Origin of the sequence: Methanoregula sp. (genome assembly GCA_041645435.1) — an archaeon.
Lineage (GTDB): Archaea > Halobacteriota > Methanomicrobia > Methanomicrobiales > Methanospirillaceae > Methanoregula.
Map to the genome: position 1 here is coordinate 634,388 of JBAZQB010000001.1, position 56,667 is coordinate 691,054.

Below are 56,667 nucleotides of genomic sequence, written 5' to 3' on the forward strand. Positions count from 1 at the left end.
AATTCCCACAAGAACAGGATTCTTATTTTGGTCAGGAAGAGATTTTGAGTGAAAAATGGTCCGGTTCCAGATCGATATTTCAGGTACAATCATTGACGATAGTAATATCCTGCAGGTTATTTTAAAAGTTGGATGTATATTTCCCCATCATCGTATTTTATCAATAATTTTAGCCTATACCTATAGTTGATTGTTGATACACTATGATGATAACATAAGAATTGCCGAAATAGCCGAAATATGAGTACCAGTTCACTGACGGTATTATGAATCAGAACCTGCGGAAAACGAGCAATGGAATCAGATATCTTTGACTGACACGATTCTTATCGTAGATGACAGCTCGTTCATTGTTGAAGGGCTTGCAGCTATCTTAAAAAAAAAGTACCGGATAATTGCAGTGTATGGCGGAGCGCAATGCCTCGAGATACTTGAGAAAGAGACTCCGGCTATTATCATCCTTGATATCCTGATGGAGCCTATGGACGGTTGGGAAACGCTGGTGCGAATCAAGGAAAACTCTGCTACCCGGCATATCCCGGTTCTCATGTTTTCTGCAAAAAAGATCAGTGCTGAGGAAGCAGAAGAGCACCGGATCAGCATCGACGATTTCGTATCAAAACCCGTAACTCCAAAAAAGCTTATCGAATCTATAGAAAAAGTGCTCGCACGTCAAAAAGCAAACCGTGCAAATATAGAGGTATGGAGATCTGCGGGAATCGCGCAGGACCGGATTGACAAATATACCTCTCTGATGACAAATCTTGAAGTGGATATGAGTCTTCTCCAGAATATGAAGGTACAGCTCTCTTTAGTCCGGGATGATGACGAGAAGATCCGCACGGATCTTGAAGCAGTTATCATTTCTATCGAGAGAAGGATAGAACAAGAACGCTTTTCAGGTGAGAAGTTCTCTCGCGAGATGCAGGAATCCGTTTCAGGTAATATTAAAGAAAAAGGACGTGTCGTACCGGTACCTGCAAAGAATGAGAACGTGCAGGAAATACTCCCGGTCGATGCGGGAATTAATCCAGCAGCTCAACCGGAACTCGCAGATTTGTCCGTTATGTCTGAGAGCGAAACGAATCTGTCCGCAGGAAAAGGTATTGTACCGGAAATGAGCGTTTTGCGTCAAGTGACTGCCCCGGAGATCACCCCAATTCCGGAGATTTACCCGCCAGCGAAAGGTCTTCCGGATACAGACGTAATTCCTGAACCTGCCAGTTCATTTTCTCTTTTTGAAGATGGGGACCTTCAGCAACCTCCCGGCAAAGAACCGGATATGATTGTGGTGGCTGAATCTCCTGGAGGTAAACGTACCCATAATCCCGTTTGCTCAGGGCTATCATTCCCAAAAGAAATTCCTGAAATTACCTCCTCCTCCCGCCCGCTTTCCCCGGAAACACGGGCGGGAAAAACCGGACAGGGAATGGATGCATCAACTGGCAAAAATGCTCCCCACGTTACGCAACAAAAAATACCGGCCGACCAGGAACCCCGGTCATTAAGGGCCAGAACGCTCGACAACAAACCTGTTAATCCAGAAATACCTATGCCCGGACCTTTTGGCTCCGGCACGGATACATCCTCCAGAAGTAACCCGGTGGATGTTGGCAGATCCTTTGGAAACGAAGAAGTCACTCAAAAAGCCGAGCGCGTATCTGACAAAGACACAACTCCTCCATCAGGGGGATTCATTTCAAGAATAATTTCAATGATCATGGGAATTTTTAAACGACCCGGGAAATAAGAACCATTCCATTCTCCTTGTTCCGAATGATACCGGAATGTAACCTTTTTGCAGAGGAACGAGTATCGATCATTTCAATCCTTATTCCGGATTTATCTTACAGGCAAGAAATAAGGAAAAAACCTTTTTTTCACATATATTTCACAAGCTTTATTTTTTCCAACCTCAATATACACCTTCAGATATGAGTGTGAACATGAAGGGTGAACCCTATGCAATTTATATTTTTGATCCCGGCTGCCCTGAATGCTGCTGTAATGAATGTGGCGAGGAATTTTCGTGGGATTGCACTTCCCGGCCATCATGCCCATCCTGTAATTCAAAAGACATCAGGTCTGTATAAACGATGGCCTTTTTGATCCGGTAATTTCCTTTATCGTTTTTATACAGAATAGAAATACAGATACAATAACATCCGGCTAATTAGTATTCAGATATACACCAATTATTTCCGGTTCTGTTCCCATGACTCCTGTTCAGGATTGCCTGCAATGCGGTAAGTGCTGCGAGAAGTGGGGTTGGGGACAGAAGGGGGTAATTGAAGATCTCATCCCCTGGATACAGGCTAACCGCCAGGATATTCTGCAACATGTTTTGATCAGGTTTGCTAACGGGAAAAAGTGCACAGCCCGGGATATTTCCAAAAATGATCTGCCCCACGTTGTCCGCATAGACTACTGGACAGATACAAAGGGCCGGACATTAACGTATTGTCCGTTCTTCTGGCGAGCCGAGGATGGCAAGGTGTATTGTAAAATTCATGACACCAAACCGAAAGTCTGCATCGGGTTTACACCATGGAATGAAGGCATCCGGGATTATGCCCTGAACTGTCCGGCTTGCCGGAACAATGCGCCATAAAAAGAGAGTACTGAAGTTTATAAATTACTTGTTGATATGCACAACTTTTGCCGGGGGGAACCCATTGAAGTACGTGGATGAGGCATGGGAATAAGCCCCGATATTTTCTGAATAGACCAGATCGCCGATCTCAAGGTCAGGCAACTCTGCGGAGAGCGTGATGGTATCAAAAGCATCGCAGGTAGGGCCGAATACCGCGGAAATGTGCGTCTCTCCTTCCTTGAATGACAGCACCGGGTAAGTGCTATGGTCAAAGACCTGGCCGGAATACGTGTGGTAAACTCCGTCGTTGATATAATAACAGGGTTTCCCGTCGCGGAATGCCTTGCCGACAACTTTTGCCACGACTTCGCAGGCATTGGCAACAAGGAAGCGGCCGGGTTCTGCAAGGATCTGCATATCTTTGGGAAACAACCGTTTTATTTCAGCAGTCAGTTGTTTTGCAAGAAGTTTGAAGGATTTGACCTCGGGGTGGTACTTCACCGGAAAGCCACCGCCGATATCAAGGATCCTGATTTTCCGGCCGGTTCGCGTCTCAACCTCGTTTATGATATCTGCGGACAGCTGCAGGGCCTGGACATAGTTCTCAAAATTTGTACACTGGCTGCCGACATGAAAACTAAGACCTTCGACAACGAGCCCCATATCGAAAGCTGAAATGATCAGGTCCACTGCCTCGCCCGGATGGGCCCCGAACTTTGAGGAGAGTTCCACGAGAGAACCGGTATTGGGGACTCGTATCCTGAGCACGAGACCTGCATGTGGTGCATGCCGACGGAGTTTTTTGAGTTCTTCAATATTGTCAAACGTGACCAGCGGGTTGTATTTGTCAAGCGCTTCTAACGTTTCAATCGGTTTTATCGTATTTGCATAGATGATCTTATCCCAGATCCAGTCCTGGCGCTCCCTGGCAGGCATTTTCCGGATATTTTCATAGACGATCATAAATTCCGGCATGGATGCAACATCAAAACTGCTGCCCATGTCAAAGAGCGTCCTGACTATTTCCGGATTAGAATTTGCCTTTACCGCAAAATAGACCTGGACTTTGGGCAGGTTCTGTCGGAATTCCCGGTAATTATCCCGGAGTTTTTCGTGATCGATAACGAAGATGGGGGTACCATGCTCACGGGCGAGATCCTGCAACAGTTCCTTACGGGCATCGCTGATATGGTGTACCCCGTCATCAGTCCCTTTCTTCTTCCTCTTCTTCTTTGCATCGACCGCGATTTTTGTCATTACATGATTCATTCATTGCACAAATAAGAAGTTTTTGAATTGCCAGACATCTTGCCGGTCATAATCATTCTCCGGATTCTCCTTGAAGTAGACCGCCCGGTTTTTCAACGGGGTCCAGTCTGAAGAGCCTGAATAGAATTCGCCAAGATATGGCCTTGCAATGTCCAGCACAAACTCATGGGGCAGATCATCGGGAAGACAGAAACCACGCCTGGGATTTTCAATCATCCACATGACCGCGGTCACGACGCCTAGGCCGACCTGGACCGTTGTCGCGTTCTGCCCGGGAGCAAGGGTCTTTGCTTCCTCAATCGAAAGGATACTCCCCGTCCACCAGGAATGATAAGGATGACCCATCAGGAGCGCACCTAATGTATCCGATCCGCTGATGATCTCCCGGTCATTTAAGATCCGCAACTTAGGTTGCAGTTCGTAATTTCTTCCCCGCAGTTCATGGAGCGAGGCAATGGTTGCATCGCAGGGTTGATACGCGTAATGCACGGTTGGCCGATAGATTGCCTTGCCGTCTTTCCAGACGGTCCAGCGATCTGATATGCCAAAAGCTTCGCCATGCCGGATGACCATGCCAACAATCTCATGGTGAGGGACCCACGAGCGCACCCACGTATTGATCCCCATCTTCGCAAGCAGGATCTCGTTTTTGGGCCCTACGGGGGGAATCGTGGCTTTTTCCGGAAGATCTTTTTCATGAGTTCCCCAGCCGATCTCTGCCGGGGCGGTCCCTTCTTCCCTGAGCCCTTCAATACACCATGTCCCGACAAATTCATCTACGGTTTTGGGTGACCGGGAAATCTGGGTATCCCTTTCTGAACAGTGGATAACTTTTACGCCGGTTTCCATCGCAAGCCCGGCAAAATTCTGCTTCAGGATCAGGTTCTTCATCCGTTCCGGATCCGGTGCTATGTCATCTGCAATCATTCTGCGCGCAATATCACAGAGACCCTGTCGTGCAAAGTGAGAGATGAGGCCAGGATTTGCACCGTGATCCACCACACAGGTTGCACCGTCATGCCAGTCTTTCGTGAGTTCGTGAAGTTTCATCTGACGGAAATACAGGGTCTTTTCATACGGGCTGGCTGTGAATTTCTCCGCATCGGGATCCCAGGCTTCTACGGATGTATTCACATACATGACGTTATGGTCATGACACCACTGCACCAGTTCACAGCAGTCAATATTCCACGCGAGATCTATCAGGAGACCTCCATCGGCAAGGTATTCCGAAAGAATCTGGTCAAGGTTATCCCGGGTAACTTTTCTCTTAAAAAACCGGAGACCACCTGTTGTCCACGCTTTGAGATCCTGCGCTTTATTTTTAAAATCGATAATGGTAATATTTTCAAGCGGTATGGTTACATGCCGGAGCAGGATGGGGAGTGTGCACTTGGACACGGCCCCATACCCGATAATTAACACTTTATTTTTAAATTCCACTCCTACCCCCCGGCACTAATTCCCAGAGCCGGATCTACGCTTAAGTTTTGATCATTGTACATGATAAAATGTTGAGAAAACAGGGTCTCTGGAATTGATTTCAGACTCGCATTTGACAGGAATTAAAAAAATCAAAGTTTCTGCATCACATTCTCTTTTTTCTCATAACGGGAATTTTTATAAAATCTGCGTCCCGGCACGTGATTTTTGCCGCTACAGATTTTTCTTCAGAATCGGGTGTACAGAAATCACCGGTATCATGTTTTTTTGTACACGTGGGAATTCCCGATTCGTTTCCTTTGGTAGGCTGTGTACCGGCGAGATGTTTACAGAGATAGGAAAAACTCATCATTTGCGTTCATCTCCAGCATTACCTCTGCAAGCACATAAAGAAATGTCAATATTTTTATTTGATCGGGAAATCGGAGTGTCTGTTCCAACGAATAAAAAATTATTGATGTGTCGTATATACCCGCTTTTAATCGGACAGAAAAAAAGTGTAGATGATTATTTTTTTACACATTTTAATGTCTTTTCCAACTACATCATTCCAATGCAGGATTGTCAGTTATCGGAAGTAATCTATTCCGGTTATCGCACAACCCTGTATCCTGCATGGGTGAGTGTCTGTTCCACATGTTCTTCCCAGCATTTTTCGTCCGTAATTAAAACGCCGGTAATCTCCCTGTTCCAGAGTATGCGAAGATCTTCATCAGACGTAGTTAACATCCGGGATGCTTCCCTCACCCGGCCTATCCGTGTATCCTGTTGATCCATTATGAGGATATGATAGCAGGAGTACTGGCGACAGAGATCGGGGCGGGATGTGTGAACCGAGCAGACACATTTTTTGTTGCCGCCTTCCCGCAGGAACGGGCAGGCCATCGGCCGAACAGTTCTGATCTCCTGCAACCGGAACAGATCCTGTTTATCAGGATCAATCGAAACGATCCGCTCTTCCCCGGTAACGGAAAATCCGATCCGGTATGATTGAGGTCCAGTCTCTTCAAGTATTTCGATAATCTCGCCCATGGAGCTGCAGCATTCTCCGCATTGCTGACAGGTAAACGCCAACGGTTACTCCCTCATTCTCTTGTTCTCGTGTGAGATACGATATACCCAGCGTTCCGGCACCGGGCTAAATACGGTTACTTATTTCAGGGCAATCTCAATACTAGTAAGGTGAAATTTTTGTCAAAACGGGCAGTTGACATGACGTTCCAGGCACTCTATACTCTTACCGATCTCCGGGTAATCCTTCGCGAAACGGCACCGCAGCACGAGCTGGATGACAAACAGCGGGTGCAGGCACAGCGGCTTTTGGAGAACCTTGAACGGCAGGTCGCTTCATTGAAACAGGAGATGCTGAGATGAGATGCGCGAGTGGTATCGAAGCGCGACAGGTGGATGAAGTCGCAATTAATATCGATCCTATCCAGGTTGGGGGAAGGCTCACCGGGGATGCAATGAAAGCCGTGATCGCTTACGGTGACGGGTATTCTGTCTGTGACAACTGCCGCAAGCCCAACCGGCTTGACTATATCAGCAAGCCCCCGATTGCAGAGTTCCACAAGGATGTCGCAGCCTGGCTGAACATGGATGCCGTCCGCACAGTGCCCGGTGCACGGCGGGGATTCCAGGCTGTCGCCCACACGTACGTTCAGAAGGGTGATCCGGTTCTCCTCACTTCGCTCTCCCATTATACCGAGTTCCTTGCGATTGAAGGAGCAGGGGGGATTGCCTGCGAAATTCCTGCAAACGATAAGCGCATGATAACACACGATGCAACCGCAGCGAAGATTGAAGAAGTTAAAAAACAGTCCGGCAAAGCTCCGGTTCTTGCTTTCATCGATCATGTTGACTACCAGTTTGGCAATATGCACGATGTAAAAGCAATCGCAAAGGTCTGCCACCAGTACGATATCCCCGTGCTCTATAACGGGGCCTACACGGTCGGTATCCTGCCCGTGAATGGCAGGGATCTGGGAGTGGATTTTGTTGTCGGTTCCGGGCATAAGAGCATGGCAGCTCCAGCTCCGTCCGGCATCCTTGCAGCAACCTCAGAACGAGCGGGAGAAGTGTTCCGCACGACTGCCATTATTGGCGATGTGACCCAGCGAAAATTTGGGATAAAAGAGCCCGAGATGATGGGATGCACGCTGATGGGTGTCACCCTTATTGGCATGATGGCATCATTTCCGCACGTAAAGGAACGGGTAAAACACTTTGACTTTGAACTGGAAAACAACCGGATCGTTGTGGATGGACTTCTTGCGGTTGAAGGAACGAAGATCCTCTCGGAGATGCCACGGAAGCACACGCTGACCCGGGCAGACACGATCGGTTCATTTGACAGAATCGCAGAATCCCATAAAAAGCGGGGCTTCTTCTTTTCAAGCGCACTTGAGGAGAAGGGGGTAACCGGTGTCATCCCCGGTGCAACAAAAGTCTGGAAGTTCAACACGTATGGTATGACGCGGAAGCAGGCAGTATACCTTGCGGAAGTGTTTGCCGGTATCGCAAATGAGAACGGTCTGCATCTGCGGGCATAAAACGAACCGCACCCTTTTTAATTAATCCGGCATTCTCGCGGATCCGGCTCACCGGTTGGTTTTAATACACGGGATGTCCCATGTTTCGTTATCCCGATACGATGACTTTAGTGACAGAATACCGGTGAGCGAGAGGGCAGGATGTTTGAAAAGCTGGATCTGACTAAGACTATCGATAATGAAACCTTTGAAAAGCCAATTGGCGATTTGAAAGAGCGCCTGAGTATTCTCCAGCGGACACTTCGCGATCTCAATATTCCCGTCATCATCGTTCTTGAAGGGTGGAATGCATCCGGCATCACCATGTCCATCCACGAGATCATCCAGTCGCTCGATCCCCGTGGTTTCAATCTGCATGCAATCGACAATCCCAGTGATGAAGAAGCGGCACGCCCGTTCATGTGGAGATTCTGGCTGCGGACCCCATCCAACGGAAGGATCGCCATTTTTGCCCGCAGCTGGTACAGCAGGGCTTTAGCTGAAAAACTGTCAAGCATTGGCTGGAAAAAGACAATGAAAGATAAGATCAATTCGATCAATAATTTTGAACGGCAATTGGCAGATAATGGCACGGTAATCTTTAAATTTTTTTTACATATCAGCAAAGATGATCAGAAGATGCGCCTGCTTGTCCGGGAACGAAACCCGTTGACTGCATGGCTCGTCACCCCAAAGATCTGGAATTTCCACCAGCATTATGATACCTATCTTCCGGTAATCGATGAGTTCATTGAAAATACTGATACCGCATATGCCCCATGGCATGTGATCGAGGCAACGGACCGGAAGTATACCATTTTAAAGATCTATTCCACCCTGGTAAAAATTCTTGAAAAGAGAGTGGCCGAAGCACAGGCAGCGCAATCAAGAAAAAGTAAAACCAAAAACATAGTCAAACCTCCAAAAAATCCCGTACGGCGAAGATCCTCATCAGAATCGCCTCATTCAAAAGAGGAATGCCAGGATATGCTGAACAATCTCCAGATAGAGATGCTGGAGCTCCATTATCTTCTTTTCAAGAGAAAGATCCCGTTCATTATTGCCTATGAGGGCTGGGATGCCGCAGGAAAGGGAGGAAATATCATGAGAATTGCCCGGCAGATGAATCCTTTGGGTTATGATGTGATTCCGATTGCAGCACCAACACCGAATGAAAAACAATACCACTATCTCAGGAGGTTCATCAAGCATTTCCCGAGCGCCGGTCACATTGCCATTTATGATCGCAGCTGGTATGGCCGGGTGCTTGTCGAACGGGTGGAAGGATTCTGTTCCGAGCACGAATGGCAGCGGGCATACCAGGAGATCAACGAGATGGAGCAGGATTATATTGAAAGCAGTGGCGGGGGGATGCTGAAGTTCTGGCTTGAGATAGATAAAGACGAGCAGCTCAAACGGTTCAAACAGCGGGAGGACGATCCGCTCAAACAATACAAGATTACCGAGGAAGACTGGCGGAACCGGGAGAAATGGGACCAGTATAATGAAGCGGTTGATGAGATGCTGGCAAGAACCAACACTCCCTATGCCCCGTGGGTTGTCATAGAATCCGATGACAAAGGATATGCCCGGGTCAAGGCGCTGAAAACCGTTATCAAAAGTGTTGAGAAACTTCTCTGAACTTTTTAAAATCCCCGGTGGAGTCCGCAACTCTGTGCACTTCTGATGGCAAACATATATTCATCGGCCGTGATCTTACGCTTAAGGCATGCCGGTAACGGTTTATTATCCGGATTGGACGCATGCCATGAAGGATGGTACTGATCCATGATATTGACGTAGGATTCCCGCGAGATATTTTCCGCTATCCATGGAAGGATGTGATCACTGCCTGCCAGGTTGTCCGGCAGCACCAGATGCCGGATGATCAGACCTTTCCTGGCTATACCCTCTTCAATCACGAGATCACCAACCTGCCGGTGCATCTCCTCAATAGCCGCTTTCATAAAATCTACATAGTGTGGTGCATCCGAAAGAGCAAGTGCCACTTCATTGCTTGCGTATTTTGCATCCGGCATGTAGATGTCCACAATGCCTTCCAGGAGCCGGAGCGTATCTGCAGAATCGTATCCCCCACTGTTATACACCAGCGGAATAGTAAGTCCCTGCCCGATGGCGATGCCAAGACTGCTGAGCAGCTGCGGCACGATATGTGACGGTGTGACAATATTGATGTTATGGCATCCCTGAGTCTGGAGCCGGATCATCATTCCTGCCAGCGTCTCAACAGGAACCTCTTGCCCCCTGCCACACTGGCTGATAGCATAATTCTGGCAGAACCCGCAGGCTAAGTTGCAGTGGGTAACAAAGATGGTACCTGAACCATTCCGCCCGACAAGCGGGGGCTCTTCACCAAAATGCGGGCCGTAACTGGCAATGACAGGAAGAAACCCGGTCCTGCAGTACCCTTTCTCATTGCAGGTCCGGTTAACCCGGCATTGGCGCGGGCAGATTGTACAGGATTTTAAAATATCATAGGCCCGATCGATGCGTTCGGCCAGCTCTCCGGAGTTATAGAGTGTAATATAGCCCGCATGGTTTTTTTCCGGCATTTGCACCCGTACAGGAAAGATGGCAGCACGATAGTATAATTGTTGGTTGTGACAGGCAGGGATCTTACAAGTCTGAAACGATCTCACTGTTCAGTGCCGTAACATACTTCAGTTCCGTACATGCCTTGTCGATAATGGCGGTGATCTCCATCTTCTGCTCGCATTCCAGAATGGCTTCCAGTACAGCAGCAGTTGCGGGCATCTTGGGGACTGCCCGGCAGGCAAGATCGCCCGGGTGCGTGTCAAACGTGCCTATGCGGCGGGCCAGGGTGATGGTCTCTTCCTTGTCGTACGTGATGAGGGGGCGGAGCACCGGTACGGTTAATCCTTCTGAAATAACAGAAAGGTTGGGCAGCGTCTGGGAAGCTACCTGCCCGAGATTTTCACCGGTAATAATTGCCAGGGCACCTTCGTGCTGCATGAGGCGGGAAGCAACCTGCAGCATGAACCGCTTGCAGATCACGCACCGGTATCTCGGTGGGATACGGAGCTCCTGCATACGGTCATACAGGGGCTCGCTGTTTGCAATCACCATCATGAGCGGATTACCGGCACACCAGCGCGAGAGCCGGCGGTGGTTTTCGATTGCTGCCGCCTTTACATCGCTCCCGGCCCAGCGGCCACCGTCAAGATGAATGTGGGTGATCTCGCACCCGCGTTTCATGGCAAGCCATGATGCTACTGGTGAATCAATCCCCGAGGAGAGAAGTACCAGCGCCCGCCCCTGCGTTCCCCAGGGCAATCCACCGGGGGATGTAATCCGTGAATCATATACCAGTCCGCCAAAATCCCTCACTTCGACAAAGACCTCGTAATCAGGATGATCAAGGTCAACGTGCAGGCCGGGAATCTGCTCATAGATTGCAGAACCTATCCGGGCACCCAGTACCTGGCTGTCAAGTCCTGTCTTCTGCTGGCGTTTTGCCCGGACGGCAAAACTCATACCCGCTGAAAGGTGTTCTTTTGCCAGGGTAATTGCTGCTGTGCAGAGATCATCGATATGACCCCCGGTTTTTATGCAGATGCTGACATCGACAATCCCAAAAATACGCGAGACAATATCGGCTATTTTTTCGGGCTCATCGCCAAAGATCAGGATACGCCCCCGGGGCGTTTCGTAATGTCCACGCAGCCCTGACGCGGCAAGTGCTTTTCCGATATTTCGTAAGAGCAATCCGATAAAATGGTGTTTCACCGGTTCGCTTTTTAAAAACAGCTCGCCGTATCGTACCATTACGAGCCGTTTTGAACTGCAGTTTTCTTGGCCGGTTTGCATATTCTTATGAACTATTGATATTCAAGGGAGATAACCATTGGCGGTGACAGACTGTTTTTGCGGATGTTTTTTCATTTTCAAGTACTGTTTTTACGGGATTTGTTGTTAAAAAAAGAGTACTGACAACGAAATCCTTTAATCAGGAGAGTGAATAGTGTACTGAAATGGCGAAAAAGGCGAGTAAGAAAATCGAGGCTGAACCGCTGAAGTTGTTTTATATTTTTTACAACCAGGAACGCTGGGACAACTGGTTAAAATCCCTCAAAGAAGCGAGTTTTGAATCTGACCCCAAGAGTGAAGAGTTGCCCGAAGGATTCCGGATACTTGACGGATTCTCAGTCGACATCACTGTTTCTGTCTTAAAGATCATCAAGCTCTACCAGAACAAGCGGTATACCTTTGAAGAGGCAGTTGACAAACTCTCGCAGGTCGAGGCAATCGTCATGTCCCCTGCTCCCGAAGGTGAGCTTGGTGAGCTTGTGGAGCTTCTCCAGCTCCCCAAACTGGCGCTCTTTGCATCCTGCCGGCTCTATCTTGCCGGGGGTTTTGACAAGGACATCAAGACACTGGTCAAGAAAGGCAAGGCTGAAGTAGAGAAGGACATGGAAAAAGCGCTTGAAACGGTATCAAATATCGGTGCCGCTGTTATCGACGGCGCAACCTGCTGCAGCAAATATGTCAAAGACGATGTTGAACAGACCACGCTTTTTGATGAATGGCTGATCGAGTGCGAGCGGATGGGCGAAGCAATGACTTCGTTAAAGAACTTTGATGAGACAACAGGAGACGAGGATTGATCGCTGACCGGGCACGGTTCCGGAATGCAAAAAAAATTGAGCGGCTCACCGGCTATCGCCTTCCTGAGCTTGCATTTTCCGGCACCATGCTCGAAGCACTCTGTTCGCGCCTGGATTATGATTCACTTGACTATGGCGTGAGAGACCAGATCCTTGCTTTTTTTAACGATTTTCTCCGCTGCACCTGTAAGGATTCCCCCCTCTGCGGCTGCCCGGAAAAAAAGTTCTCGAAAAAAGTCATTGAGCTCCGCGAGAACGGGCTCGATCACCGGCAGATCGCCGTTTTCCTGCAGGACGAGTACGGAATAGAAGTATTTCCCGCAGATATTCTCTCATTTCTCGAAGAGTCCGTGCATGTACTCGAAGCAATGTCGGATGTTGCACGATTGCAGGGACAAGCCGATCTGGCGAAAAAAACCGATGAACATATACGGCTCATTGAACGGTAATTTCTCTGTTGCGGGTATAACTCTTAAGAACTCATTACCCCACCCATGCAATTTTAATTCCCAGATAATTAAAAAAAAACGGGTAAATAATCCCCCTATCGTTAGTTTTTTTTAAAATAGTAATATACCGAATCGCTACACTTACCGTATTTTATCTGCTGCCCGCTCCGCAAGGTGCAAAAATGCCGGGTATGTTGCGGGAGTTCCTTCGAATGAGAATACCTCATATTTGCCGGATTTTACAAACCCGATTACATAGAAGTATGTTTCTGCTCCCGTCGTACTCGTAGTCGTAACCTTTATGGCAAAACTTTTTTCTCCCAGATTCGGGTCGGGAAGGAGCAGTGCAGTTATATCAGTGCTCTTTATGTCAGTAAAGGACCTCTTGTGTTCCTCCAGCATCGCAGAAGCATTTGCCTCATCGAAGATCATGATATCCTGCTCCATTACCTTCGATTTATCCGTGAGCGGGATTGCATCTGCATACAGGGTGCGATGTCCCCGCTGCCATCCAAAATTTCTCATAGTGCCGGTGACATCCGATGCCTGCATAGGTCCGTCAGCTGCCCGTACCAATCCTTGGGGCAGATCTTCTGGAGAGAGCAACAGGTGATCAAACTCCGTACCCGTTTTTAGCGAAGCGGATTGTTGCGCAGGTGATGAAGATGGTGAAGTACAACCTGATAAAAAAATTGCTGTTATAACAAGAAGAGCAACTATTGTGATCCCGGTCTTTTTCATGACAATTTTTGTGTTGGATAAAATAATGAATCTTGTCAAAATAACGTTTTTGAAGATACGTCAACCGGGGTTAACAATGAAAAGTTTCAAAACAGCAATGCGAGGGATGGGATTCGAACCCAAGAACTCCTACGAGACTAGGCCCTCAACCTAGCGCCTTTGACCTGGCTTGGCTACCCTCGCTTTTGTGCCATAACAAAGAGGTTGTCCATCTAAAAGAATGTTATGTTCGGTAAGCGTCTGATCGCCCGGAATAACCGGAGATTTGGATTGGTTTTTTGTGCGATTACAAATTATTGCGGTTGGCCGGGCCTTGAAAAAATTTCATGTACCTTGATGACTCCGGATTTACATAGATGTATATTTATATGCGTCATACCCAGTGGTGAGTATGTGGTCTGATATCATCAGTGAATTTGCTGATTCGCCTTCACAGAGCCGGGTGGTGCGGTTCCTTCTTGAAAACGGTTTTGGGGTGACAGAGGATGGCCGGATCAGCTGCAATGGTATCGAGATGCCGGCAACGGCTGTCGCAAAAGCGATCGGATCAGACCGTCGGGTGGTAGATTCAACAGCTCGACGCATTCTTGAGCGCCCGTTACTCAGGGATATTTTTCTGAATATGCGGGCTACTCCGGACCTGAGCAGGGTTGCCGAATCACTCGGGTTTACCGTAATTGTCGTGCTTCCCAAGAATGCCAATGAGCGCGGGATTGTCGGGGCTGCTGTACGCGTACTTTCCGATCACCTTCTTTCCATACGGCAGATATTTGTCACCGATCCGCAATTTTCCGAGGAACCGAAACTGGTGATCATCGTTGAAGAACCCCTGCCTCTGGGCGTTATTGAGCAGATCCGGGCACTGCCGCAGGTAAAACAGGTTATCATATAAGCCGCACAGGGCAATAAAAGAAAAACCGTTTAATTTTTTTATTTGCAGAGAAGTTCGACTTCAGTTGCAAGCTGGTACATCCTCTCTCTTACCTTCCGGGGAAGGTGAGATGCCTGACTGATACTCTGCTCAATACTCATCCTCCGGGAACCGGCACACAGGTTGTCAGCATGGCAGACAATCTTCTCTTCAATGGTTCCAGGCATGCAATCCCGTGGAATCAATCCCAGCAGTGAACATTCGTCAGCTGTCAGTCCTGCACCGGTATGACACTCAACGATACGGGCAACTTTTTCAGAAAAACCTTTGGCCCGCAGGAGATCTGCACCCTGCTGTGCATGTGCAATCGTGTGGGTGCTACCCCGTCCGATATCATGCAGCATGGCACCTGCCTGTACCAAAGAAAAATCAATCGAGGGATTGTGCTGTGCGTATTCACACGCACAATCTGTCACTGCCCTGCAGTGGGCAATGACTTTTTCGCTGCACCCGGCATCGCGCAGCATTTTTTCATAGTTTTCTCTTGTCTGATCAGGCATGGCCGAGCGACTTTTTGATTGAGTCGATGCGATGCTTGAGCGATTTTAAGAGCATCTCATTGTCAAAATGTCCCATCGGCTGATCACATGCAGGGCATTTGAAATCACTGTTCATCGCAAGGGGAAAGGTAAATATGAGGTGGCAATCCTTGCAGATGAAAAAGTCGTTCTCTTCTTCGTACTTCTCGCGGCGCGAGAGTTTTTCCAGCACGAGTCCCATATCCTCGCGGATAGCATCAAAGATATGATCGGGGCGCAGCTGCCAGAGGTAAGTAAGCCAGCCGGTCTCATTATTCTTGATACGGTGATATTCGGCCAGACGCTTTTCATACAGGGTGTAGAGCGTGTGCCGCACGGTATTTAAGTTGATACCCGTACTTGCAGCAAGATCTTCATCGCTGTGTTCGCCTTCTTTGGGGAAGCGTTCAAGAAGATTGAGCCCTTCATCGCCAACCAGCCTATGAAGATATGCCCGTACTGCCGGATCACCAAGCACGTCGTTTGCAGGAACCATCACCGTATGTATTGTTTAACGGTGCTAATATGTTTATCCAGCAAGGCACATGCTGTATCACGAGTCTCTCCCCAGCCATATACACTCACAATCGCCTGTCCTGCTTCGAATGTTGCACCCGGGTGAGGGATATCTGCAATATACGATCGCAGGTGTTTGAGATCGGCTTTTACGGTACAATTCCTGTCAGCAAACAGGATGCTGCGTACGGCAACCTGTTTTATTGAAGGAGAAACAGGTGGAAGGAAACCCGCGCATGCAGCGACATGGTACTGGAAAAGATTGCACCCATGCGCCCGCTCCACTGTATCTACGGTCCCCTGGAAACGGGGATTTATCTCAATTGCATGCAGCCCCTCAGCGCCGATTACAAAATCAATGCCTATGGTGCCGATGCAGCCACTCGCGGCTGCAACCTGTTCGGCCATCTCCATCATCTGCCCGGAAAGCGGGTGATCGAACGGTGTAACGGACCCGCAGAAACCAAACGAGGATTCGCCATTGCCACGGAGGATCTGTTCATTTGATGCGATTGCCCGTGCCCGTGTGCCGTCCGTAACGCAGCACACGCTTGCCGGAATCCCGGTAATCATTTCCTGCCGGATATATTCTGCATCCGGGTAGAGGAGTTCCCAGGCTTTTTGTTCAGCAGCAGTGGTGACAACTGCATTGCGCCATCCTCCGGCACCACGCCGGGGTTTGACCATGGCAGGATATTCATCGTCATTGAGAAGCCGGGGAACCGGTATGTTATTCAATTCGAAGAAATGCTGGATATCCAGTTTATCCATGAAACGTGCCACATGTTCCCTGGGAGTGCCGCAGAGTGGAATCGAACTGGGAAGTTCCTCAGCGCCGGACGTGACCACAAGCAGATCAAACGAATGTCGGTGACTCATCTGATCCATCGCATCAGGGAGATCAGCAAGATCTTCGAATCGTATCCGGTCTTTTGTGTACCAGGAAAGGTCCTGATCGCAGAAATGATCCACAGCGCAGACTTCATAGCCTGCATGGAATGCGGATTGCGCTACATGGCGTGTTGCAAAACCTGCGACCAGTACCCTGCCTTTCACCGTTCCACCGTCTGTTTCCCCACGCGCGTCGGGATAATCTGGATCTGTGCGCCGGGAAATTCGCAGGCAAACTCTTTTCCTAAGAAGAGGTTATCGAGAAAGAGTGCCAGGCTCGAAATCTCAGAATGGGGCTGGCCGGTAACGGCTACATTGTAATCCGCAAGGCCGTAGATATCTCCAGGTACTTTTTCGGCACCTACGATGACGAGGATCTTGTTGTGAGGCCTGATTTCTCCGATCACATCGGGCAGGTTGAGGCCGTACATGGTGAGGTGAACAACGACACCACCCTGCGCCTTCCATTCCTTGATACAGGTGCGCCACTTCACATTATCCTGGCAGAAGAACTCACCGCCCCAGCGTTCAACCACATCGCCGATACTCTCCACCACACCCTTGTCGGCAGCGGCAAGATACATGCCTTTTGCACCCAGCGCCCGTGCTGTAAGGCCTACATGCGTAGTCACCCGCTGGTCGCGTTCGGGGCGGTGGCCGATGCGGAGGATGGCAACTTCGTGTTCAGTCATGTTATCGTTTCTTCTCCTTTATCACGCCGTTTTCCAGAACAAACGGGAGATCATCAGAATACTTTACCTGGGTTTTTATGAGGGATTCACCGAAGCTGAGCGCCCGTACCGAATATTCAGTCCGCTCGATCAGGAATGCCCGCTGGAGGCGGACCAGTGAGGACTCGATAGTTGTTGCATCAAGTCCGCTTGCGGCAGCCAGATTTCCTGTCATAACCGAAGGTTCCCGGGCAATGATATGGTAGATTATCCAGTCGATATCCTCATCTTTCACCTTTACTCATTCCCCATAATGGAGAATAAGCATTGTGTCAGATCTCTTATTGCAGGGTCACCGGTACGGGATATTTTATGCGTCCGCATCCAATAACTGCTCATGAGTGAGAAAGAGGCAGGCATCCCGTTTTCCCAGCTCGTTGCTATTGCGGATCGCCTGCTGGAAGATGCTGATGATGATATGGCACTGCTTGCCCGGGGCATAGATGCGCTCGATCAACTTGTGCGGGACGAACTTTTAGTATCAGATCAGCTGAATGCGTACCAGGTTTTTTATTATTTTTTCCGCATTGAACCGGATATGCTGGTACAGGAACGACTCGACCTTGAACCGGCATCTGCCCTTCGCGGGGGTCTTATGGTCGAAGAAACAGATCTCCTGGAAATGTTTTTTGGCATCCGGGAAGGAAAACCCATCATCGTTATCAGCGATGGCGATAAGGTAGTGGCCACGTTCTCCGGTAAATCCGCGTACGGGCAGGGCAAGACATTTCTGGAGAGCCCGGAATACCGGTGACCGGAGCCGGACGGATTTCTGGTTATCTGCCGTGTTTTCCGGAATAATTTTTTTGTATAATGGCGGGTATCTTTTTACCCGTACGGGTCCCGTTGAATGAAGGGGAATTTATAACCGGCATATTAAAAATATTTGATATAGTGCGATGGTTCCCCCGCTGTTTATCTTGAATGTCTATAATCTGAACCCGGAAAAGTGCGCTGACAGGCTCTTTTGGGTTGTGACCTAATCTACAACTGAACATGATGAGACAAAAATTCTCCCCAAGTCCATGGATGATCCGCAATTTTATCGATCATTGCCGGGGTCTTCTGATCTCATTTCAAGTCGATGAAATTATTCATAAACTGAAACATATTCAACGTATTGATACACGAGGAGGCTGATTTGGAAAATGATGCAGTCATGAGCGGTTTTTAAAAAATCATTTTTTTTGGGATCAAGAAAAAGTGTCGAATTGGCAGTCACACCCTTCGCGGGTGTGCGGATTGAAATCGGGAAATCTCGGTCACTCATCCATAATTTCTCCCTTGTCAGAAATATGGTTTCAGGGTGCCCATCCCCTGAGCTCAAATAAGCCCGTTTCAGGCTCCGTTTACACAATTCCTGTACCGGAAAACCCCGAAAAACCCTCCGTTTCGGCCTCTGTGGAAAATCCGCGCATTTCACGCCCTGTTTGCCAAAATAATGGCGGAAACGCCCTCTCTCAAAGCCTGCCAAGGGCCTTAAAATCGAGGCAATTTTCGCTATGTAGTTTACTCCATCCGGCACCCGAAAAGGCTGCCGGGATGCGAATGGGAGACTCTTTTTTTCCGGGGGGATTTTTTAAAAATCGTGTGCGTAAAAAATTGATCTCCCTCTTCATGACTCCTTTACCGCTGGTATGTACATTTCAAGGGATTGGATCATGAGCTCAAATAAGCCCATTCCAGGCTCCGTTTACAAAATTCCTGTACCGGAAAACCCCGATAAACCCTCCGTTTTGGTTCCTGTAGAAAATCCGCTCGTTTCGCGCCCTGTTTGCCAAAATAAAGGCGGAAACGCCCTCTCTCAAAGCCCGCCAAGGGCCTTAAAATCGAGGCATTTTCGCTATGTAGTTTACTCCATCCGGCACCCGAAAAGGCTGCCGGGATGCGAATGTGAAGGTCATTTTTTCCGGGGATGGATCCGGGTTTTTGGTTAGGGCGAGGGAAGAATGGGTTTTGCCGACGTATGGTGTTGTGCGGGTCACACTTTCGCAGGTGTGTGGATTGAGACCGGGCTTGCTTCGCACTTGAGGATCGATTTTCTTTGCTTCGAGCGAATCATCCAAGAGAACAAGGATTGAAACTCAAAATTCTCATGATTGGCCGGGAATAGTATTGGCTTCGATCTTTTTATCCTCAATAACAAAATAAAACTCCCGCACAAATCCCATCAGCAAATCATCCAAAGAAAAATATTTTAAACTACAAACTATAGTATACAGATTATGCCAAAGGCAACTGCCAGGATTCAGGCTCCGGACAGCCCGCGTCAACGGGCATCCATCAAACCGGTTCATTCCCGGAAGGAGAAGGCAAAAAATCCCAAGAGCACCATCCAGATCAGTCAGCTGACAAAAATGACCCTTGATCAGGTCAAGGAAATGGAGCACCTTGACACCTATGATGATGCCATCAGTTTCCTCTTTAAGGAGCGGAGGAAGAACCTGCCCTCATCAGCCGGGCGTTTCCCCAGCGGCGGCACCTTTGAACGAGAGGAGGATGATCCCTATCGCATACCTTCTTGATACCTGGGCATGGATCGATTACTGGAACCATCCGGAATCGCCGGCTAAATATTACATTGAATCGGGAAACGATCTTATTATTTCAACCATCACCATTGCTGAAGTGTCACAGCGGTATGCATCCCAGGGAAAGACTATGGTTGAGGATCGGATTTGTGAGATGCTGAATTATTGCACCCTGATTCCCATCAGCCGGGAGATCGCAACAATGGCAGGAATGTTGCGCCATAAAGAGATCCACGGAGGAATTGCGGATGCGATTATCCTTGCGACCGCAAAACAGGGCAGCCATACTATTGTGACCGGGGATAAGCATTTCAGGGATTTACCTGATGTCGTTTTCCTGGAAGCCGGATAACCTTTTTTCACGACTGCCGTGTAATCGATCACAGTGCCGGGGAGAGAAACACTCCGGGCCCGGTGCATTCCCGGCATAATAGCCGTTTAAAATCGTCTCTCACCGGTCCCCCGCACTGATCAACCGTTCATCCACATCCGCACTCACAATGGGGGGCAACACTCCCCAGGTGACATGCTGATCCCCCATGATTGCAAATATCCCGCGTACATCATTTGGGTTACATTGGTCAAGCACCGACTGATTGTCCGGACGGATCTGGTTGCAGACCGCAGTGGCCCACGCATCTGCAAGGGCAACATTACGGGAGAAGACCGTGACCGCATCGGCCACGCCAAAGGAGATCGAAGGTCCGACTGTTGCAGAGGAGGTGCAGATGCCGAGAACCGAATCCTGCGGAGGCACAACAAAGGCGATCCGGTTGGAGAGCGCAGCGGTTCCCGCATGTACTCCTACCCGTACCGGCCGGTCGCAGATGAGCGCGATGTCGCCCCCGTTGTCGATTACACCGAATACCGCACCGGCTTCCTGCATCGCTTCAATACCCGCCCACGCAATCGCGCCGGCAACTGCCGCCATCGGCCCGACACCGGCTGTCCGGGTTGCATCTGCCATACGGATGATAATCAGCTCATCCGAGTCTGGCGTGTAGGGATCGAAGGTGGTGGAGAAAAAAGGATCGCGGGCAATATACGCTTCCAGCACCTGTCGCGCTGCAAGCATCCCGGTTTTTGCAGCCCCGATATGTTCCGGTTCATCCGCAAGGATTATCGCGAACGTCTGCCGGTACGAGAACCGTTCGCGGATCATACCGGCAGGGTAAGGGCATGGGACGGGCAGGCATCGACACACTTGCCGCAGAGCACGCACCGTTTCTCATCAAGGCTGAGCTTCCAGTCAGGATCGAACGAGAAGACTTCGCGGGGACAGATACTGATACATGCTCCGCAGTCAACGCATTCGCTCTCGTTCAGGTTCACACCGTTTTCGAGAAGGTGTACGGTTGCGCCCATGCTGGTCATCGAATCGCGCACGAGCTGACACTGGTCATCCGGTACATCGATGAGTGCCTCTCCTTCCGAGGAGTCGATAACAGCACGTTCTACATTGATGAGCACACCGGTATCCCGGACAACCTGCGCAATGATCGGCTTCCGACCTTTTCCGCGTGAGAAATTCACCAGCAGTTTCATTTCAGCCACCTCCCGCCAAACAGTTTCCCGAGATTCATCGCGGTCAGGATACCCAGCACATGGTTCTCTGCATCAACAACCGGTAGCGCGCTAATGTTATGCTTCTCGAGTTTCTGCACTGCGATATCAACAGCTTCGTCAGGTTTTGCCGTGATCACTTTGGTCTTCATGATATCCTTGACGAGATGTGCCTTTCCGGGATTTGCCACTGCTTTGGAGATATCAAAGGTGGTAACAATGCCAACCAGTATGCCGGCTGCATTGATCACCGGGAGATGGTTGGTCTCGCCCTTGAGCAGTTTTTTTGCAGCAGTCTTGATCTCTTCATCTTCATGGATACTAACGACCTGCCGGTCCATGATGTCAAGGACGCGGGGGCCCAGCGTGCTCTGGTGCATTGGTCTTGATACTTTTTTGGCATCAATCGGGCGCGTGGGAAGAGCCAGCTGCATTTTTCCCTGTTCAACCCATCCTTTCAGTTCCGCAGCCACCTTCCGTGCCCGGCGGAAACTGGACAGGGACGATGTTTTTACCTCTTCTCCATTCAGGTCAATCGAACCACTGCGCAATTCTGCATAGCTGACTTTCCGGAGTACAGGCCGGCTCCGGCTCGGAACTGCATAATCCAGGATGTCAACGCTGATATCCTCATCACGCACGGCAGTTGCCCGCACGACATCAATATCGAGTACCGGCAGGGGTATACCGAGACCCACATACAGCGTAACCCCGTAACCGGTCATGGTCGCTGCCCGCATATAGTCCGGAGACATCTGCTTTAAATCACCGGTAACCATCAGCGTTCCAAACCCTCCCGCCGGTGAATGCTGGGTACCCTCGCCAACTACCATACCCTGTGCACCGCATAAAAAGATCGGGACACCACTGCCGATCAGCCGGCAGTGCGGATCATTCGAGAGCGGGTTGAGCAGGCCCGCACCCGAGAAATTGACATTGCCGCAACCGGGCAGCAGCGTTCCCATGTAGGTGTGAAGGGTACGATCCGTGGTATTGGTGGCAGCATTGTAGCGCTGGTAGGCATTGCGCGGGTTGCACATGATTGCCTGGTTTACATTTTCCAGCAGCAGCTCGGTGGTAATCGTGCGGCGCGGGTAACAGTCCGTGCCGCGGGAACTTGCACGGAGTTCTACGGATTTTCCTGCCACAAGATCCTCGAGCACATGCGCACCGCCATACTCATCTTCGCGGGTATCGGACTGCTGCGTTGCACCAATATACGTGTCAACTGCCGCCAGTCCCCCGTAGGCTTCAACATTATTCAGCCAGATCCGCTCCATGCGGATAGGCGGTTCCGCATGCCCGAAATTAAAAAACGCACCGGATGAACACATGGCACCAAAGGTGCCGGTAGTGACCACATCCACTTCTTTTAAAGCTCCCTGTTCACCGAGTTCGGCAACGATCGCAGGCATCTCTTCTGCGGTAACCACCCGCGCACTGCCGTCTCGGATCCGCTCATTGATCTGGCTGATCGACTTGTGCATATCCAGAAATACGCTTTAATGCATATTTAATACAATCGTTATTACCATTAGTAATATATGATTTTTAACCCCCGGCGCCCAATCACCAGTATGCATGTGCGTGCCTTCATTGACGAGATGGAACAACTGGCCCCACCCAATCTCGCCGAGGAGTTCGATTGCGGGAGGATCGGCCTGATTGTCGAAGGCCGGCCGGATATCAATACTATCTGCTGTGCGTTAGACGCGACAGATGCGGTGGTCAGCAGGGCGGTTGAAGCAGGAGCGGATATGCTTGTCGTTCATCACACGCCATTATGGACACCGGTGACCGCACTGACCGGGCCAACCGCATCGCTGATGCGCCAGCTGCTCGCGGCAGATATGAATCTCTATGTCATGCATACCAATTTCGATCACGCACCGGAAGGGGTGAACGATGCGCTGGCTGAACTCCTGTCAGTAAAAGATCTGGTCTCGCTCTCACCGGGTATCATTGGCACCTGTACAATCCCGATAGATGAACTGGCCCGGCGCCTGGGAGGAAATATCCGGATCTGGGGAGAACTCTCATCCCTGTCCCGCCTCGCAATGGTTGCCGGCAGCGGATTTGATCCCGCATTCCTTACCGCAGCAAAAGAAGCGGGGGCCGATGCTTTCCTTTCTGCGGAGCTGAAACACTCTGTTGCCCGTTCCTCACCCCTGCCCTGCATTGAAGCAACCCATTACGCGCTGGAAGCCCCGGCCATGCGCCGCCTTGCTGCCCGGAAAGGCTGGCAGTACATCGATGATCCCCCCCGGCTTCATTCCATCCCATGAACGATCTCTGGGAACGGATGAAGGAAAAGCACGCGCTGGATGCAACCCTGCGTGCAGAGATTGAAGCGGCCTTTGGAGCCCGGGGCAAAAAAGCTCTTGCAGCCATCGATGCCGGCAAGATCAAGCAGTACCGGGATTTTTTTGTTGTTGAAGGAAGGACCGCGGAGTATGTCGTGGACGAGGATTTCTGCACCTGCCGGGATTTCCTGTACCGGGGCAGGACCTGCTGGCACCTGCTCGCGGTGCAGATCGCACTCACGACCGGCCAGTTCACTCCTGTCGATTCCTGGTACGTTGATCAACTCAGCTGACGGCAGAGAAAAATACCCTCATCATCATTCATCGGCACGGGGAATTATCCCGCTCCTGAAGCGCCATTTCCCGGTCCTTTTTTGCACTGGGATATGCAGGATTGATTGCCAGCGCTTTGTCAAAAGAGGTTACCGCATCGGTAAACCGTCCGAGTTTACGCAATGTCGTGCCCCGGTTATACCATGCCACGTCATAGTCCGGCCGGATGGCAAGCGCTTTATCATATGAGGTGAGGGCATCTGAGTACCGGCAGAGTTCATTCAGCAGGGATCCCCGGAGAACCCAGACCATGTCGTTTTCGGGTTCAAGGACAAGCGCCTTATCAAACAAGGCAATCGCTTTCTCAAGATCTCCGAGTTTGGCAAAATCTGCACCTTTATCGAAATGTTTCTCAGCACGAGCCTCCATACAAAAGACTGAGCGGTGTATGACATTAGTGTTGCGGTCATCTCAGGCACACTCCTCATGGACAGGTTTTTTTGCGATGAGCAAAACTAGAGACACACCCCTCCCCTCATCGGAAATCCTTTTGCCTTTACGGTCAGAATCATAGATGGATATCAGCAAAGCCATTACACCGGACCGATAACTCGATCCTGCCCGGATCCTAAAATTACTGCTCAAGGAATGATACTTTCCGTGCCGTATGAGGTAATTGGTTTGCTATTTCACAGGAATTTCATGATCTCTGCTCCATGGATGTGCAATTAATGCTCGAAGAGGAATACCAGCTGGATTATTTTAAAGAACAGGGAATGGTCCGCAAGATCTGCAAGGCTTGCGGGTCTGCATTCTGGACACGTGACCATGCGCGTGAGATCTGTGGTGATGCACCCTGCGAACCGTACAATTTTATTGGCGAACCGGTCTTCAAAACGCACAATCTCGATACCATGCGGGAGGCTTATCTTTCATTTTTTGAGAAACAGGGGCACACCCGGATCGAGCGCTACCCGGTAGCAGCACGGTGGAGAGATGATATTTACTTAACCATCGCATCGATCGCGGATTTCCAGCCTTTTGTCACCAGCGGGATCGTCCCCCCGCCGGCAAACCCGCTCACGATCTCCCAACCCTGCATCCGGCTCAATGATCTCGACTCGGTCGGCAGATCAGGACGACACCTGACCACCTTTGAGATGATGGCACACCACGCCTTCAACACGCCGTCAGAAGAGATTTACTGGAAGGACCGGACGGTTGAGCTCTGCGACCAGTTCATCGCATCCATTGGTGGCGATCTGAATAAAGTGACATTCAAAGAGAGCCCGTGGATTGGCGGCGGGAATGCCGGCCCCAGTGTCGAGGTGCTGATCGGCGGTCTTGAGATTGCCACGCTCGTGTTTATGAGCCTCGGGCGCCAGAAGACTGCTGAAAAGGGGTACGATCTCAAGGGCGAGATGTACTACCCGATGAAGTTGCGGATTGTCGATACCGGCTATGGGCTGGAACGACTGGTCTGGGCTTCAAAGGGGTCGCCTACGATCTACGATGCGGTATTTCCGGAGATGGTGAGCCGGGTCATGGGTGCAGCCGGTCTCTCCCACATGCTTGACAACAAGGATTACACCAAGCTCCTCTCGCTCAATGCAAAATTCGCCGGTCTCATGGATATCTCCGGCACCAACCTCTTCCAGCTCCGGAAGAAAGTGGCAGCAGCCATCGATATCTCGCCGGAAAAACTTGACCGGATGATCACCCCTATCGAGAAGGTGTACGCAACGGTGGATCACACCCGGTGCCTTGCTTATATGCTCGGTGACTGTATCGTACCGTCCAATGTGCGGGAAGGGTATCTTGCACGGCTCGTTATCCGCCGTACCCTGAGGATGATGACCGATCTCAAGATCGAAGAACCACTGGCAGATCTGATCGAACAGCAGACCCGCATCATCGGCATGAAAAAGTTCGAGCAGGATATCGGCGTTGTCCGGGAAATTGCCGAACGCGAGACCGAGAAATATGCGTCAACGCTCGAGCGCGGAACCCGGATTGTCCAGAAGATTGCAAAGACATACAGGGCCAAGAGTCAGCGTGTGCCTTTAAGCGAGATTATCACCCTGTACGACTCGCATGGCATCCAGCCGGAGATGATCAAGGATATTGCCACCAAAGAAGGCGCAGTCGTCGACCTGCCCGACAATTTCTACTCCATGGTTGCCGACATGCATTCCGAATCGAAAAAGGAAGCAGAAGTTGATACGACGGCAAAGTATGATGAACGGGTACTTGGACTCCCCCCGACAAAAAAACTATACTATGAGCAGCCGTCTGATGTCGAATTCGAAGCGGTTGTACTGGATTTCTTTGACGGGTATGCAGTCACCGACCAGACGCTCTTTTACCCGTTTGGTGGCGGTCAGCCCGCAGACACCGGCACCATGGTCAGCTCCGACAGCATGGTCAGGGTTGACGATGTGATAAAAGTCGGTGAAGTGATCCTCCACCACATCAGCGGCGGTATCCTGCAGCGCGGCGACCGGGTCAAGGGAATGGTGGATGAAGAGCGGCGCTGGTCACTGATGCGCCATCACACGGCCACCCATATCGTACTCCATGCCGCAAAGGAAGTGCTCGGTGCGCATATTCACCAGGCCGGAGCCCAGAAAGGCAGCGAAAGTTCCCGCATGGATCTCCGGCATTTCAAGCACATCACGCCGGATGAGCTCCGCAGGATAGAGACTTCGGCAAACCGCATGATCATGGCAAGCCAGCCGGTCGAGATCACGACAGAAGACCGGACCAAAGCCGAACAGAAATACGGGTTCTCCCTGTACCAGGGCGGCGTCCCGCCCGGCAGGGATATCCGGATCGTCAAAGTTGCCGGTGATATCGAAGCTTGTGCCGGCACCCACTGCCGGACCACCGGCGAAGTCGGGGTCATCAAGATCATCCGGGTGGAACATATCCAGGACGGTATCGAACGGATCGAGTTTACCGCAGGTGTTGCTGCAATCTACTATATGCAGCATCTCGAACAGATCGTCACTTCTTCAGCTGAAGTCCTGTCCGTCCAGCCGGATAACCTGCCGGCAACCGTGAACCGGTTCTTTTCGGAATGGAAAGACCAGAAAAAAGAGATCGAACGCATGAGCTCAAAAGTGGTTGAGCTGGAGATGCAGTCCCTCGTTGCCGAATCGATGGGAGGTATTCCTGTCGTGATCAAGCGCATCGATCTCCCCCAGAAGGAACTTGCACAACTGGCTACCTCCGTATCAGAAAAAGGCGGTGTAGCCCTTCTTGCAGGTTTGGGGGAATCGGTAAGAGTTGTTCTCGCATCCGGAGAACCCCGGGTAAATGCCGGAGATATTATCGGTCAGGTGTGCAGCCTGCTCGGCGGAAAAGGCGGGGGCAAACCTACGATGGCACAGGGTGGCGGTCCTGATGCAAACCAGATTGACCTTGCCCTGAAAGTCGGGCGTGAACGGATTATTGCCGCCCTGCAGGGCTGACCGTAACGAATAATCATGGCAGAGGAGGTTGTAGTTTTAGAACCGGGCGATGAACGGGCACAGAAGATAGCCAAAGCCATGGGCAGCCAGACGGCAAGCGATATCCTCCAGCTCCTCTGTGACGGCCAGAAGAGCCTGACGGATATTACCGAACGGCTCGCCATTCCCATGACCACGGCAAAATATCATGTGGAAAACCTGCTCGATGCGGGACTTCTGTCAGTTTCAGAAACAAAATACAGTGTCAAAGGGCGGGAGGTGAAACTCTATTCGCTCACTAACCAGCTCCTCATTGTTGCACCCCGGCAGTCCAATGTGCGTTCACTGCTGCTGAAATATGCCTCCTTGTTCGGCATTGTTGCCTTCGGCTCGGTTGTTATCGCAATCATGTCTTCCCTCTTTGGATCGGAGAGCATGATGCGCAGCAGCCTGAATGCAGTTCCCCGCATGGCTGTGCAGGAGTCCGGGAGTGCATATGCCATGAAAACAGCGGCTGACGGGTACACAGTAAATGCCACGACAACTCCCGACGTCTGGATGGCCGGGGCAAAAGGAATTTCTGAAACGGGTGCTGCAAATTTCACACCAGTCCCGGAAGCAATAACTTCGTTTTCTCAAATCCCTCCCGGGACTGCAACCTCCGCGTTTCCCCTTATACCGGATACCGCACTGGCATTCTTTCTTGGCGGGGTGATGGTTATTTTTGTCTTGCTCTGTTACGAGGCATATCTCTGGAAACGACGTTAAAGCAGACACGGTTTTTTTATGTTTTTGGATTCTGTTAATTCCTCTCTTTCCCGTTGCTTGTCTATTCTCTGCGGCTGATATGAGGATGACACCCACTCTCCCCCATATACGATAAACTCCGCCGACCTCAAAGGGCGCCCCGCGGCGGTTCAATGACAAAAATACTAAAACCTCATTGCGCCCCGCCGTGACTCGGAAGTATTCATGGCCGTCAGGCCACAGGAACCCATGGATACAAGATATCCATAGCAGGCCCTGAGGCGGGGAAGAATCATAAAAACGATTTTCATGGTTTGGGTGTGAACTGAATCGTTTATGCCCGTTTCAACAGAGCCCGTTTTTCTATTTTTTTTTATTTTCAAGAAACAATCCTTAAAAAAAGGTTGACCTGCGGATCCTGATTAAGCACATCAGGTAACACCAAAAGGATGCAAAAAAAGAGATTATTTTCAGCGTCGTTTCGTGACAGACATGGCAACAAGTCCGGCAGCTGCGATACCAACGAACGCTGTTACCGGTGACAGCGGAGATTGTGTGGCAGTTGGCCAGGGTGTTGGTGCTGTGGTCGGGGCTTTTGTTGTTTTAACCACCGCACTGGTTGTAGATACCGGCGTGATTGACTGGGTTACCGGGGCTGCAACGTGGAACGTGATCGTTCCGATATATCCTTTCGTGTCGGTGAACGCGACATCATAATCTCCGGGGCCGGTCACTCCCACGAGTTTGGTAAAGACACCGGCACCGGATCGCAGATCCTCTTTTGTACCAATCCAGGAGTCAAAAAGTACCCCCCCATCAGGTCCCCGCACCTCAACTTTCACTCCTCCATCCCCCAGTTTGGTGACTGACCCTTCGATACGAAGCGCATCTTCGGGACTCTGGGTTATTGGTGAAGTGATGGTGACATCCCCGGACCGGTCGATAAGTTTTACCAGCTGCATGGTCTGGGAATCAGAGCGAAGCCGTGGTTCATCTGCTCCCTGATACTGGACCTCTACTTTATAATTGCCACCGGGCAAACCCTTAGTATCCAGGAGTTTGTACTGGGTGAGCTTGTTGTCCTGAATCGTTAAAGACTGGCGACTCACTTCGGTTGCGGTGTATTGTGTCTGGTAAAACACGATATCGAACGTGGTTCCCGGGGGGAAATCGCTGTCAATGGAACATTTCAGCGGGAGACCCACCTGAACGCTTTCTGCGCAGCTGACGTAAAGCCCATAGGCAGATACCGTCCCGGTAATACACATCAGGAATAATGCGATGAGTATGATCCTTTTCATGTCTAGAACATCGAATGGCCGAAAATAAAATGGTATCTTTTGGAATCTGTACCAGTATGAAAGGCTGGCTGAAAAAAGGGAAGAGATCAACACATGCCGATAAAATTGCTCAGCAGACGCAATCCGATTGCACCGCTCTTTTCCGGATGGAACTGGACCCCGAATGTGGTATCCTTTCCAACGGAAGATGCAAAGGGGCAGATATAGTGTGTTGACGTGAGCGTGTTATCCGGTGTGGTATCGGCATAATACGAGTGTACGAAGTATACGTACTCGTCACTGCCGAATCCGGCAAACAGCGGGTGATCGGTATTGGTGATGGTTAACGAGTTCCATCCCATATGAGGCACTTTCTGACCGTGAACCCGGGGGAACCGGCGCACGTTTCCCGGGATAAGTCCCAATCCTTTATGGATTCCATGCTCCTCACTCGTTTCCATGAGCATCTGCATGCCGAGGCAGATCCCCAGCAGGGGAACTTCACGGGTCGAATCGATGACGGTATCTTTTAAAAAACCCAGTTGTTCCATCCCTTCATGGAATGCACCGACACCCGGCAGCACAAGACCGTCTGCAGATGCGATCTCGTCAGCATCGCAGGTGATAACTGCCTGTGCCCCGGCTTTTTCCAGTCCGCGGATTACACTGCGGAGGTTTCCCAGGCCATAATCAATAATGGCTATCTTCGTCATCGGCACATCCCTCAACCAGTCTCCATTTCCCTTCCGTGATCCACTCCGCGGGCAATCCTCGGGCTTCCTGATACTGTTCGAGTTTCGCTAACCAGCCTTTCCAGAGTTCAGGATATTCCGTTTCAATCATGTGGATTAAAGCCATATCGCTCGAAGGGCACATGAAACATCCGATCCTGTCGAGACGCTGTTCATACAGCACATTGTGCGGTGCCTTCTCCTGCATCAGGTACAGCCAGACGTGCAATGCGGTCCAGTTGTGTATCGGGGCAGCGGAGAGCTGTGCCCGAACATTCTTGTTTCGCCAGACACGCTCACTCTGTGCCCGCGAAGCAGATTCATAGCGTCGCTGGCCGATGAACGAGAGGCACTGGCCCCAGGTATCCTTAATCAGGTTCCCCACGGGTGTCAGCTTGCAGACCTTGCAGCACCACCGGGCATTGACTGCCGGGGGGCCCTGCCGCTCGAACGTCTCCCAGAATGTTGTTGATCCATCGGTGCGGATGACCTCAAGCCCATAGTGCCGGGCAGCAGTATCAATATTGGCATAGGTTTCGGGGAACTCAAGGCCGGTATCGGCAAAGAGCATCGGGACTTTTCCAATTGCTTTCGTTACAACCAGCAGTGTTGCAAGGCTGTCTTTTCCCCCGGAGTACGAAACGTTTGCCACCAGATCCATATTGCGCCCGGCAACTTCCTGGACAAACAGGATTGATGATGCTTCTGTCTTCCTGAGAACATCGGCATTCGCCTGGACGGCATCCGCCCAGTCTGCCGCACCCGGCACAATCGTTGATGCAATATTCCTGCGTGTCCTGACAATCTGGCCCTTCGTTAATTCACGCGCGGCAGCTGCGTCCACTTTAGCGCGTCCGACACCAATGCAGGTGCCATCCCGCGTCAGGATGAACACCTCATCACCGGCCTTGATATTCTCATCGATGGAGACCAGTCCAGGCGCAAGAACGCTCATGCCCTGGTCACGGATGAAGGGGATGGCACCGTCATCGATGACAACAAACCGCTTTTTGGGTGTGAACAGGAGGCAGGCTTCCGGGCGGGGTACCGGTTCCCAGCGCTTTTGTTCGGGAAAATACCGGATTATGCCGGCTATACCCCCGCCGACAATGATCTCTTCCATACGGTCACGATCCGGCACTTTATTGAGAAGCGCGAGATGACCGTCAGGAATGAGGGGGGCGCCGAAATGGTCCGTATAGATCTGATTGATAAGCGCGACATCTGCGGGAAATGCCGGGCGGGCATCGCCCGGGGGCGTCAGCGGAACACTTCGTGTCGCTGCCCCGCAGGCACACTTTTCAGCAAGGACCGGTGCATGGCAGTGATCGCACCAGCGTAAAAGGATCTTCCCAAGATATGACGGGGGCATCTGTCTATACATTCGTTCTGCAGAAATAAAAATGAGCGAGATGGCAGTATTGATAAATACCCCGCTTTCCCACAGTACTCCAAGAAATGATAGACACATGGTTTTTTGCTGCACTCTGTTTTGGTTTTCTTGCACTCTGTGCGGTCCTGAGGGTGATTCCCGGACCTCAGCGGAATGACCGGCTTGTTTCTTTTACTGCGTTCATTACCTTTACAGCAGCAGCCGCACTCGTCTTTAGTATCACTTCGGGAAATCTCTTCATCCTTGACGCGGCGATCGTTCTTGCACTCATTCTTTTTGCCGGAACCATTGGATGTGCGAAATTCTGCGGGAGCAGTGAATGATGAGTTCGCTGGTGATCGATATCCTCATCTGGCTGCTGCTCTTTATTGGGGTCGGCTTCGGCCTGATCGGATTGATAGGGCTCCTGCTCTTTCCGGATACCCGCAGCCGTATGTATACCTCGGTAAGGGCTTGCCTGATCAGTATCAGTGCGGTCGGACTTGCCGTGATCCTCTATGGACTTAATGCGCTGCAAACTTCCGGTGGAGATGTGTACTCAGCCCTTGTCCTGCATACAATCATACTGGTAATTGTAGTCGCGATAGGGAACTATGTTGTATCCAGTGTAATTCTTGAAAAGACCCCCTCGCTGAAGGGAAATTCATCGCAACCATCACAACAAGAAAAACCGTGATGACGGAAATATAAAATAATTTTTTTTCTTGGTTTTTCCATACTCTGTTGGATACAGGATATCTTCACTTTTCACGATGTTTCGTGTATTCCATCTGTGATGGCAAATCGGTTTTTTCATTTTCATGATCATTTTGTACGCAGAAAATCCCTGGACCCGGTAACGCCCGGAGGGAGGAAGAGGGGGGGTCAGTGGAGGCACTTTGGTTTGTGGGGAACGGGGAAATATGAGCGGTTATCGTCGTATTTTTTCAGGATTGCCTACCAGGCCGGGCTGTTGTATTACAAAATGTCCCTCACTGACCCCCCCTTACCCCTTTTTTTGGGGGGCCAGATTTGTTGCATTTTTCAGAGGGGTTATGCCTTACTATTGTTGAGATGAGTGGATGGGGGGTCAGTGAGGGACAAATGCAATTTGCGGCGATCAGTTGTCCATATATTAGCGGAAATAAATCCGGGTCCTTGTTTTTATAATTGCGATGAACCCCGCCGCCCCCGAAGGGGCGCCCCCGCGGCGGTTTTGGGGACTGAAATGTTGAAACCGTATTGCCCCGCCGTGCCTCGGAGAGGCCCTGAGGCGGGGGAGAATCGTAACTGATGATTTTCATGGTTCGGAGTTATCCTCGCTCTTTAGTTCTTTTCATATCCATGCATGAAGTATGTAGATGATAAAATTATTCAGAAAAATCTGACGTAAAAATTGCGTAATTAAATTTTGCAATTTAATTTCTACGAATTAGATAATTATTTGAGTACAATAACCATCTATTTTTAATTATTATCATTAATTCGAGGTTGACGGATGGAACTTGATCATAAAATATTCATTATTATGCCATTTAGTGGAACAATACCTGAGCATTCTGAAGAATATTGGACAAATCATTATGAACACTTATTAAAACCAAGTATACAAGGACTTACAGATCTACCAATTGAAAGATCTAAAGCCGTTCGAACTGACATTTTAAGAGATATCATAAAAAATTTGATTGTTTCTCAAATAGTTTTAGCAGATATTACAGATTTAAATGCAAATGTAATGTGGGAATTAGGAGTTCGTCAATGTTTCAGGAATGGAACTATTGTAATTGCTGAAGAAGGGACGAACATTCCTTTTGATATTTCAATAAAAGGAATGATTAAATATCCAAAATTGACTTCAGATCCTCATTACCATAGTGAGATGAGTAGATTCAAAGATAATCTGAAAATCGCAATAGAGGATTGTATTAACAATCCAAATATAAATGATAGCCATGTTCTAGAAACAATTTCTGGAAGAGGGACAATTTTTGAAATAATCTCTCGAGATGAAACGATTAGGAAATTAGATGCATTAGTAAATGAATTGGAATCAAATGTCAAATTATGGCCAATATTGGTTGATCACATAAATACTAACCAACAGTATGCAAAGAATCCCCGTGGGGGAGGTGTATTTCTAACAAGCCGATTTCGAACACATTCTTTGGAATTGTTACTCACAACTCGTTATTTAATTCAAAATCCAGAATTTTATTCTCGTCTTCAAAATTATTTTGAGGATCTAGTCCGTTTGAATAGCCAAATTAATATTTGGCCGAATGATATCAAATCAACAACTGCTTGGTTTATGATTTTTCAGAATCAATTTAAAAATTTTGACGATATACTTAGTGAAATAAAAAACATTAAGGAGCAAATATTGGCACAATACTAGCAAAACTAATACTGAATATCTAGTAATGAAGAATGGATTTTTATAAAAGAGCCTCAGCTCTCTTCAACAACCCAACAAAAGAAGTGCGCCGACCGGGACTCGAACCCGGGTTTAGGCGTTGGCAACGCCTAGTGATAACCACTACACTATCGGCGCAGTGTGCTCTACAATGTGGGAATTCAAACAATTTAAGTATATCGAAGTGGGGAGCCCCGGATTCCGCTTTCTCCGGCGTGAGCAGAATATTTTTCAGGAACTCACTGCATCATTGCCCGCACAGAAATCCGCTTTCATGATTTTGGATGGCGAATTTGAATGGCGGAAAGCGAACCATTCAACATTTCCGTGAGCAGGTATATTGTTGCCGGATTAATTCTTAATTATGTTCCTGATGAGCGGTTGAACCGGAGTCCGGAAAAAATAAAAAAGTCCTGCCCGCGTTGACGAATATACTGCCCTTTCATGTTGAAAGAAATATGAGAACATAACGACAGGGTTTTTTCCTATAATAACTCTACCTAATACCAGATGATCCCTCTCTTTGTGGACTGCTCCCAACGGCGCATCGTCATCTTCGGAGGGGGAGATGTGGCTGCACGCAAGGCCGCATATTTTGCCGGTGTGGCTGAAGTGACCGTCATTAGCCGGTCGTTCCAGCAGAAAATTCTGGAGATTCCGGTAACCCGCAGGGAATGCGATGTCAGCACGGAAACCGACGCCTCGCTCGAAGCCCTGCTTGACGGGGCATTCCTTGTGATCGGGGCTCTGTCTGATCCCGCCCAGAACAACCGGATCGGGCGGCTTTGCAGGAAACGTGATATCCTGTTCAACAATGCCGATGGTGAGCCCGGCGATGTGATCTTACCCTCGGTTACCCGGGGTGCCGGTTACACGCTCGCCATCAGCACCAATGGCAGCAGCCCGGCCATCTCCCGGTTTATCCGGGAGCACCTGGAACAGGCATTTCCGGCACTGGATTCAATGATCGCCCTGCAGCAGCGCCTCCGTGCTGAATTAAAGCGTGCTGAACCCGATCAGGTGAAACGGAATGCGATTCTCCGGGAAGTGCTCAATGATGCATCGGTATGGACTGCCCTTTCAGCCGACACTTCAGACGCATGGGACGTGGTAAAGAAGAGGTATTTGCATGACTGATCAAAGCGGTATACCCATCGCCATCGCCGGTGTCAGCCACCATACCGCAAATGTAACCGCAATCGAAGCATTCCGGTTTGCGGACGAAGCAGAATTTCTCAAAGATGCATCGGCACGGTTCAAAGGTGTACTCCTGCTCCAGACCTGTAACCGGGTTGAAGTGATAGTGGAAGGGTCAGTAGACGAGCTGCGGGAATTTCTTACCGGGCTGGGAAGAAAAGGGTTCTTTGTCCATGAAGAAAAGGGAGCTTTACGCCATCTCTTTGCCTTAGCGTCCGGCATAGATTCGATGATTGTGGGAGAAGACCAGATCATCGGCCAGCTCAAAAAGGCCCTGTCAGATGCCCATGAGGCGCAGACCTCGAGCAGTTTCTTAGAGACCTGCATCAACAAGGCCGTGCATGTCGGTGTCGAGGTCCGGCAGCGCACCCTGATCAACCGGGGTTCCGTATCTGTGGGTTCGGCAGCCGTGCTTCTTGCCGAGGCAGAGATCGGCAGCCTTGCGGGAAAACACATCCTTGTCGTTGGCAGCGGCGAGATGGGGCTGCTTGTCGCACAGGCACTTGCGGCAAAGCACCTGACCGCCATGTACGTGGCAAACCGTACATACGGCCGGGCTGTTATCCTTGCAGACAAGATCGGTGGCAAAGCGGTGAAACTCTCGGAACTCTACCATTACATCACCCTTTCCGATGTGGTGATCTCCTGCACATCCGCCCCGCACCCGATCATTCACCGTAAGGATCTTGCCCATGCCATGAAGGACCGTTGCTGGCCCGTTGAAGGGCACCCCCGCCCGCTCATCCTGATCGATATCGCCCAGCCACGGGATGTCGAGGAAGGTGCAGAGACGATCGATGGCGTCCATCTCTTCACCATCGATAATCTCCGCAGCATCAACGAACAGACGATGAGCACACGGAAGGCAGAAGCCGACCGTGCCCATGCATTCGTTGAAGATGAACTTGAAATTTTCCTGCGCCACCTGCACCGGAAATCTGCCGATGATGCGCTGGCATCCCTTCACACGTGGGCAGAGACGGTACGCATACGGGAGCGCGACCGGGCAATCGCCCGCCTTACTCCGGCAGATCAGAAAACCGCAGATATTGTTGATGACCTTACCCGGGTGCTGGCAAAAAAACTACTTACGGACCTGACTTTTTCCATTCGTTCCAGTGCAGAAGAAGGGGATCTGGAAACCGTCGATGCGCTGGTAAAAGCGATCACGAAAGGCGACCGTATCGGCAACGAAAAATAAACCGGTAGACTGGGAAAAATACTTTTTCGCGGGGGAGCCGCCATCTGAAAAGGGGCTTTTGCTATTTCCGATTGAAATGGTGGAATACCCAAAAAAGGTGATGAAAAAAAAGTTTTTGCCTTTCAGGGAATCTTTGCATAGGCCCTTTCGCTCAGGCTGAGCAGCAATGCCGTGTCGGGTGAAGGTCCTGACAATTTTACCACTTCAAATGCATTCCCCTTCGAGAATATGATCTCGGAAAAATTCATTTTTACGGTGGCCGGGGCAATCGGGGTGTCCAGGTCGGCAGTCATCGGATTGCTCTCACGGTTCCCGCCGGCATTCTGCTCCACGTAGGTCCCGGAAAATCCCCGGGCCTGTGTTCCCAGTTTAGGGACGGCAATGCGGGTGTAGGCAAAACCCGTGTCAGACTGACCCTGCTGTTCTGAATACGCGATCACATCGGGCATCTTCTGGGCCGGGTAGAGGGCGATGGAGTGAATGATCTCGTACCCGCCCGCCCCGTTCTGCGGAGGGCTGGTATATCTTGCCACGTACCCGCCCTGCCAGCCCAGGTCAAGGGCAAGCTGACTCATTTCTGATGGTTTCTTTGTCCTGCTTTCAGCGAGGGTAAATCCCTGCGGTATATCGGAGGGTGTGAGACCCAGGGATGCCGGATCAATAACCGCTGATGATCCAGTACCCGGAGCAACAGTCACCTGCGAAGCCGGCTGGGTACACCCGGCACAAAATAATAGAGCACAGAGAATCAGGAGAACAAAGAGATTGCGGGATATCTGCATGATTATGCATTTCCCTGACCGGCATAAAAAACAGGATGATTTACGATTGCAGCGCCAGGCAGCATGACTGACTCCGTCATTTCTGTTCCGTTTCAGTACCTTTGATGCAATAATATGCCTTTTTTAAGCCGAGAATTGTCGTTACCGGGCAGCCGGGGCAGAGGCACCCCTTCCTCTCAAAGATGCAGTCAGCGCTTTTTCCCGTCACGCAGAACAGCAGTGCAGGGCCCGCCCGCATGCACTCGGTGTACGAGGGGCAGGGTTCACAGATACACTTTTTCTTGTTTTCCTCAATGATCGTTTTGACATTCTCATTCATCGTGCACATCCCGGTTACGTGATTCGCAGGTTCCCGTTTGCCATCACGCAGGCAAACAAACCAACAAATAGATAATCAGGACTAAGGATTATTAATTCATGCCTGCGCCACTGGTTGGAAGGAAATTCGGTCTCAATATCATCCCCGTCCCGGACATGAATGCCTGCCGGCAGATCAAAGTTCTGGGACTGTCGGGTTCGAGCCGGCAGCAGCCGGGAATGAGCAAATCGGAGCGTCTTCTCCTGCGGGCACTTGACCTGTACAAAGGTAATGGATGTGAGACACAATTTCTGCGGCTCAAGGATCTGGTCATCCATGATTGCGAGGGGAACTATTCCGAGAACCCGGATTACTGCACCTACCCGTGCCAGAGCTCGATAAAGTACGATGATGACCAGATGCAGGTAGTCTACGATGCCGTGCTTGCCTGTGACATCCTGATCCTTGCCACCCCGATCCGGTGGAACAATCATTCTGCGCTGGTCCAGAAATTTGTGGAGCGGATGAACTGTATTGAGAACCAGTTCTCGTGGTTCGGCAGGCGCATGATCACGAACAAGGTCGCCGCTCTCATCATCATCGGGCATGTGGACGGTATCCAGCACGTAGCCGGCAATCTCCTGAATTTTGTGTCGTGGCTTGGATTTCATACCCCGGAAGTTGCCATTGCATCCTGGGTGGGGGAGAATGACGAAGACACGACAAAAGACTGGGGATTGATCGAGAATAACAAATACACGCAGGAAGACCTGCAGAACATGGCCAACAGTGCGCTCCGCCTTGCCTGCGCTCTCAAGAGTCATACTGTTGAAAAGACCGGCGATGCATGACGGTGAATAAAGTAATCATAAATACCATTGGTTTTTAAAACTGTAATCCATAAGCAAGAGCAGGAGGCCCGCTTCCAGTATGTTTCCCCAGCGACGGATGAGAAGAACACGTACACGGCATATCCAGCCGCTCCTGCGTGAGACAAGCCTGACAAAGAACGATCTTATCGCTCCCCTTTTTGTCAATGAAACGATCAGTTCCCCCCGGCCGATCGATGCGATGCCCGGCCAGTTCAACTATCCCATCGACGGGATTGCTGAAGTTGCCGCGGACCTGTGGAAACGCGGGATACGCGCTGTACTGCTCTTTGGTATCCCGCTGGAGAAAGATCCGGAAGCGTGCTCGGCTCACGATCCCGAAGGGGTTGTACAGCAGGCAGTCCGCAGGATCAAAGCAGAAGTGCCGGGAATGGTTGTCATCACCGATGTCTGTGCCTGCGAATATACCGATCACGGGCATTGCGGGATTGTCGGGGAGGGCCGGAATGGCCTGGACCTGTTGAACGATCCCTCGCTCGAACTGATGAACCGGATCGCGTGCAGTCATGCTGAGAGCGGGGCAGATATTATTGCACCCTCCTGCATGCTTGACGGCATGGTGGGATCGTTGCGTGCAGCGCTTGACGACGCAGGGTTTGAAGATGTGCTGATCATGTCCTATTCAACCAAGTTTGCCTCTGCACTCTACGGGCCGTTCCGTGAAGCGGCAGGCTCCGGGTTTTCGTTTGGTGACCGCTCCACTTACCAGATCCATTACGGCAACAGCCGGGAAGCGATCCTGGAATCCCAGATGGATGCGGATGAGGGGGCTGACATCCTCATGGTAAAACCCGCGGGATTCTATCTCGACATCCTTGCAGAAGTAGCAGGACTCGGCCTGCCGGTTGCTGCCTACCAGGTCAGCGGTGAATACTCCATGATCAAATGCGCAGCCGAGCGAGGGTGGTTAAAGGAAAAAGAGACGGTGCTGGAGAGCCTGACCTGCATCAAGCGTGCGGGAGCAGACCTCATCATTACCTATTTTGCGGCAGATGTTGCCGGGTGGCTCGATGAAAAATAACAGCAGTGACTTGTTCGCAATCGCAAAGACCCTGATGCCCGGGGGTGTCAGCAGCCCGGTACGGGCAATAAAACCGTACCCGTTTTATACCGCCCATGCAAGCGGTTCGCACCTGACAACCGTTGATGGCGATACCCTGCTCGACTGTTGTATGGCGTACGGCCCGCTCCTTCTCGGGCATGCGGCCCCGCAGGTCCGGCAGGCTGTAGAGGCACAGCTGGATTACGGGTGGCTGTACGGTACCCCTTCACCGCTCGAACCCGAATTTGCGAAGATGATTACCGGCGATCACCCGGGCATGGACATGGTGCGGTTTGTGTCGAGCGGCTCGGAAGCCACGATGGCCGCCATCCGGCTCGCACGCGGGTTCACCGGCAAAAAAGACATCGTGAAGATCGAGGGCGGGTTTCACGGTGCCCACGATGCCGTGCTCGTCAAGGCGGGATCCGGTGCAACCACGATGGGGGTCCCGGATTCCGCCGGGGTTCTTGCCGATCTCGTGAAGCACACCCGGCAGGTGCCCTACAATGATCCCGAAGGTCTCGAATCTCTGCTCACCGCTCATACCGATGTCGCAGCACTCATCATCGAGCCGGTGCTCGGCAACATAGGACCGATCCTGCCCGGGAAAAATTATCTCGGGGATGTCCGGGAGATCACAAAAGCACATGATGTTCTGCTGATCTTCGATGAAGTGATCACCGGCTACCGCCTTGGCATTGGCGGGGCTCAGGTAATGTATGGCGTCCGGCCGGACCTTACTACACTCGGCAAAATTATTGGCGGCGGGCTTCCCATTGGTGCGTTTGGCGGGCGGCGCGATATCATGCAGCTCGTTGCTCCGCAGGGCCCGGTATACCAGGCCGGAACCTTTTCCGGAAATCCGCTCTCGCTTTCTGCCGGTATCGCCACGCTCAATTACCTCCATGATAATCGCATACTCTATGACGAGCTGGATGCAAAAACGCGTGCGCTCGAAGAGTCGCTGAAAAGTAACCACGACGGTTCGTTTGTCCGGCTCGGTTCAATGTTCAAGTATTTCTTCCGCAATAAACCCCCGAAAAATTACCGCGAGGTCAAGGAGTGCAACACTGATGCGTTTGGCAGGTGCTGGAAACGGATGCTGGATGCCGGTATCTTCCTCCCCCCCTCCCAGTTTGAAACCAACTTTATTTCAACAGCGCACAGCGATCAGGATCTGACAACTCTCTCACAGGCGTACGCAAAATGTCGATAAAGATTGGAACCCGTGGCAGCAAACTGGCACTCGCACAGACCGAGATGGTCATGAAAAAACTCTCTGCGCTTGGCATCCCCTCCGAAAAGCACATCATCACCACGCAGGGAGATACAACCACCCAGGTTCCGCTGCATGCGATTGGCGGACAGGGCGTCTTTGTCCGGGCACTTGACGATGCGATCCTTGCCGGTCAGATCGATTGTGCTGTACACAGTATGAAAGATATTCCCGCGTACCGTCCCCACGGGCTTTTTACCGCTGCAGTGCTCAAACGCGATTCCCCGGCGGATTATATTGCCCATAACGGCCCGCTGGGTAACGTGAAAATTCTTGGCACTTCAAGCACCCGGAGGCGTGCCCAGCTGCTTCGGCACGACCCGGATCTCACGATAAAAGATCTCCGGGGCAATGTCGATACCCGAATCCGGAAGCTGAATGAAGGAGAATATGACGCGATCATCCTTGCCGAAGCAGGGCTGACCCGGCTGGGCATCCGGCTTCCCGGTGAACGATTTCCTCCGGAGAAATTTGTCCCGTCCCCGAACCAGGGCACCATCGCGGTCGTGAGCCGGGCAGATCCCTCGCTTATGGAAGTGCTCTCGGCACTCGATCACCCGCAGACACGAACCGATGTGCTGATAGAACGGGCAGTGATGGAACAGCTGGGCGGGGGATGCTTCACACCGCTCGGGATCTATTGCCGGGCCGGTCATCTCATCGCCGAAGTGCTGTCGCTGGACGGGACTCGCACGGAACGGATAGAAACGGATGTGACAACCATTGAGCAGGCACGGGAGCAGGGCAGGGTGCTCAAAGGCAGGGCACAGGCTTTGATCGATGAAGCCTATACACAACTGGGGTTATGCAATGAAGGGTAAAGTCTATCTGGTGGGCTCCGGCCCCGGTGGCGAAAGCCTGCTCACGCAGCGGGCCCGGAATGTGATCGATGCTGCGGATGTTGTGCTGTTCGACCAGCTCCCGGGTGAAGAGATCCTTGCATCCCTGCCTGCCCGTGCTGAGAAGATCGACTGCGGCAAGTACGGCGGAAAGCATACGCTGGAACAGGACGAGATCGAGGCTCTTGTCGTGGACCGGGCAAAAGCGGGAAAGACCGTAGTCCGGCTGAAAGGCGGCGATCCATTCCTGTTCGGTCGTGGCGGCGAGGAACTCGAGACGGTCCGGGCTGCCGGTATCGATGTCGAGATGGTCCCGGGGATCTCCAGTGCCCTTGCGGTTCCGGCATCCGTGGGAATCCCGCTCACGCACCGGAAGTACGCCTCGCAGGTCACCATCCTGACCGGCAACGAAGACCCGACCAAGCCCGAGCCGGCCCTTGACTGGAAACTCCTTGCCCGGAGCCGGGGAACGATTGTAATCCTGATGGGCGTTGCCAATCTTGGCAAGATTGCCGCGGTCCTCATGCAGAACGGCAAATCTCCGGACATGCCGGTTGCGATCATCGAACGCGGCCTACGGAAAGACCGGCGGGTGACCACCGGGTCGCTGGCAGCCATTGCCGATGCGGCAAAAAAGGCGGGTGTCAAACCTCCGGCCGTGATCGTAATTGGCGATGTGGTGAAGTTATATAATCCGGCAAACCCGGATCTGATACCTGTGGAAGAGTGATTATCCATGATTGAGATTGTCAATAAATTCGAAAAAAGCATTTACGCGGTGCTCATGCTCCTGCTGATGGTTGTTCTCATCGCAGCTCTTTTTGAGCTTATCAATGCCATGTACATAACGCTCTGGCTTGAAACCCGATATCTCCTTATTCCCTCTGAAATGATCGCGGTACTCGGGGGGTTCCTGCTGGTGCTGATCGGTGTCGAACTGCTGGATACCATCAAAGCATACTTTATCGAAAATGTCATCCACGTAGAGATTATTATCCTGCTGGCCATTATCGCCATGGCACGAAAAGTGATCCTCCTGGACCCCTCGTCTACAGATCCCTTTGGGTTTGGGTTTGAACTGATGGGCATCGGTGTGATTGTTGTGGGTCTTGGTGCGGGGTATTACCTGATCAAGAAAGCGGGTTCATTGAGTTATCCGGTCGTAAAGAAACCTGAATAATATTTTCAGGATACATTTTTTCATCTTTTTTCCGGCAGTGAGTGTACGTATTATTTCCTTCAGCATCGGGTCCGGGATTCGCAATCGGTAAAAGCGTAATACAGGTGAAACACCCGGTCCGGGAGAAAACCGTGTAATTTAGTCGCGATTAAATCGCGCCGGTTTTTCAGTCATAGCCAAGACCCCACAAATGAAAAGAACCCCGGTTTAAGTGGGGGGTGATTCTCCCGATGCCCCTCTCTTCTCCGCATGCCGTTTCCGGATACCCTGCGCCGCAAGGTAACCGGTCGAGAATGCGGCCTGTAAATTATAACCCCCGGTATCGCCATCGATATCCAGCACCTCTCCGGCAAAATACAGGTTGGGAACACTGTTCGATTCCAGGGTTTTCATGTTCACGCCATCGAGCGCCACTCCGCCCCGGGTTACCATCGCCACAGCAAAACCTCCCGGTGCGGTAACGGTCATGGGAAATTCTGTGCAGTTCGTGACCAGTCGCGATCGCAGTTCTGCGGAAAAATGATTACACTTCAGATCATCAGGGATATCTGAAATCTTCAGGAGTTTCCGGTTGAGACGCTCCGGGATCGGGTATCCCGCAAGTATCGTGCTGACCTGCCAGGTCCTGTTTTCCTGCACACGGCGGCTGAGATCCGCAGTGAACTCCTCGCGCTTCATCGCTCCCACAAACGAGAGTTTGATCACGTCATCCGGCTGGATGTTCCGCGATGCATCGAGAATCCCGGGGCCGGATACGCCAAGGTGCGTAAAAAGGACGTCTCCTTTGAACTCTCCAGCCTTTTTCCCGGCCCGCCAGACCGTAAACGGCATATTTTCAAACGAGATGCCGGCAAGAGCAGCAAAGGGAAAATTCCGGATCAGGAGCGGTGTGAGGGCAGGTGCAGTATCCGTAACCGGTTGTCCCAGCGATGTACTTAACCGGTACCCGTCGCCGGTCGAACCCGTCTTTGGATAGGATGATCCCCCGGTCGTGATCACGACAACGGTAGAACGATAGGTTGCACGGGAAGATACAATTTCAAACCTTTCTGTATCGCGGGTGATTCCCGTAACCGGTTCACTGCACCGTATCTCAACTCCCCTCGCTGCACATTCTTTAAGAAGGATCGCCAGCACATCTGCGGATTGCCGGGTTTCAGGGAAGATTTTGCCATTCTCTTCAGTCATCATGGGGAGACCTTTGTTCTCAAAAAATGCAATGAGTGCTTTATTCGTAAACGAAAAGAGTGCAGGTTTCAACCATTTCCCGTGATCGCCATAATGGGACAGTAAATCCCGCATCTCACCGGTATGGGTAATATTACATTGGCCGGATCCTGAAAGCAGGAGTTTTTTCCCCGGCTCATCCATCTTTTCCAGAAGAAGGATCCTGCACCCGGGTGCTGCTGCGTGAATTGCACAAAAAAGCCCGGCAGGTCCTGCACCAATCACGGTAAGGTCATACTGCTCCATCACACTCATCCTCCATAATAGTGCCACCCGCGTACATCTTGAAGTATCGCAGGGCCGGGTATCCGGGAATTTCTCATTTCCTTGCGATCCATCTCCGACTATTTTATTCGGCACCAATGATCAGCGGGACAATTTTGTACCTGTTATTCATCACCTCATCTGAATGTATAAAAAAAGAATCGTGTATTAGTGGGCGTGATGGTTTTTAACCCGTTTTCGCAGCGCCTCGGTATAATGGTGGCGGAGCTCGGCAGTTTCTTCGGGAGTGAAATCCTTTTTCTTTGTTGAGTGGAGGTGCTTTTGCATCTGTTTAACAATATGTTCGGCCTCGTGGAAATCCTGTACCTCAAGGTACGCGGGTGTCTTTACCACTTCATGCGCATGCCCGCACTGGGGACAGAGTTTCCATTTCTGGAAATGGTCCACGTACGTAAAGGTACTGCAGGATGGGCACCGGATGACGAGGTACATGGTAATGAGGTGATGTGCGTTATCCTCTTAAAAATATATCGGCGCTTTTTTATCCGTGTCGGTTAAAAAAAACGGTGTCATACTGAAATGACGGCATTTTTCACTTCAACAGAAAATGAGAACATTTCGTAATAATGGGAAAATCAGGATTCTGGCGGTTATTCTCCCATGCAATATACTTATAATTCTCCCACCCAAGATGGGGTCGCTCGGCCGTCTTGTTGAGGCCTCACTGGGCATGAAGGTTTATCCTGCTCTTTCGTTCATGAAGTATCGAGCAGTCAGGGATTGATAAAAAATTCTAAGTGATACACCTTAATCAATTGAATCGCTGCGGAGACGCCCCATAGGGGGCGGCGGCAGATATCCTCATTGGGAGTATGGGGGTATCAGCCCCCATCAATGAAACGATACATGGATTTCTTAAAAAAACCGGGACACGAAACGAAACTCCTATATCGTCATTTCATCCCATAGAGCTGTTACTATGAAAAATATTCAGGTCATGGGCGTGCAGGGGCTTCCTCTCATCCATGCGGGCGACGATATTGCTGCAATGATCTGCCAACGCATGCCATTGCAGGATGGAGATATCCTGTGCATTGCATCGACAATCTATTCAAAGGCAAAAGGACACACACAAAAACTCTCATCAATTGTCCCTTCAAAAAGAGCTGAGCGACTGGGGAAGCTGAATGGGGAAGATCCCCGTTTTGTCCAGGCAGTCCTGGATGCATCTGCAGATATCATCATGGAGCACCCGTTTATCCTCTCCGAACTTGCGTTCGGTCATATCGGGGTCCGGGCCGGTGTCGACCAGAGCAATATTGAAGATGGCATGGTTATTTTTCTGCCGCCGGATCCGATGAAAGCGTCCCAGGAAATCCGCGACGAGATACAGGCAATCTGCGGCAAGGATGTCGGCATTATCATAACCGACACCTGCGGGCGCTCATTCCGTCGCGGCCAGACCGGTCATGCGATAGGGTGGTGTGGTTTTACTGCAATCCGGGATTTCCGGGGCGACACGGATCTGTTCGGGCATGTGCTCAAGATTACCGAAGAGGCTGTTGCAGATGAGATCGCAGGTTTTGCCAATTTCGTGATGGGCGAGAGCAACAATGGTGTTCCGGCCGTTGTCTTCCGCAACTGTCCGAAATGGACAGGTCATGACAACCTGTATTTCCGGAGTGATGAGGATATCACCAAAAAAATGTTGAAAAAGGAATGGTCTTAATTTTTGTTCGGGTTCATTAGTAGATATAGTTCATAATCATGATAATAATTCCAATCCCTGCTGACACACCCATAACGATGAGAGGATCGATATGAATTGCCCGCCGGTCTTCGCTCTCATAATAGTTAACGAGACCTGCTGATGATAATAATCTTCCACCTTGCTTCTTTGCCATGCAAATATATTTCGTTTGTGGATATATAAAGGAGAGTTACGGCGTATGAAAAAAACCCTTCAGCAGATCTCCGGACAAGCGCTGGTTGGCGACGAGCTCACGCTGGCTCCCGTCGACATTATCATAGAAAACGGTCTTATCACGGCAATTGAGGAAAATGCCCGTGCGCCAGAATGCTGGATCTGTCCGGCCTTATTCAATGCACATACGCACCTGGGCGATACGGTGGCCATGGATTGTGGTGCAACCGGGGATCTCACGGCTCTCGTTACTCCCCCGCATGGGCTGAAGCATACCCTGCTTGCCGCAGCGTCCCGAAACGATCTTATCCGGGGAATGCGGGCAAGTATGCAGGGAATGATTGAAGGAGGAGTTGCCGGCTGTGCTGATTTTCGTGAGGGGGGTCCGGAAGGGGTTACTGCACTCAAAGAAGCTGCAACCGGGCTCTCGTTCCTCCCGATAATCTTTGGACGTGAGGGCGGGGAGAATGGTGCGGATGGATTGGGAATCAGTAGCGTTCGTGATATAAAAGATGCAGAACACCAGGTAAAAGAGGCAAGACTGCGGGGAAAAAAGATTGCATTTCATGCCGGAGAGCGGGATTCCGGTGATGTCGATGCGGCACTGGCATTTGAGCCGGATCTGATCATCCATGCCACGCATGCAACAAAACGCCAGCTCCGCCAGTGTGCGGACCGGGAAATTCCTATTGCGGTCTGCCCGCGATCAAACTGGATCCTGGGGGTGGCAACAACTGCACAGAAACCTCCTTTACGACAGATGCAGGAACTCGGCTGTACTCTTTACCTTGGTACGGACAATGTCATGTTCGTCCACCCGGATATGTTCTCTGAAATGGCGTTTGTTTCAACCATTTATGGCATGGATCCCAAAAACCTGCTTCGTTCAGCAGTACAGGGTTCGGCGCTAACGGGGTCATCTTTTTTTATCCGGAAAGGGGCACGGGCAAATCTTATGCTGATCGACCCGACCCGCTCTGCGCTGCATTTCAGCCGCGATCCGGTCGCATCTATCACAAAAAGAGCCCCCGGCTGCCATATTGTCCATAACGTTTTAAATTTGTAAACTCAAATAAAAAGGGAATGTTTGTTTTGGGTGATTCCGGTGTTTACTAATATTCTCGTTGCAATAGATGGCTCTGAAGTGAGCGATCGGGCATTGGCCCGGGCTGTTGATGAGGCACGAATCTGGAATGCAAAGATTCATGCGATTTATGTGGTAGAGACGGGGCTTTTTTCCTCCCTTCCGAACGATAATACTGTGGAGATAATGTACCGTGTTCTTGAAAAAGAAGGACAGGATAAACTTGCTTCAGCAAAAGCATTTGCCGCAACACAGGGCGTTTCCCTTACCACGCATATGAAACAGGGTCACGCCGGCAGTGAGGTGGTAACCCTTGCAGAACGGGAAAAATGCGATATCATCGTTGTTGGATCCCATGGCAAGAGTAATGCTGATAAGCTGCTCATCGGCAGTGTCAGCTCATTTGTTGTTTCCCATAGCTCAATCGCAACTCTGGTGGTGAGATCATAACTGAAATGCTTGTCAAAGACTACATGACTTCAGACGTTGTCCATGTTGAGATTCCTGGCAACCGCGATGATGTATTAAAAATTTTAAAGCGCACGGGGATTTCCGGTGTACCGGTCATCAAGAACAAGAAGATCGTCGGTATCATAACAAGAAAAGATCTGCTGCGAAAACCCGAAGAGACCCAGCTGGGGCTTCTCATGACGGCAAAGCCTATCAGTATCGAACCCGATGCAAATATCCGTCAGGCTGCACATCTTCTCGTCAAGCACCGTATCCGGAGACTGCCGGTGGTTGAGGATGGTCACCTGATCGGTCTTCTTTCGGTATCCGATCTCATTCATGCAATCGCCCAGATGAAGATCAAGGATGAGATCAAGACTGCCTACACGAGCACGACATTTGCTCTCTGGGAAGAGACACCGCTCCCGGTTGTCGGAAGAATCATGGAAATCTCCGGAGTCGACGCAATCCCCATCCTTGATAATGAAAACAAACTGCAGGGTATCATTTCGGAACGCGATCTCATAAGGAGTTCCAGTATTGAAGATTCCGTTGGCGTGAGTGATTTCTCAAATGGGACCGATGACGATGAATGGACCTGGGAGAGTATACGGGACAACCACACGATCAGTTTCGGCATATCAAAAGTCCAGCTTCCCAACCGTCCGGTAAAACTGGCAATGGTCAAGAATGTGGTTGCCGTTCCGCACAACGCCGAAGTCAGCGAATGTGCCCTGAAGATGCGCAGGGCAAGAGTGGATCAGTTACCCGTTATTAACGGAGATAAACACCTTGTCGCCATGCTCTTTGATCGGGAACTTATCCGGGCCCTCTGTAGTGAAGGGTCTGAATAAAAACCTTTAAATTTACAAATATCATCTAATACCTTACAGCGCTTTTAAAGAATTTTAGCGTTAATTTGTTTTTGGGGTGTTACTATGCCTGAACAGTTACAGGAGTCCATGAAGGGAACAACAACCATCGGCATCGTTTTTAAAGATGGCGTGATCCTTGCAACCGAGAAACGGGCGACCATGGGCTACATGATCGCAAGCAAGAAAGCAAAAAAAGTGTACAAGGTGGCAGACCGGATCGGTATGACCACTGCCGGCGGTGTCGGGGATGCCCAGCAGCTCGCCCGTATCCTTACCGTTGAATGCAATCTCTACCAGATCCGGAGGTCGCGTTCAATCACGGTCGGAGCTTCAGCCACATTGCTCTCGAATTATTTAAACCAGAACCGGTACTTCCCGTACTACGTCCAGCTCCTTGTCGGGGGTATTGATGAGAACGGGCCCAGTGTATACTCCGTAGATGCAATGGGTGGCGCAACCAAGGAAGAAGAGATTGTTGCAACCGGCTCCGGCTCTCCCATGGCATACGGGGTTCTCGAAGACCGGTTCCGCAAGGATATGAATGAAGATGAAGCGATTGATATTGCAATACGTGCGCTGAAATCTGCCATGAAACGCGATGCAGGATCCGGAGAAGGTATCCATGTCGTCGTTATTACAAAAGATAAATACCAGGAAATGGGAGAAGATTCACTTCAAAAATATCTTGTAAAATCTCCCGCATAAAACTTTTTTTAGGATGTTAATTATTATGTTAATTGAAGAACGGCTCAAAGAGCTAAAAGACAAGATCAATGAAAAGGTGCCCCACGGCATCACGGTGACGCAGGTAGAATTCGAAGGCCCCGAGCTGGTCATCTATACCGATGACCCGAAGCGGTTTGCTGACGAAGCAGACTTGATCAAGATCCTTGCACGGGATTTACGCAAACGGATCGTTGTCAGGCCAACGATTTTAGAAGATCCCGAAAAAGCATACAATGAGATTAAGGCTGTGGTCCCGGATACCGCCGGTATTACCGATATCTTTTTTGATCCTGATACGGGTGAAGTGCTGATTGAGGCAGAAAAACCCGGGGTTGTAATCGGTAAGAACGGTACCACACTCCGCGATATCACCCGCCATATCGGCTGGACCCCAAAAGTGGTGCGGACTCCTCCCATTGAGAGTTCAACCGTAAAGCAGATCCGACAGTACCTCCGTTCCACAAACGAAGAACGTAAAGCATTCCTGCGCACTATTGGTCGCCGGATTCACCGGGATATTCCCGGTAAAGATGATACCAGCAAGGATGCCCTCAAACGGGATCACTGGGCACGCGTGACCACGCTCGGCTGCTGCCGCGAAGTCGGCCGGGCCGCATTCCTGCTCACCACGCCCAATAGCCGGATACTGATCGATTGCGGCGAAAAGCCGGACAACCAGGGAGGTACGCCATACCTCTATGTCCCGGAGATTCACCCGCTTGCCCAGCTCGACGCGGTTGTTCTCACCCATGCCCATCTCGATCATTGTGCCCTGGTGCCCCTCCTCTACAAGTACGGGTACGAAGGCCCGGTCTATTCCACCCCCCCGACCCGTGATCTCTCGGCGATGCTCCAGCTGGACTATCTCGATGTGATTCACAAGGAAGACCGGAAGGTTCCCTATTCATCCAACGAAGTCAAGACCTATATCCGGCATTCCATTACGCTCAATTATGGCAGTGTCACCGATATTGCACCGGATATCAAACTCACCTTCCATAATGCCGGCCATATCCTCGGTTCAGCCATTGCACACTTTCATGTCGGCGATGGCATGTACAACATCGCCTTCACCGGGGACTTCAATTATGCCAAGAGCCGTCTCTTCAATCCGGCCGTCAACCAGTTCCCCCGTCTCGAAGCACTCTTCATGGAGAGCACGTATGGCGGCAGCAATGATTTCCAGCAGCCCCGGACCGATGCCGAGGCAAAGTTGTACGAGACCATCAACGCCGTCCTCTCGCGGGGGGGCAAGGTCATCATCCCGGCCTTCTCGGTCGGACGTTCCCAGGAGGTCATGCTGGCACTTGAGGAAGGTATGCGCCTTGACAAGATCCCAAAGGTAAAGATCTATCTGGATGGGATGATCCGTGAAGCAACCGCTATCCACACCTGCTATCCTGAGTACCTTAACACGGAACTCCGGAACCTGATCTTCCGCGAGGGCATGAACCCATTCCTTGCCGAATGCTTCCAGCAGGTGGACTCGCAGGAACTCCGGGAAAAAGTCATTAACGGTGATCCCTGCGTGATCATCACAACCAGTGGTATGCTCAACGGCGGCCCCGTAATGGAATATCTCTTAAACCTTGCACAGGATGAGAAGAACGCCCTCATTTTTGTCGGGTACCAGGCCGACGGTACGTATGGGCGGCGGATCCAGAAAGGCTGGCGCGAGGTGCCGATGGGACGAAAAGGGACCATTACTATCAACTTAGAGATTGTCACGGTTGACGGTTTCTCCGGTCACTCGGATCGCCGGCAGCTGATGAATTATATCGGGCAGATCCAGCCCCGTCCCGAGAAAATTTTCTGCATCCACGGGGATGAAAACAACACCATCGATCTTGCAAGTTCCATCTACAAGCGGTACCATATCGAGACGCACTCCCCCATGAACCTTGAGACATACCGCATGGTCTAGTCTATAGGCAACTATGAGAACCCGGCTCACTCTTTTTTTCGGCGTCTTTGCAGTGATGGCCCTTTCCAATGCCATCGTTCCCGTCCTACCAGCATTTGCGGATAGTTCTTCGCTGCAGGGTGCAATCTATGCAGCATATTTCCTGGGAGCCGTAGTCAGTACGCTTCCTGCCGGTATACTGTCTGACCGGATCGGGCATGTCCCGCTTATCCGTCTTGGCCTTATCACTACGGTAGTCAGCGGGATGTTTCTCGCGCTTATCGGATCTCCATTCCTTATGCTGGCGATCCGTTTTATTGAAGGGATCGGGGCGGGGTGTTTTATTGCTGCTGCCATGTCGTATGTCAACTCTGTACCGGATCATCAACGTATGAGCGGGTACTTCATGGCGATGCTGAATGCCGGACTTGTTACCGGTCTTGTCGTTGCGGGCTGGCTGAGTGTCTTGTACCAACTCCCGGTAATCGGAATACTGCTGTTTGCCTCATGTTCTCTCATTCCCGCAGGTGCCAGCTTTTTCATCCGTGAGTCTCGGCAAGTCACACCCCGCAACGATACCCATCTCCTCCTGCCCCTGGTGAACGAATACCGCTGGCTCTGGTATTCTTCGATTATTATGGTCGGCATAACCGGTGTGGTCATCTCGTTATACCCTGAATTTTCCAGCGCATCTGCCGATATTGACGGGATCTGGATTGCATTGATGAGCGTTTCTACCATTCTCGCAGCGCTCATCACCTCCCGCGTATCGCTGCAACCGGTTCTTGCAATCCGCTGGTCAGCGGTCCTGATGGTTTTGGGAGTCCTTATCGCTTTTTATTCGCCAGTTGGTTTCATCGTCATAGGCGCACTTGCAGGAATTGTCATGATCGCCCAGATGGCATTTCTTGCCGGCAATAAAGCGCCCCAGGGTCTTGCCATGGGGCTGTTTTCTACAACCAGTTATCTGGGTATGGCAGCACTTCCTTTCATTGCCGGTCTGATCGCAGACACTTTTGGTTTTTTTTCTGCATACTGTGCAGCGGCATTCTGTGCTATTACCGTGGCTCTTACCATTGGATTCTGCGCCTGTCATAAACCAGAGCCGGGCAGAGTCCGTTAAAATCTTCAGTGATTCCACGGATCCCAAACACACCGGCACATGAAACGTCTAGAGCGTTTTTCTTGGTAAAAAATGAATACATTCATCTGCGATTAAGGGAAATTTCGACATAGGATTATGAAATCAAAAACAATTATTCTGGTTGTTCTCTTAGCCATTCTCACCATTCCCGTCGTGCATGCTGAGGATGCACAGGAATGGTATACCAAGGGGCAGAACGCGGCAATAGTGGGAAACTATGCTGATGCCCTTACGTATTACAATAATGCGCTCGAACTTGACAAGAATTTTGCCGCTGCAATGGCGGGAAAGGCAGAGACCTTAAATGGTCTGGGACAATACGAATCTGCCGTTAATCTATCCGAACAGGCTCTTGCGATACGGGCTTCAGATCCGTATGCATTGAATGCCCGGGCATATGGCCTGTTTAAACTCGGGAAATATAATGAATCCGTGGTTGTCTATGATAAGCTCTTCACCATCCAGACCAACCGCGGAGATGCATACTGCAACCAGGGGTATGCTTATCTCCAGCTGGAGAAGTTCGATTCATCGGTTGTCTCCTATGATCGCTGCACAACACTTGACCCCCTTAACTTCATGGCCTGGAACTACCAAGGACTGGCTTACATGGGCAGCCAGATGTACGACCAGGCGCTCAATTCCTTTAACCGGGCAACCGGAGTAACCATAACAAACGCAACCGTCTGGAACAACAAGGGACTCGCCTATGTCCAGCTGGGTAAATCGCAGGATGCATCCGAGTGTTTCAAAAAAGCCCTCGGCATTGATCCGAATTTTGCCGATGCAAAAAAGAACAGAGAGAGTATGGTGGGAAAACTCCAAATCGTAAACATCACCGGCACCATCACCCCTGTTGTCACAATAAGCCGGATCGGGACGTTTTACACAACGGCAACACCCGTACTGGTGCAGACAGAGATAACTTCCCCTTCACCAGGGGTAACCGCAGCAATCACATCAGATATTACTGCAGTTGTAACATCGCCAGTGCCAAAGAAAACAACGTATTCATCAGTCTCTTTCCTGACCGTGCTTGGTGCGCTGGTTGTGGTGTGCGGTTTGATTCTTGTATTGAGAAGAAAATAATCATACCAATCTAATTTTATTTTAAAAATCCGAAACGACGATCCGGTTCTCATTCGGCAAATCCACAGATCCTGCACCCGTAATTCTCCCGACATTAATCAAATTCGCCGGTTAACCGTCTGGATCTGTGCCTGCTGCCGCATCATCTCTTCTGCCCGTTTGCGCTCGGTGATGTCAAGATACGTTCCCAGCACGCCGATGATCTCTCCCCCGGCATCCCGCAACGGAACTTTGCTTGTCAGGAGTTGAATTCTTTCACCAGTCGATGAGGTCTGCGGTTCTTCGAAAAGGAGTTTTGGTATTCCGCTCACAATTACTGCCCGGTCATCATTACGGTACATATCGGCCTGATCACGCCAGCCCATTGCATAATCATCCTTGCCGATAATATCCTCCGGTTTATTAAAGCCGGCATCGCGGGCAAACGCAGTATTGCAGCCAAGATAAACTGAGTTTTTATCCTTCCAGAAGACCCGGACGGTGATGGAATTAAGTATGGCCTCCAGGATCTGGCGTGATTCGCGCAATGCCTTTTCTCCCAGTTTACGATTAGTAATATCACGAATATGGGAAAGCCAGATCCTCTTCCCATCGTAGGTAACCAGGTGACCGCTGGATTCGACCGGGATGGTCGTGCCATCCTTTCGCAGGAGCCGGGTCTCAAAAAGGAGTGATTCCTTGAATTCTGCCTGACGGATTATCTCTCCGAGCATGGGATGAAGTTCCGGGGGCATAATTTCAGGGGGACCCATGGTGAGCAGCTCCTCACGGCTATATCCGAGCATGCGGCACGTAACCTGGTTCACGTCAATGAACCGGCCGGGTAACTCATCTGTAGTCAGGGTATGCAACAAAATGGCATCGTTTGCCCAGTCGAACACGTTACGGAATTTTTCTTCGCTTTTTCGCAGCGCCTCTTCGGCCAGCTTGCGCGCAGTGATGTCAACAAGGAGGTGAACAGCTCCGGAAAATTCACCACTATCAGAAAAAACCGGATCAACCGCAGCAACAAACCACTGGTCACCGATCTTCAGTTCAAGGGTCTCACGCTGCCGGCTTTTTTGTGCTTTCACGTTCGGGCAGTCCTCGATCGGGTAGACGGTACCATGCAGGATCTCGTAACAATACCTGCCATCAATCTCATCTGCTGGTTTTCCGATAAATGTTTCAAAGGCACGGTTGTACCGGACAATCCGTCCCTTATAGTCGAGCAGGAAAACCACATCAGTAATAGCATCGAATGTCGTCTGCCATTCCCGCCCGATCTTCCGTATGGTATCATCGGCTTTTTTGCGCCCGGTGATGTCGGTTGCAAAACAGCAGCAGTACTGTTTTTCCTTAAACTCAAGGTAATTGAGAACAATCTCAACCGGGATATCGCGCCCTTCGCGGGTCTTTATTGCGGTTTCGAATATGTACTGATGATTCTGACGGGTGGTTTCCCAGATCTCGTCCCATGTCAACAGGAGGCTTCCGGCAAGAAGATCCGTAAAATTTTTTACAACCAGTTCACGGTAGGAGTATCCCAATACCTGCCGGGCTTTCTTGTTCATATACACAAACCGGGCCTCGCGACTGATCCAGATGATCATGTACGAAGCATTGTTCATCGCAAACTGGGTAAACTGGAGCTGAAAATCAGCTTTCTCGCGATTGGAAATATCGGTATAGATCTGTTTATTTAACTCCTGGATCTCGATCTTGTGCTGCCGGATTATCTTCTCCAGTTCATCTGCGTCTCTGCTGACTTTCTCTTCAAGTTTTTTTATCTCAGTGATATCAAGGCCTGTTCCCTGGTACCCGGTAGTCTGGCCATCCGGGTTGAATATCTCCCGGAATTTCCATCGCTGCCACCTTGATTCCCCCATAGGAGTAATCACCTTGAATTCCAGTGATGCAACCGGGCGGGCAGGATTCAGTGTGGAGAGACAGTTTTTGATTTTTTTATACTCGCTGTCGGGAACCGCTGGCCGCCACTCATGACCGAGCAGATCGGTTATTGGCTTCTGCAGCAGCTTACCATAAGTCAAGTTGATGTAGGTGAGTGTTCCGTCCGGTTTGAAACGGCAGATATATTCTACCTCATCCATTTCAACAAGCAACCGTTCAGCACCGGTTTCCGGGTGAGTGGGATATTGGGTGCCAGCTGTTATATCAGCAATAAGGGCAACGCCGGGATCCCCGTTTTCAAAAAAGACCGGGCTGAAGATGAATGTGCCCGGCAGGGATCGATCCGGAAGCACCAGTACCGTAGAAATCCGGATCTCTTTGCCTTTCAGGCCATCACGGATGAGATGGGACAGGTCCGGGTGCGATTCCAGAAAAAACGGCAGTTGTTCAACTGTTTTTCCTATGAGATCTTTTTTAGGCACCTGAAGGAGTTCCCGGAACGGTTCATTAATATCGATAACAATGAGGCCCTGGCTGAATATGAGGACATTGTTTTTTCCGATTTTTAGAACTGCTGCTGCGGGCAGTTTGTTTGCAAGCGTATAGATCCTGGCAGATCCATACTGCCTGACCGTGACCCTTCCCAGCATCTGGAGCATATCGAGATACTTGGCAACCGAGTTCCGGTTCATACCCAGCGTGGTTGCGATTGCCTTGATACTGAGCCCATCCGTATTATTCGCAAGCAGTTTCCTGATGGCATCAACCTCATCCGGGAATTTATTTACTGCCATTAGATATGCTTCACTGTATTCTTACTATAAAAAGATAGCGCATATGCCATGCACCAATGCCATGCATTCAAATATATTTATATTATGCATAGATACAATACGAATCACCCCTTAATAGGGTGCGGCAATCAGGCCCGGTATCCTCCGGAATCTGACAGGCCAGAGAATCAACAAGAATCTGCCTAGTGTCTGTTTGGCATAAAGACGATAGGGACAAAGCGTGGTGAGAACGATAAAAGACACCATTTCGTGAAAGGGAATATTGTCAGCCCGGGGAATGGGAGACCTCAGAGATCTGGTATGGAACAAAAAGAGCTGTTACAAAAAAATGCAGCACTCTGGATGCATTACTCCAATCTTTCGATGGGCATAAATGCAAAAAGCATTTTTCCCGATAACGGGGCTGAATATAAAACAAGGATGAGATCAGAATCTCCCATTAATTTTTGTGCCTCGTCATCATTGTTTCAATTTTTGTTTCATAATTTGACAATTAGGGAAGAGTCTATACCCCATGTTATGTATTCGTCTGCATACGGCAACCTGCCGGAACTGGCACCTCCCTGGCAGGAACCGACCGGGGGAGAACGAAAAACCGCCCTTTCGTAAGAGGGGATATCGCCGGACCGGGGAATTGGGGAACATGAAGGAGGAAGGAAGTGTATGAGTTTCATTGATGATATGAAAATCGGAAAGAAAATGAT

60 protein-coding genes and 2 tRNA genes (1 of these 62 running past the window's edge) are annotated in these 56,667 nt (G+C 50.5%); 36 read left to right on the top strand and 26 right to left on the bottom strand.

The genetic code is table 11. The annotated features are described in order from the left end of the window. Positions 1–310 precede the first annotated feature (310 nt). Positions 311–1,750 carry a response regulator gene (locus WC593_02975; GenBank protein ID MFA4824100.1) on the top strand — a complete coding sequence of 480 codons (1,440 nt, stop codon included), beginning with the start codon at positions 311–313 and terminating at the stop codon, positions 1,748–1,750. A 465-nt stretch (positions 1,751–2,215) separates the two neighbouring features. Beyond that, on the top strand, positions 2,216–2,611 hold the full coding sequence (locus tag WC593_02980) for a hypothetical protein (GenBank protein MFA4824101.1): 396 nt from the start codon (positions 2,216–2,218) through the stop codon (positions 2,609–2,611). A 24-nt stretch (positions 2,612–2,635) separates the two neighbouring features. Here the strand turns inward: WC593_02980 and WC593_02985 are convergent, their stop codons facing one another. From WC593_02985 to WC593_02995, 3 genes are all read right to left on the bottom strand, one after another. Further along, entirely contained in the window at positions 2,636–3,850 is a 1,215-nt protein-coding gene (locus tag WC593_02985) for a type III PLP-dependent enzyme (protein MFA4824102.1), read from the bottom strand. Positions 3,851–3,862: 12 nt separating this feature from the next. Next, the gene (locus tag WC593_02990; protein ID MFA4824103.1) at positions 3,863–5,305 is read right to left on the bottom strand and encodes a saccharopine dehydrogenase C-terminal domain-containing protein; all 1,443 of its coding nucleotides are present in this window, start codon (positions 5,303–5,305) and stop codon (positions 3,863–3,865) included. A gap of 591 nt (positions 5,306–5,896) precedes the next feature. Beyond that, positions 5,897–6,379, bottom strand: a complete 483-nt coding sequence (locus WC593_02995) for a YkgJ family cysteine cluster protein (protein MFA4824104.1) — start codon at positions 6,377–6,379, stop codon at positions 5,897–5,899. Between the two features lie 108 nt (positions 6,380–6,487). On the opposite strand from WC593_02995, the gene WC593_03000 reads away from it, so the two are divergent. The 3 genes from WC593_03000 (at position 6,488) to pap (ending at position 9,477) form a co-directional block, all read left to right on the top strand. Next, positions 6,488–6,679 (top strand): hypothetical protein, encoded by a 192-nt coding sequence (locus WC593_03000; GenBank protein MFA4824105.1) that lies wholly within the window; start codon positions 6,488–6,490, stop codon positions 6,677–6,679. Beyond that, positions 6,676–7,857, top strand: a complete 1,182-nt coding sequence (gene pscS / locus WC593_03005) for an O-phospho-L-seryl-tRNA:Cys-tRNA synthase (GenBank protein ID MFA4824106.1) — start codon at positions 6,676–6,678, stop codon at positions 7,855–7,857. Before WC593_03000 ends, pscS begins: the two co-directional genes overlap by 4 nt. Before the next feature lie 141 nt (positions 7,858–7,998). Then, the gene (pap, locus tag WC593_03010; GenBank protein MFA4824107.1) at positions 7,999–9,477 is read left to right on the top strand and encodes a polyphosphate:AMP phosphotransferase; all 1,479 of its coding nucleotides are present in this window, start codon (positions 7,999–8,001) and stop codon (positions 9,475–9,477) included. Between the two features lie 5 nt (positions 9,478–9,482). Here the strand turns inward: pap and WC593_03015 are convergent, their stop codons facing one another. After that, positions 9,483–10,409 carry a radical SAM protein gene (locus WC593_03015; GenBank protein ID MFA4824108.1) on the bottom strand — a complete coding sequence of 309 codons (927 nt, stop codon included), beginning with the start codon at positions 10,407–10,409 and terminating at the stop codon, positions 9,483–9,485. Positions 10,410–10,473: 64 nt separating this feature from the next. Then, on the bottom strand, positions 10,474–11,643 hold the full coding sequence (thiI, locus tag WC593_03020) for a tRNA uracil 4-sulfurtransferase ThiI (GenBank protein ID MFA4824109.1): 1,170 nt from the start codon (positions 11,641–11,643) through the stop codon (positions 10,474–10,476). A gap of 206 nt (positions 11,644–11,849) precedes the next feature. Here thiI and WC593_03025 point away from each other — a divergent pair, with 206 nt between their 5' ends. Both WC593_03025 and WC593_03030 read left to right on the top strand, forming a co-directional pair. Beyond that, on the top strand, positions 11,850–12,482 hold the full coding sequence (locus tag WC593_03025; protein MFA4824110.1) for a DUF2150 family protein: 633 nt from the start codon (positions 11,850–11,852) through the stop codon (positions 12,480–12,482). Continuing rightward, positions 12,479–12,931 (top strand): DUF5814 domain-containing protein, encoded by a 453-nt coding sequence (locus WC593_03030; GenBank protein ID MFA4824111.1) that lies wholly within the window; start codon positions 12,479–12,481, stop codon positions 12,929–12,931. Before WC593_03025 ends, WC593_03030 begins: the two co-directional genes overlap by 4 nt. 141 nt (positions 12,932–13,072) lie before the next feature. Here WC593_03030 and WC593_03035 read toward each other — a convergent pair whose 3' ends face one another. Continuing rightward, positions 13,073–13,672, bottom strand: a complete 600-nt coding sequence (locus tag WC593_03035) for a hypothetical protein (protein MFA4824112.1) — start codon at positions 13,670–13,672, stop codon at positions 13,073–13,075. Positions 13,673–13,770: 98 nt separating this feature from the next. Continuing rightward, positions 13,771–13,855, bottom strand: a tRNA-Leu gene (locus tag WC593_03040). A 208-nt stretch (positions 13,856–14,063) separates the two neighbouring features. Here WC593_03040 and WC593_03045 point away from each other — a divergent pair. Continuing rightward, positions 14,064–14,564, top strand: coding sequence for a regulator of amino acid metabolism, contains ACT domain protein (locus tag WC593_03045; protein MFA4824113.1), 501 nt, complete (start codon positions 14,064–14,066; stop codon positions 14,562–14,564). Positions 14,565–14,602: 38 nt separating this feature from the next. On the opposite strand, the gene WC593_03050 is transcribed toward WC593_03045, so the two are convergent. From WC593_03050 to WC593_03070, 5 genes are read right to left on the bottom strand one after another with little or no spacing between them, the layout of a single operon-like run. Then, positions 14,603–15,070, bottom strand: coding sequence for an HD domain-containing protein (locus tag WC593_03050; protein MFA4824114.1), 468 nt, complete (start codon positions 15,068–15,070; stop codon positions 14,603–14,605). A 25-nt stretch (positions 15,071–15,095) separates the two neighbouring features. Then, positions 15,096–15,617, bottom strand: coding sequence for a transcription factor (locus WC593_03055; GenBank protein ID MFA4824115.1), 522 nt, complete (start codon positions 15,615–15,617; stop codon positions 15,096–15,098). Further along, a complete protein-coding gene (locus WC593_03060) occupies positions 15,617–16,693 on the bottom strand; it encodes an ATP-grasp domain-containing protein (GenBank protein ID MFA4824116.1) in 1,077 nt (358 codons plus the stop codon). Before WC593_03060 ends, WC593_03055 begins: the two co-directional genes overlap by 1 nt. Beyond that, the gene (locus WC593_03065; protein ID MFA4824117.1) at positions 16,690–17,220 is read right to left on the bottom strand and encodes a tRNA (cytidine(56)-2'-O)-methyltransferase; all 531 of its coding nucleotides are present in this window, start codon (positions 17,218–17,220) and stop codon (positions 16,690–16,692) included. The genes WC593_03060 and WC593_03065 overlap by 4 nt, the downstream gene beginning before the upstream one ends. A gap of 1 nt (position 17,221) precedes the next feature. After that, positions 17,222–17,494 carry a MarR family transcriptional regulator gene (locus tag WC593_03070; protein ID MFA4824118.1) on the bottom strand — a complete coding sequence of 91 codons (273 nt, stop codon included), beginning with the start codon at positions 17,492–17,494 and terminating at the stop codon, positions 17,222–17,224. Between the two features lie 102 nt (positions 17,495–17,596). Here WC593_03070 and WC593_03075 point away from each other — a divergent pair, with 102 nt between their 5' ends. The 3 genes from WC593_03075 (at position 17,597) to WC593_03085 (ending at position 20,142) form a co-directional block, all read left to right on the top strand. Next, on the top strand, positions 17,597–18,013 hold the full coding sequence (locus tag WC593_03075) for a hypothetical protein (GenBank protein ID MFA4824119.1): 417 nt from the start codon (positions 17,597–17,599) through the stop codon (positions 18,011–18,013). A gap of 1,471 nt (positions 18,014–19,484) precedes the next feature. Further along, positions 19,485–19,784, top strand: a complete 300-nt coding sequence (locus WC593_03080) for a hypothetical protein (GenBank protein MFA4824120.1) — start codon at positions 19,485–19,487, stop codon at positions 19,782–19,784. Beyond that, positions 19,759–20,142: a PIN domain-containing protein gene (locus tag WC593_03085; protein ID MFA4824121.1), complete on the top strand. Its 384-nt coding sequence runs from the start codon at positions 19,759–19,761 to the stop codon at positions 20,140–20,142. The genes WC593_03080 and WC593_03085 overlap by 26 nt, the downstream gene beginning before the upstream one ends. Positions 20,143–20,241: 99 nt before the next feature. On the opposite strand, the gene WC593_03090 is transcribed toward WC593_03085, so the two are convergent. The 3 genes from WC593_03090 to WC593_03100 are packed head-to-tail and all read right to left on the bottom strand — an operon-like array spanning position 20,242 to position 22,840. Further along, on the bottom strand, positions 20,242–20,952 hold the full coding sequence (locus WC593_03090; protein MFA4824122.1) for a UPF0280 family protein: 711 nt from the start codon (positions 20,950–20,952) through the stop codon (positions 20,242–20,244). Beyond that, positions 20,949–21,335: a 4Fe-4S binding protein gene (locus WC593_03095; protein ID MFA4824123.1), complete on the bottom strand. Its 387-nt coding sequence runs from the start codon at positions 21,333–21,335 to the stop codon at positions 20,949–20,951. Before WC593_03095 ends, WC593_03090 begins: the two co-directional genes overlap by 4 nt. After that, the gene (locus tag WC593_03100; GenBank protein ID MFA4824124.1) at positions 21,332–22,840 is read right to left on the bottom strand and encodes a homocysteine biosynthesis protein; all 1,509 of its coding nucleotides are present in this window, start codon (positions 22,838–22,840) and stop codon (positions 21,332–21,334) included. Before WC593_03100 ends, WC593_03095 begins: the two co-directional genes overlap by 4 nt. Positions 22,841–22,930: 90 nt before the next feature. On the opposite strand from WC593_03100, the gene WC593_03105 reads away from it, so the two are divergent. Next, positions 22,931–23,638, top strand: a complete 708-nt coding sequence (locus tag WC593_03105; GenBank protein MFA4824125.1) for a Nif3-like dinuclear metal center hexameric protein — start codon at positions 22,931–22,933, stop codon at positions 23,636–23,638. Next, on the top strand, positions 23,635–23,949 hold the full coding sequence (locus tag WC593_03110; GenBank protein ID MFA4824126.1) for an SWIM zinc finger family protein: 315 nt from the start codon (positions 23,635–23,637) through the stop codon (positions 23,947–23,949). The genes WC593_03105 and WC593_03110 overlap by 4 nt, the downstream gene beginning before the upstream one ends. Before the next feature lie 28 nt (positions 23,950–23,977). On the opposite strand, the gene WC593_03115 is transcribed toward WC593_03110, so the two are convergent. Further along, positions 23,978–24,358, bottom strand: a complete 381-nt coding sequence (locus WC593_03115; protein ID MFA4824127.1) for a tetratricopeptide repeat protein — start codon at positions 24,356–24,358, stop codon at positions 23,978–23,980. A gap of 302 nt (positions 24,359–24,660) precedes the next feature. Between WC593_03115 and alaS the strand changes: the two genes are divergently transcribed. Further along, positions 24,661–27,402 (top strand): alanine--tRNA ligase, encoded by a 2,742-nt coding sequence (gene alaS / locus WC593_03120; GenBank protein MFA4824128.1) that lies wholly within the window; start codon positions 24,661–24,663, stop codon positions 27,400–27,402. 15 nt (positions 27,403–27,417) lie between these two features. Further along, positions 27,418–28,149, top strand: coding sequence for a helix-turn-helix domain-containing protein (locus tag WC593_03125; protein MFA4824129.1), 732 nt, complete (start codon positions 27,418–27,420; stop codon positions 28,147–28,149). Positions 28,150–28,598: 449 nt separating this feature from the next. Here the strand turns inward: WC593_03125 and WC593_03130 are convergent, their stop codons facing one another. The 3 genes from WC593_03130 to WC593_03140 all read right to left on the bottom strand — a co-directional run bounded on the left by WC593_03130 (position 28,599) and on the right by WC593_03140 (position 31,511). Beyond that, positions 28,599–29,429, bottom strand: coding sequence for a hypothetical protein (locus tag WC593_03130; GenBank protein ID MFA4824130.1), 831 nt, complete (start codon positions 29,427–29,429; stop codon positions 28,599–28,601). A gap of 86 nt (positions 29,430–29,515) precedes the next feature. Continuing rightward, on the bottom strand, positions 29,516–30,121 hold the full coding sequence (hisH, locus tag WC593_03135; GenBank protein MFA4824131.1) for an imidazole glycerol phosphate synthase subunit HisH: 606 nt from the start codon (positions 30,119–30,121) through the stop codon (positions 29,516–29,518). Beyond that, positions 30,099–31,511 carry a phosphoadenosine phosphosulfate reductase family protein gene (locus tag WC593_03140; protein ID MFA4824132.1) on the bottom strand — a complete coding sequence of 471 codons (1,413 nt, stop codon included), beginning with the start codon at positions 31,509–31,511 and terminating at the stop codon, positions 30,099–30,101. Before WC593_03140 ends, hisH begins: the two co-directional genes overlap by 23 nt. An 86-nt stretch (positions 31,512–31,597) precedes the next feature. On the opposite strand from WC593_03140, the gene WC593_03145 reads away from it, so the two are divergent. The 3 genes from WC593_03145 to WC593_03155 all read left to right on the top strand — a co-directional run bounded on the left by WC593_03145 (position 31,598) and on the right by WC593_03155 (position 33,909). After that, on the top strand, positions 31,598–31,855 hold the full coding sequence (locus WC593_03145; protein ID MFA4824133.1) for a monovalent cation/H+ antiporter complex subunit F: 258 nt from the start codon (positions 31,598–31,600) through the stop codon (positions 31,853–31,855). Continuing rightward, on the top strand, positions 31,852–32,208 hold the full coding sequence (locus tag WC593_03150; GenBank protein ID MFA4824134.1) for a hypothetical protein: 357 nt from the start codon (positions 31,852–31,854) through the stop codon (positions 32,206–32,208). Before WC593_03145 ends, WC593_03150 begins: the two co-directional genes overlap by 4 nt. A gap of 801 nt (positions 32,209–33,009) precedes the next feature. Next, positions 33,010–33,909 carry a hypothetical protein gene (locus WC593_03155; GenBank protein ID MFA4824135.1) on the top strand — a complete coding sequence of 300 codons (900 nt, stop codon included), beginning with the start codon at positions 33,010–33,012 and terminating at the stop codon, positions 33,907–33,909. Positions 33,910–33,993: 84 nt separating this feature from the next. Here the strand turns inward: WC593_03155 and WC593_03160 are convergent. Continuing rightward, positions 33,994–34,065: transfer RNA gene (locus tag WC593_03160), tRNA-Gly, on the bottom strand. A gap of 372 nt (positions 34,066–34,437) precedes the next feature. On the opposite strand from WC593_03160, the gene WC593_03165 reads away from it, so the two are divergent. Both WC593_03165 and hemA read left to right on the top strand, forming a co-directional pair. Further along, complete coding sequence (locus WC593_03165; protein ID MFA4824136.1) at positions 34,438–35,064, top strand: bifunctional precorrin-2 dehydrogenase/sirohydrochlorin ferrochelatase; 627 nt, start codon at positions 34,438–34,440, stop codon at positions 35,062–35,064. Continuing rightward, a complete protein-coding gene (hemA, locus tag WC593_03170; protein ID MFA4824137.1) occupies positions 35,057–36,325 on the top strand; it encodes a glutamyl-tRNA reductase in 1,269 nt (422 codons plus the stop codon). Before WC593_03165 ends, hemA begins: the two co-directional genes overlap by 8 nt. A 122-nt stretch (positions 36,326–36,447) precedes the next feature. On the opposite strand, the gene WC593_03175 is transcribed toward hemA, so the two are convergent. Then, positions 36,448–37,107 carry a hypothetical protein gene (locus WC593_03175; protein ID MFA4824138.1) on the bottom strand — a complete coding sequence of 220 codons (660 nt, stop codon included), beginning with the start codon at positions 37,105–37,107 and terminating at the stop codon, positions 36,448–36,450. A 76-nt stretch (positions 37,108–37,183) separates the two neighbouring features. Next, positions 37,184–37,426, bottom strand: coding sequence for a DUF2769 domain-containing protein (locus WC593_03180; GenBank protein ID MFA4824139.1), 243 nt, complete (start codon positions 37,424–37,426; stop codon positions 37,184–37,186). A gap of 98 nt (positions 37,427–37,524) precedes the next feature. On the opposite strand from WC593_03180, the gene WC593_03185 reads away from it, so the two are divergent. From WC593_03185 to WC593_03210, 6 genes are all read left to right on the top strand, one after another. Next, complete coding sequence (locus WC593_03185; protein ID MFA4824140.1) at positions 37,525–38,256, top strand: flavodoxin family protein; 732 nt, start codon at positions 37,525–37,527, stop codon at positions 38,254–38,256. 79 nt (positions 38,257–38,335) lie between these two features. Next, on the top strand, positions 38,336–39,316 hold the full coding sequence (gene hemB / locus WC593_03190; protein ID MFA4824141.1) for a porphobilinogen synthase: 981 nt from the start codon (positions 38,336–38,338) through the stop codon (positions 39,314–39,316). Then, positions 39,306–40,553, top strand: coding sequence for a glutamate-1-semialdehyde 2,1-aminomutase (locus tag WC593_03195; GenBank protein ID MFA4824142.1), 1,248 nt, complete (start codon positions 39,306–39,308; stop codon positions 40,551–40,553). The genes hemB and WC593_03195 overlap by 11 nt, the downstream gene beginning before the upstream one ends. Continuing rightward, on the top strand, positions 40,544–41,434 hold the full coding sequence (hemC, locus tag WC593_03200) for a hydroxymethylbilane synthase (GenBank protein ID MFA4824143.1): 891 nt from the start codon (positions 40,544–40,546) through the stop codon (positions 41,432–41,434). Before WC593_03195 ends, hemC begins: the two co-directional genes overlap by 10 nt. Then, the gene (cobA, locus tag WC593_03205; protein MFA4824144.1) at positions 41,424–42,182 is read left to right on the top strand and encodes a uroporphyrinogen-III C-methyltransferase; all 759 of its coding nucleotides are present in this window, start codon (positions 41,424–41,426) and stop codon (positions 42,180–42,182) included. Before hemC ends, cobA begins: the two co-directional genes overlap by 11 nt. 6 nt (positions 42,183–42,188) lie before the next feature. Further along, on the top strand, positions 42,189–42,632 hold the full coding sequence (locus tag WC593_03210) for a phosphate-starvation-inducible PsiE family protein (protein ID MFA4824145.1): 444 nt from the start codon (positions 42,189–42,191) through the stop codon (positions 42,630–42,632). 207 nt (positions 42,633–42,839) lie between these two features. Here the strand turns inward: WC593_03210 and WC593_03215 are convergent, their stop codons facing one another. Together WC593_03215 and WC593_03220 are read right to left on the bottom strand one after the other, a co-directional pair. Continuing rightward, on the bottom strand, positions 42,840–44,105 hold the full coding sequence (locus WC593_03215) for an NAD(P)/FAD-dependent oxidoreductase (protein MFA4824146.1): 1,266 nt from the start codon (positions 44,103–44,105) through the stop codon (positions 42,840–42,842). 186 nt (positions 44,106–44,291) lie between these two features. Further along, on the bottom strand, positions 44,292–44,576 hold the full coding sequence (locus WC593_03220) for a DUF1922 domain-containing protein (protein ID MFA4824147.1): 285 nt from the start codon (positions 44,574–44,576) through the stop codon (positions 44,292–44,294). 487 nt (positions 44,577–45,063) lie between these two features. On the opposite strand from WC593_03220, the gene WC593_03225 reads away from it, so the two are divergent. After that, positions 45,064–45,813: a coenzyme F420-0:L-glutamate ligase gene (locus tag WC593_03225; protein MFA4824148.1), complete on the top strand. Its 750-nt coding sequence runs from the start codon at positions 45,064–45,066 to the stop codon at positions 45,811–45,813. A 16-nt stretch (positions 45,814–45,829) separates the two neighbouring features. Here WC593_03225 and WC593_03230 read toward each other — a convergent pair whose 3' ends face one another. Then, positions 45,830–45,988: a preprotein translocase subunit Sec61beta gene (locus tag WC593_03230; GenBank protein MFA4824149.1), complete on the bottom strand. Its 159-nt coding sequence runs from the start codon at positions 45,986–45,988 to the stop codon at positions 45,830–45,832. Positions 45,989–46,033: 45 nt separating this feature from the next. Between WC593_03230 and WC593_03235 the strand changes: the two genes are divergently transcribed. From WC593_03235 to WC593_03265, 7 genes are all read left to right on the top strand, one after another. Further along, positions 46,034–47,074, top strand: a complete 1,041-nt coding sequence (locus tag WC593_03235) for an amidohydrolase family protein (protein MFA4824150.1) — start codon at positions 46,034–46,036, stop codon at positions 47,072–47,074. A 39-nt stretch (positions 47,075–47,113) separates the two neighbouring features. Then, entirely contained in the window at positions 47,114–47,542 is a 429-nt protein-coding gene (locus tag WC593_03240; protein ID MFA4824151.1) for a universal stress protein, read from the top strand. Between the two features lie 5 nt (positions 47,543–47,547). Further along, entirely contained in the window at positions 47,548–48,396 is an 849-nt protein-coding gene (locus WC593_03245) for a CBS domain-containing protein (GenBank protein MFA4824152.1), read from the top strand. Positions 48,397–48,480: 84 nt separating this feature from the next. Next, positions 48,481–49,122: an archaeal proteasome endopeptidase complex subunit beta gene (gene psmB / locus WC593_03250; GenBank protein MFA4824153.1), complete on the top strand. Its 642-nt coding sequence runs from the start codon at positions 48,481–48,483 to the stop codon at positions 49,120–49,122. A gap of 25 nt (positions 49,123–49,147) precedes the next feature. Further along, positions 49,148–51,067: a beta-CASP ribonuclease aCPSF1 gene (locus WC593_03255; GenBank protein MFA4824154.1), complete on the top strand. Its 1,920-nt coding sequence runs from the start codon at positions 49,148–49,150 to the stop codon at positions 51,065–51,067. Positions 51,068–51,080: 13 nt separating this feature from the next. Next, positions 51,081–52,169 carry an MFS transporter gene (locus tag WC593_03260; protein MFA4824155.1) on the top strand — a complete coding sequence of 363 codons (1,089 nt, stop codon included), beginning with the start codon at positions 51,081–51,083 and terminating at the stop codon, positions 52,167–52,169. A 117-nt stretch (positions 52,170–52,286) separates the two neighbouring features. Next, positions 52,287–53,279 (top strand): tetratricopeptide repeat protein, encoded by a 993-nt coding sequence (locus WC593_03265; protein MFA4824156.1) that lies wholly within the window; start codon positions 52,287–52,289, stop codon positions 53,277–53,279. A gap of 98 nt (positions 53,280–53,377) precedes the next feature. Here WC593_03265 and WC593_03270 read toward each other — a convergent pair whose 3' ends face one another. Next, positions 53,378–55,963 (bottom strand): PAS domain S-box protein, encoded by a 2,586-nt coding sequence (locus WC593_03270; protein MFA4824157.1) that lies wholly within the window; start codon positions 55,961–55,963, stop codon positions 53,378–53,380. Between the two features lie 300 nt (positions 55,964–56,263). On the opposite strand from WC593_03270, the gene WC593_03275 reads away from it, so the two are divergent. Together WC593_03275 and WC593_03280 are read left to right on the top strand one after the other, a co-directional pair. After that, entirely contained in the window at positions 56,264–56,572 is a 309-nt protein-coding gene (locus WC593_03275) for a hypothetical protein (GenBank protein MFA4824158.1), read from the top strand. A 54-nt stretch (positions 56,573–56,626) separates the two neighbouring features. Next, positions 56,627–56,667, top strand: the start of a protein-coding gene (locus WC593_03280; GenBank protein MFA4824159.1) for a methyl-accepting chemotaxis protein. Its footprint extends 2,071 nt past the window's final position; only the first 41 of its 2,112 coding nucleotides appear in the window; its start codon is at positions 56,627–56,629; its stop codon lies off the right edge, out of view.

Bases quoted from the DNA above. Each gene is read 5' to 3' on its own strand.
- WC593_02980 (MFA4824101.1), top strand. From the start codon at position 2,216: ATGACTCCTGTTCAGGATTGCCTGCAATGCGGTAAGTGCTGCGAGAAG.
- WC593_02985 (MFA4824102.1), bottom strand. From the start codon at position 3,850: ATGACAAAAATCGCGGTCGATGCAAAGAAGAAGAGGAAGAAGAAAGGG.
- pscS (MFA4824106.1), top strand. From the start codon at position 6,676: ATGAGATGCGCGAGTGGTATCGAAGCGCGACAGGTGGATGAAGTCGCA.
- pap (MFA4824107.1), top strand. From the start codon at position 7,999: ATGTTTGAAAAGCTGGATCTGACTAAGACTATCGATAATGAAACCTTT.
- WC593_03015 (MFA4824108.1), bottom strand. From the start codon at position 10,409: ATGCCGGAAAAAAACCATGCGGGCTATATTACACTCTATAACTCCGGA.
- thiI (MFA4824109.1), bottom strand. From the start codon at position 11,643: ATGGTACGATACGGCGAGCTGTTTTTAAAAAGCGAACCGGTGAAACAC.
- WC593_03025 (MFA4824110.1), top strand. From the start codon at position 11,850: ATGGCGAAAAAGGCGAGTAAGAAAATCGAGGCTGAACCGCTGAAGTTG.
- WC593_03035 (MFA4824112.1), bottom strand. From the start codon at position 13,672: ATGAAAAAGACCGGGATCACAATAGTTGCTCTTCTTGTTATAACAGCA.
- WC593_03045 (MFA4824113.1), top strand. From the start codon at position 14,064: ATGTGGTCTGATATCATCAGTGAATTTGCTGATTCGCCTTCACAGAGC.
- WC593_03050 (MFA4824114.1), bottom strand. From the start codon at position 15,070: ATGCTGCGCGATGCCGGGTGCAGCGAAAAAGTCATTGCCCACTGCAGG.
- WC593_03055 (MFA4824115.1), bottom strand. From the start codon at position 15,617: ATGGTTCCTGCAAACGACGTGCTTGGTGATCCGGCAGTACGGGCATAT.
- WC593_03065 (MFA4824117.1), bottom strand. From the start codon at position 17,220: ATGACTGAACACGAAGTTGCCATCCTCCGCATCGGCCACCGCCCCGAA.
- WC593_03075 (MFA4824119.1), top strand. From the start codon at position 17,597: ATGAGTGAGAAAGAGGCAGGCATCCCGTTTTCCCAGCTCGTTGCTATT.
- WC593_03080 (MFA4824120.1), top strand. From the start codon at position 19,485: ATGCCAAAGGCAACTGCCAGGATTCAGGCTCCGGACAGCCCGCGTCAA.
- WC593_03085 (MFA4824121.1), top strand. From the start codon at position 19,759: ATGATCCCTATCGCATACCTTCTTGATACCTGGGCATGGATCGATTAC.
- WC593_03090 (MFA4824122.1), bottom strand. From the start codon at position 20,952: ATGATCCGCGAACGGTTCTCGTACCGGCAGACGTTCGCGATAATCCTT.
- WC593_03095 (MFA4824123.1), bottom strand. From the start codon at position 21,335: ATGAAACTGCTGGTGAATTTCTCACGCGGAAAAGGTCGGAAGCCGATC.
- WC593_03100 (MFA4824124.1), bottom strand. From the start codon at position 22,840: ATGCACAAGTCGATCAGCCAGATCAATGAGCGGATCCGAGACGGCAGT.
- WC593_03105 (MFA4824125.1), top strand. From the start codon at position 22,931: ATGCATGTGCGTGCCTTCATTGACGAGATGGAACAACTGGCCCCACCC.
- WC593_03110 (MFA4824126.1), top strand. From the start codon at position 23,635: ATGAACGATCTCTGGGAACGGATGAAGGAAAAGCACGCGCTGGATGCA.
- WC593_03115 (MFA4824127.1), bottom strand. From the start codon at position 24,358: ATGGAGGCTCGTGCTGAGAAACATTTCGATAAAGGTGCAGATTTTGCC.
- alaS (MFA4824128.1), top strand. From the start codon at position 24,661: ATGCTCGAAGAGGAATACCAGCTGGATTATTTTAAAGAACAGGGAATG.
- WC593_03125 (MFA4824129.1), top strand. From the start codon at position 27,418: ATGGCAGAGGAGGTTGTAGTTTTAGAACCGGGCGATGAACGGGCACAG.
- WC593_03130 (MFA4824130.1), bottom strand. From the start codon at position 29,429: ATGAAAAGGATCATACTCATCGCATTATTCCTGATGTGTATTACCGGG.
- hisH (MFA4824131.1), bottom strand. From the start codon at position 30,121: ATGACGAAGATAGCCATTATTGATTATGGCCTGGGAAACCTCCGCAGT.
- WC593_03140 (MFA4824132.1), bottom strand. From the start codon at position 31,511: ATGCCCCCGTCATATCTTGGGAAGATCCTTTTACGCTGGTGCGATCAC.
- WC593_03145 (MFA4824133.1), top strand. From the start codon at position 31,598: ATGATAGACACATGGTTTTTTGCTGCACTCTGTTTTGGTTTTCTTGCA.
- WC593_03150 (MFA4824134.1), top strand. From the start codon at position 31,852: ATGATGAGTTCGCTGGTGATCGATATCCTCATCTGGCTGCTGCTCTTT.
- WC593_03155 (MFA4824135.1), top strand. From the start codon at position 33,010: ATGGAACTTGATCATAAAATATTCATTATTATGCCATTTAGTGGAACA.
- WC593_03165 (MFA4824136.1), top strand. From the start codon at position 34,438: ATGATCCCTCTCTTTGTGGACTGCTCCCAACGGCGCATCGTCATCTTC.
- hemA (MFA4824137.1), top strand. From the start codon at position 35,057: ATGACTGATCAAAGCGGTATACCCATCGCCATCGCCGGTGTCAGCCAC.
- WC593_03175 (MFA4824138.1), bottom strand. From the start codon at position 37,107: ATGCAGATATCCCGCAATCTCTTTGTTCTCCTGATTCTCTGTGCTCTA.
- WC593_03180 (MFA4824139.1), bottom strand. From the start codon at position 37,426: ATGAATGAGAATGTCAAAACGATCATTGAGGAAAACAAGAAAAAGTGT.
- WC593_03185 (MFA4824140.1), top strand. From the start codon at position 37,525: ATGCCTGCGCCACTGGTTGGAAGGAAATTCGGTCTCAATATCATCCCC.
- hemB (MFA4824141.1), top strand. From the start codon at position 38,336: ATGTTTCCCCAGCGACGGATGAGAAGAACACGTACACGGCATATCCAG.
- WC593_03195 (MFA4824142.1), top strand. From the start codon at position 39,306: ATGAAAAATAACAGCAGTGACTTGTTCGCAATCGCAAAGACCCTGATG.
- hemC (MFA4824143.1), top strand. From the start codon at position 40,544: ATGTCGATAAAGATTGGAACCCGTGGCAGCAAACTGGCACTCGCACAG.
- cobA (MFA4824144.1), top strand. From the start codon at position 41,424: ATGAAGGGTAAAGTCTATCTGGTGGGCTCCGGCCCCGGTGGCGAAAGC.
- WC593_03210 (MFA4824145.1), top strand. From the start codon at position 42,189: ATGATTGAGATTGTCAATAAATTCGAAAAAAGCATTTACGCGGTGCTC.
- WC593_03215 (MFA4824146.1), bottom strand. From the start codon at position 44,105: ATGGAGCAGTATGACCTTACCGTGATTGGTGCAGGACCTGCCGGGCTT.
- WC593_03220 (MFA4824147.1), bottom strand. From the start codon at position 44,576: ATGTACCTCGTCATCCGGTGCCCATCCTGCAGTACCTTTACGTACGTG.
- WC593_03225 (MFA4824148.1), top strand. From the start codon at position 45,064: ATGAAAAATATTCAGGTCATGGGCGTGCAGGGGCTTCCTCTCATCCAT.
- WC593_03230 (MFA4824149.1), bottom strand. From the start codon at position 45,988: ATGGCAAAGAAGCAAGGTGGAAGATTATTATCATCAGCAGGTCTCGTT.
- WC593_03235 (MFA4824150.1), top strand. From the start codon at position 46,034: ATGAAAAAAACCCTTCAGCAGATCTCCGGACAAGCGCTGGTTGGCGAC.
- WC593_03245 (MFA4824152.1), top strand. From the start codon at position 47,548: ATGCTTGTCAAAGACTACATGACTTCAGACGTTGTCCATGTTGAGATT.
- psmB (MFA4824153.1), top strand. From the start codon at position 48,481: ATGCCTGAACAGTTACAGGAGTCCATGAAGGGAACAACAACCATCGGC.
- WC593_03255 (MFA4824154.1), top strand. From the start codon at position 49,148: ATGTTAATTGAAGAACGGCTCAAAGAGCTAAAAGACAAGATCAATGAA.
- WC593_03260 (MFA4824155.1), top strand. From the start codon at position 51,081: ATGAGAACCCGGCTCACTCTTTTTTTCGGCGTCTTTGCAGTGATGGCC.
- WC593_03265 (MFA4824156.1), top strand. From the start codon at position 52,287: ATGAAATCAAAAACAATTATTCTGGTTGTTCTCTTAGCCATTCTCACC.
- WC593_03270 (MFA4824157.1), bottom strand. From the start codon at position 55,963: ATGGCAGTAAATAAATTCCCGGATGAGGTTGATGCCATCAGGAAACTG.
- WC593_03275 (MFA4824158.1), top strand. From the start codon at position 56,264: ATGGAACAAAAAGAGCTGTTACAAAAAAATGCAGCACTCTGGATGCAT.